Annotated in this window: 45 protein-coding genes and 10 pseudogenes (1 of these 55 cut by a window edge); 11 read left to right on the top strand and 44 right to left on the bottom strand. The window is 48.0% G+C overall.

What is annotated here, in order from left to right; translation table 11 throughout:
- The 17 genes from ACTHRH_RS11495 to ACTHRH_RS11415 form a co-directional block, all read right to left on the bottom strand.
- Positions 1-3,229: chitobiase/beta-hexosaminidase C-terminal domain-containing protein (locus ACTHRH_RS11495; RefSeq protein WP_440415601.1), on the bottom strand; the 3,229-nt coding region annotated here is incomplete at its 3' end.
- Positions 3,230-3,384: 155 nt separating this feature from the next.
- Positions 3,385-5,946, bottom strand: a complete 2,562-nt coding sequence (locus tag ACTHRH_RS11490; RefSeq protein WP_440415599.1) for a LuxR C-terminal-related transcriptional regulator — start codon at positions 5,944-5,946, stop codon at positions 3,385-3,387.
- Between the two features lie 194 nt (positions 5,947-6,140).
- Positions 6,141-6,359 (bottom strand): hypothetical protein, encoded by a 219-nt coding sequence (locus ACTHRH_RS11485; protein ID WP_341005390.1) that lies wholly within the window; start codon positions 6,357-6,359, stop codon positions 6,141-6,143.
- A gap of 7 nt (positions 6,360-6,366) precedes the next feature.
- A complete protein-coding gene (locus tag ACTHRH_RS11480) occupies positions 6,367-7,458 on the bottom strand; it encodes a GerAB/ArcD/ProY family transporter (protein ID WP_440415597.1) in 1,092 nt (363 codons plus the stop codon).
- Entirely contained in the window at positions 7,455-8,639 is a 1,185-nt protein-coding gene (locus ACTHRH_RS11475) for a Ger(x)C family spore germination protein (protein WP_440415595.1), read from the bottom strand. The genes ACTHRH_RS11480 and ACTHRH_RS11475 overlap by 4 nt, the downstream gene beginning before the upstream one ends.
- Positions 8,640-8,654: 15 nt before the next feature.
- Entirely contained in the window at positions 8,655-10,121 is a 1,467-nt protein-coding gene (locus tag ACTHRH_RS11470) for a spore germination protein (RefSeq protein ID WP_440415593.1), read from the bottom strand.
- 18 nt (positions 10,122-10,139) lie between these two features.
- Positions 10,140-10,445, bottom strand: a complete 306-nt coding sequence (locus tag ACTHRH_RS11465) for a hypothetical protein (RefSeq protein ID WP_379288899.1) — start codon at positions 10,443-10,445, stop codon at positions 10,140-10,142.
- A 321-nt stretch (positions 10,446-10,766) separates the two neighbouring features.
- Positions 10,767-10,934, bottom strand: a complete 168-nt coding sequence (locus ACTHRH_RS11460; protein ID WP_440415613.1) for a type II toxin-antitoxin system HicA family toxin — start codon at positions 10,932-10,934, stop codon at positions 10,767-10,769.
- A gap of 415 nt (positions 10,935-11,349) precedes the next feature.
- Positions 11,350-11,751: an Rrf2 family transcriptional regulator gene (locus ACTHRH_RS11455; RefSeq protein WP_036623450.1), complete on the bottom strand. Its 402-nt coding sequence runs from the start codon at positions 11,749-11,751 to the stop codon at positions 11,350-11,352.
- A gap of 122 nt (positions 11,752-11,873) precedes the next feature.
- Entirely contained in the window at positions 11,874-13,259 is a 1,386-nt protein-coding gene (locus ACTHRH_RS11450) for a DHA2 family efflux MFS transporter permease subunit (RefSeq protein ID WP_440415590.1), read from the bottom strand.
- Between the two features lie 78 nt (positions 13,260-13,337).
- Positions 13,338-14,246, bottom strand: a complete 909-nt coding sequence (locus tag ACTHRH_RS11445) for a class I SAM-dependent methyltransferase (protein ID WP_036628257.1) — start codon at positions 14,244-14,246, stop codon at positions 13,338-13,340.
- A gap of 110 nt (positions 14,247-14,356) precedes the next feature.
- Complete coding sequence (locus tag ACTHRH_RS11440; RefSeq protein WP_036623451.1) at positions 14,357-15,259, bottom strand: NAD(P)/FAD-dependent oxidoreductase; 903 nt, start codon at positions 15,257-15,259, stop codon at positions 14,357-14,359.
- A 24-nt stretch (positions 15,260-15,283) separates the two neighbouring features.
- The gene (gene trxA, locus ACTHRH_RS11435) at positions 15,284-15,598 is read right to left on the bottom strand and encodes a thioredoxin (RefSeq protein ID WP_036623452.1); all 315 of its coding nucleotides are present in this window, start codon (positions 15,596-15,598) and stop codon (positions 15,284-15,286) included.
- Between the two features lie 345 nt (positions 15,599-15,943).
- Positions 15,944-16,714: a DJ-1/PfpI family protein gene (locus ACTHRH_RS11430; RefSeq protein ID WP_051985478.1), complete on the bottom strand. Its 771-nt coding sequence runs from the start codon at positions 16,712-16,714 to the stop codon at positions 15,944-15,946.
- On the bottom strand, positions 16,711-17,355 hold the full coding sequence (locus tag ACTHRH_RS11425; protein WP_036623456.1) for a DUF2306 domain-containing protein: 645 nt from the start codon (positions 17,353-17,355) through the stop codon (positions 16,711-16,713). Before ACTHRH_RS11425 ends, ACTHRH_RS11430 begins: the two co-directional genes overlap by 4 nt.
- 43 nt (positions 17,356-17,398) lie before the next feature.
- Positions 17,399-18,430 (bottom strand): DJ-1/PfpI family protein, encoded by a 1,032-nt coding sequence (locus ACTHRH_RS11420; protein ID WP_036623458.1) that lies wholly within the window; start codon positions 18,428-18,430, stop codon positions 17,399-17,401.
- Positions 18,431-18,498: 68 nt separating this feature from the next.
- Positions 18,499-18,714, bottom strand: coding sequence for a hypothetical protein (locus ACTHRH_RS11415; RefSeq protein WP_115311194.1), 216 nt, complete (start codon positions 18,712-18,714; stop codon positions 18,499-18,501).
- Positions 18,715-18,925: 211 nt separating this feature from the next.
- Here ACTHRH_RS11415 and ACTHRH_RS11410 point away from each other — a divergent pair, with 211 nt between their 5' ends.
- The 4 genes from ACTHRH_RS11410 to ACTHRH_RS11395 all read left to right on the top strand — a co-directional run bounded on the left by ACTHRH_RS11410 (position 18,926) and on the right by ACTHRH_RS11395 (position 23,200).
- Positions 18,926-19,612, top strand: coding sequence for a response regulator transcription factor (locus ACTHRH_RS11410; protein WP_036628261.1), 687 nt, complete (start codon positions 18,926-18,928; stop codon positions 19,610-19,612).
- Between the two features lies 1 nt (position 19,613).
- Positions 19,614-20,948, top strand: coding sequence for a sensor histidine kinase (locus ACTHRH_RS11405; protein ID WP_036623462.1), 1,335 nt, complete (start codon positions 19,614-19,616; stop codon positions 20,946-20,948).
- A 330-nt stretch (positions 20,949-21,278) separates the two neighbouring features.
- Complete coding sequence (locus tag ACTHRH_RS11400; RefSeq protein WP_036623465.1) at positions 21,279-22,091, top strand: CPBP family intramembrane glutamic endopeptidase; 813 nt, start codon at positions 21,279-21,281, stop codon at positions 22,089-22,091.
- Between the two features lie 707 nt (positions 22,092-22,798).
- Positions 22,799-23,200, top strand: a complete 402-nt coding sequence (locus tag ACTHRH_RS11395) for a hypothetical protein (protein WP_036623467.1) — start codon at positions 22,799-22,801, stop codon at positions 23,198-23,200.
- A 64-nt stretch (positions 23,201-23,264) separates the two neighbouring features.
- Here the strand turns inward: ACTHRH_RS11395 and ACTHRH_RS11390 are convergent, their stop codons facing one another.
- From ACTHRH_RS11390 to ACTHRH_RS11365, 6 genes and pseudogenes are all read right to left on the bottom strand, one after another.
- Positions 23,265-23,492 carry a WYL domain-containing protein gene (locus ACTHRH_RS11390; RefSeq protein ID WP_115311195.1) on the bottom strand — a complete coding sequence of 76 codons (228 nt, stop codon included), beginning with the start codon at positions 23,490-23,492 and terminating at the stop codon, positions 23,265-23,267.
- Position 23,493: 1 nt separating this feature from the next.
- Complete coding sequence (gene map / locus ACTHRH_RS11385) at positions 23,494-24,240, bottom strand: type I methionyl aminopeptidase (protein WP_036623469.1); 747 nt, start codon at positions 24,238-24,240, stop codon at positions 23,494-23,496.
- Positions 24,241-24,247: 7 nt separating this feature from the next.
- Positions 24,248-24,832 carry a TetR/AcrR family transcriptional regulator gene (locus tag ACTHRH_RS11380; RefSeq protein WP_036623471.1) on the bottom strand — a complete coding sequence of 195 codons (585 nt, stop codon included), beginning with the start codon at positions 24,830-24,832 and terminating at the stop codon, positions 24,248-24,250.
- 248 nt (positions 24,833-25,080) lie between these two features.
- A pseudogene (locus tag ACTHRH_RS11375) lies at positions 25,081-25,203 on the bottom strand (DJ-1/PfpI family protein); the annotation flags it as partial.
- A 17-nt stretch (positions 25,204-25,220) separates the two neighbouring features.
- Positions 25,221-25,389, bottom strand: a pseudogene (locus ACTHRH_RS11370) (IS5/IS1182 family transposase); the annotation flags it as partial.
- 27 nt (positions 25,390-25,416) lie between these two features.
- Positions 25,417-25,847 (bottom strand): annotated as a pseudogene (locus ACTHRH_RS11365) (transposase); the annotation flags it as partial.
- Positions 25,848-26,241: 394 nt separating this feature from the next.
- Here ACTHRH_RS11365 and ACTHRH_RS11360 point away from each other — a divergent pair.
- A pseudogene (locus tag ACTHRH_RS11360) lies at positions 26,242-27,599 on the top strand (IS4 family transposase).
- 459 nt (positions 27,600-28,058) lie between these two features.
- Here ACTHRH_RS11360 and ACTHRH_RS11355 read toward each other — a convergent pair.
- Positions 28,059-30,239, bottom strand: coding sequence for a C40 family peptidase (locus ACTHRH_RS11355; RefSeq protein ID WP_213509926.1), 2,181 nt, complete (start codon positions 30,237-30,239; stop codon positions 28,059-28,061).
- Between the two features lie 25 nt (positions 30,240-30,264).
- A pseudogene (locus tag ACTHRH_RS11350) lies at positions 30,265-30,561 on the bottom strand (DUF6075 family protein).
- A gap of 20 nt (positions 30,562-30,581) precedes the next feature.
- Between ACTHRH_RS11350 and ACTHRH_RS11345 the strand changes: the two are divergent.
- Positions 30,582-30,863 (top strand): annotated as a pseudogene (locus ACTHRH_RS11345) (IS3 family transposase); the annotation flags it as partial.
- Between the two features lie 269 nt (positions 30,864-31,132).
- Here ACTHRH_RS11345 and ACTHRH_RS11340 read toward each other — a convergent pair.
- The 12 genes and pseudogenes from ACTHRH_RS11340 to ACTHRH_RS11285 all read right to left on the bottom strand — a co-directional run.
- Positions 31,133-31,490 (bottom strand): annotated as a pseudogene (locus ACTHRH_RS11340) (IS4 family transposase); the annotation flags it as partial.
- Positions 31,491-31,630: 140 nt separating this feature from the next.
- Positions 31,631-32,938, bottom strand: coding sequence for a group II intron reverse transcriptase/maturase (ltrA, locus tag ACTHRH_RS11335; protein WP_213595466.1), 1,308 nt, complete (start codon positions 32,936-32,938; stop codon positions 31,631-31,633).
- Positions 32,939-32,972: 34 nt separating this feature from the next.
- Positions 32,973-33,116: a hypothetical protein gene (locus tag ACTHRH_RS11330; protein WP_187386581.1), complete on the bottom strand. Its 144-nt coding sequence runs from the start codon at positions 33,114-33,116 to the stop codon at positions 32,973-32,975.
- A 339-nt stretch (positions 33,117-33,455) separates the two neighbouring features.
- Positions 33,456-34,444, bottom strand: a pseudogene (locus tag ACTHRH_RS11325) (IS4 family transposase); the annotation flags it as partial.
- A 237-nt stretch (positions 34,445-34,681) separates the two neighbouring features.
- Positions 34,682-35,968 (bottom strand): ABC transporter substrate-binding protein, encoded by a 1,287-nt coding sequence (locus ACTHRH_RS11320; RefSeq protein ID WP_055109536.1) that lies wholly within the window; start codon positions 35,966-35,968, stop codon positions 34,682-34,684.
- Between the two features lie 28 nt (positions 35,969-35,996).
- The gene (locus ACTHRH_RS11315) at positions 35,997-37,151 is read right to left on the bottom strand and encodes an efflux RND transporter periplasmic adaptor subunit (protein ID WP_055109539.1); all 1,155 of its coding nucleotides are present in this window, start codon (positions 37,149-37,151) and stop codon (positions 35,997-35,999) included.
- Between the two features lie 48 nt (positions 37,152-37,199).
- Positions 37,200-38,012, bottom strand: a complete 813-nt coding sequence (locus ACTHRH_RS11310) for a carbohydrate ABC transporter permease (protein WP_083485226.1) — start codon at positions 38,010-38,012, stop codon at positions 37,200-37,202.
- Positions 38,013-38,090: 78 nt separating this feature from the next.
- Positions 38,091-38,996 (bottom strand): carbohydrate ABC transporter permease, encoded by a 906-nt coding sequence (locus ACTHRH_RS11305; protein WP_440415582.1) that lies wholly within the window; start codon positions 38,994-38,996, stop codon positions 38,091-38,093.
- Between the two features lie 266 nt (positions 38,997-39,262).
- A complete protein-coding gene (locus tag ACTHRH_RS11300; protein ID WP_213595464.1) occupies positions 39,263-40,372 on the bottom strand; it encodes a sensor histidine kinase in 1,110 nt (369 codons plus the stop codon).
- On the bottom strand, positions 40,365-41,060 hold the full coding sequence (locus ACTHRH_RS11295; RefSeq protein WP_213595462.1) for a response regulator transcription factor: 696 nt from the start codon (positions 41,058-41,060) through the stop codon (positions 40,365-40,367). Before ACTHRH_RS11295 ends, ACTHRH_RS11300 begins: the two co-directional genes overlap by 8 nt.
- A gap of 40 nt (positions 41,061-41,100) precedes the next feature.
- Positions 41,101-41,640: a VanZ family protein gene (locus ACTHRH_RS11290; RefSeq protein ID WP_213595460.1), complete on the bottom strand. Its 540-nt coding sequence runs from the start codon at positions 41,638-41,640 to the stop codon at positions 41,101-41,103.
- Between the two features lie 284 nt (positions 41,641-41,924).
- Positions 41,925-42,827 (bottom strand): annotated as a pseudogene (locus tag ACTHRH_RS11285) (M15 family metallopeptidase); the annotation flags it as partial.
- A gap of 367 nt (positions 42,828-43,194) precedes the next feature.
- Between ACTHRH_RS11285 and ACTHRH_RS11280 the strand changes: the two are divergent.
- Positions 43,195-44,821, top strand: a pseudogene (locus ACTHRH_RS11280) (IS5 family transposase).
- A gap of 309 nt (positions 44,822-45,130) precedes the next feature.
- Here ACTHRH_RS11280 and ACTHRH_RS11275 read toward each other — a convergent pair.
- A complete protein-coding gene (locus tag ACTHRH_RS11275; protein ID WP_366925988.1) occupies positions 45,131-45,253 on the bottom strand; it encodes a DUF4367 domain-containing protein in 123 nt (40 codons plus the stop codon).
- A gap of 367 nt (positions 45,254-45,620) precedes the next feature.
- Here ACTHRH_RS11275 and ACTHRH_RS11270 point away from each other — a divergent pair, with 367 nt between their 5' ends.
- Together ACTHRH_RS11270 and ACTHRH_RS11265 are read left to right on the top strand one after the other, a co-directional pair.
- Positions 45,621-46,481 (top strand): AraC family transcriptional regulator, encoded by an 861-nt coding sequence (locus ACTHRH_RS11270; RefSeq protein ID WP_055109548.1) that lies wholly within the window; start codon positions 45,621-45,623, stop codon positions 46,479-46,481.
- A 103-nt stretch (positions 46,482-46,584) separates the two neighbouring features.
- Entirely contained in the window at positions 46,585-46,986 is a 402-nt protein-coding gene (locus ACTHRH_RS11265) for a nuclear transport factor 2 family protein (RefSeq protein ID WP_213412856.1), read from the top strand.
- Between the two features lie 220 nt (positions 46,987-47,206).
- On the opposite strand, the gene ACTHRH_RS11260 is transcribed toward ACTHRH_RS11265, so the two are convergent.
- A complete protein-coding gene (locus ACTHRH_RS11260) occupies positions 47,207-47,800 on the bottom strand; it encodes a TetR/AcrR family transcriptional regulator (protein WP_440415578.1) in 594 nt (197 codons plus the stop codon).
- 88 nt (positions 47,801-47,888) lie between these two features.
- On the opposite strand from ACTHRH_RS11260, the gene ACTHRH_RS11255 reads away from it, so the two are divergent.
- Together ACTHRH_RS11255 and ACTHRH_RS11250 are read left to right on the top strand one after the other, a co-directional pair.
- Positions 47,889-48,593 (top strand): GAP family protein, encoded by a 705-nt coding sequence (locus ACTHRH_RS11255; RefSeq protein WP_440415576.1) that lies wholly within the window; start codon positions 47,889-47,891, stop codon positions 48,591-48,593.
- 35 nt (positions 48,594-48,628) lie between these two features.
- On the top strand, positions 48,629-48,841 hold the full coding sequence (locus tag ACTHRH_RS11250; protein WP_440415574.1) for a hypothetical protein: 213 nt from the start codon (positions 48,629-48,631) through the stop codon (positions 48,839-48,841).
- 106 nt (positions 48,842-48,947) lie between these two features.
- On the opposite strand, the gene ACTHRH_RS11245 is transcribed toward ACTHRH_RS11250, so the two are convergent.
- From ACTHRH_RS11245 to ACTHRH_RS11225, 5 genes are all read right to left on the bottom strand, one after another.
- A complete protein-coding gene (locus tag ACTHRH_RS11245) occupies positions 48,948-49,862 on the bottom strand; it encodes an NAD(P)/FAD-dependent oxidoreductase (protein WP_213595452.1) in 915 nt (304 codons plus the stop codon).
- A 131-nt stretch (positions 49,863-49,993) separates the two neighbouring features.
- Entirely contained in the window at positions 49,994-50,182 is a 189-nt protein-coding gene (locus tag ACTHRH_RS11240; RefSeq protein ID WP_290370036.1) for a metal ABC transporter permease, read from the bottom strand.
- A gap of 178 nt (positions 50,183-50,360) precedes the next feature.
- Positions 50,361-51,254 carry a class I SAM-dependent methyltransferase gene (locus tag ACTHRH_RS11235; protein ID WP_440415572.1) on the bottom strand — a complete coding sequence of 298 codons (894 nt, stop codon included), beginning with the start codon at positions 51,252-51,254 and terminating at the stop codon, positions 50,361-50,363.
- Between the two features lie 70 nt (positions 51,255-51,324).
- A complete protein-coding gene (bchH, locus tag ACTHRH_RS11230) occupies positions 51,325-55,023 on the bottom strand; it encodes a magnesium chelatase subunit H (protein WP_440415570.1) in 3,699 nt (1,232 codons plus the stop codon).
- Positions 55,024-55,062: 39 nt separating this feature from the next.
- On the bottom strand, positions 55,063-56,854 hold the 3' portion of the coding sequence (locus tag ACTHRH_RS11225) for a VWA domain-containing protein (protein ID WP_440415568.1). The gene runs 194 nt beyond the window's last position; 1,792 of the gene's 1,986 nt are visible here — the last part of the coding sequence; the start codon falls outside the window, past its right edge; its stop codon occupies positions 55,063-55,065.

Raw genomic sequence — 56,854 nt, 5'->3', positions numbered from 1 at the left:
CAGATGGAACCGCACCACCTGATGGATCTGCAACAGGTTTCGCTACTTGATCAGGTAATAGGATCGTGTAATGCTCCTCCAGCACTTCGCTGTCTAGCATACCTGCCTTCACCGCAATCGCCTTGAGCGTCATTCCCCCAATCACTTCGATGGGTGCGGTATATTCGGCACTGTTGCTTGTCGGTTTGCTGCCGTCCGTCGTGTAGTAGATTGTTGCTCCTTCAGTTGTCGTGCTCAACCTCACCTTGGTGCCAGATGGAACCGCACCACCTGATGGATCTGCAACAGGTTTCGCTACTTGATCAGGTAATAGGATCGTGTAATGCTCCCCCATCACTTCGCTGTCGAGCATACCTTCCTTCACCGCAATCGCTTTGATCGTCATTTCCTCCGTCACTTCGATGGGCGTGGTATATTCGGCACTGCTGCTTGTCGGTTCGCTGCCGTCCGTTGTGTAGTAGATTGTTGCTCCTTCAGTTGTCGTGCTCAATGTTACCTTCGTGCCAGATGGAACCGCTCCGCCGGACGGACTTGCGATCGGCGAAGCTACCTGCCCCGGTTGCAGGATTGTATACTGTTCCTCCATTACCTCGCTGTCCAGCATGCCTTCCTTCACCGCAATCGCTTTGAGCGTCATTTCCTCCGTCACTTCGATGGGTGCGGTATATTCGGCGCTGCTGCTTGTCGGTTTGCTGCCGTCCATCGTGTAGTAGATTGTTGCATCGTTCGTATACGTGCTCAACGTCACCGTTGTACCAGCCGGGACTGCACCTCCCGCAGGACTTGCGATCGGCTTGGCGACTTGATCAGGAGGTAAGATCGTGTAATGCTCCTCCAGCACTTCGCTGTCTAGCATGCCGTCCTTTACGGCAATTGCCTTGAGCGTCATTCCCCCAGTCACTTCGATGGGCGCGGTATATTCGATGCTGCTGCTAGTAGGCGTGCTGCCGTCAGTTGTGTAGTAGATCATTGCATCGTTCGTATACGTGCTCAACGTCACCGTTGTCCCAGCCGGAACCGCACCGCCCGCAGGACTGGCGACTGGCTTCGATACTTGCTCTGGCTCCGCTTCTTGTGAGAGCGTGATCGTATACGTTTTACTTTCTTGCAAATAAGGGACGACTTCCACGGTAACGACCGTTTGCTCATCGGTTACTGGTATATTGACTCCTTCGACCTGATCGGATTGTCGCTTACCATTCACATACACATCGGCATACTCCGGGTTTTCCAGTGTAGCCAGCACATTCACTGAAGTGATGCTATTGTCAATCGGAACGGTGTATTCCTGCTTCGATGGATCAAACAAGAGTCCCAATTCCCGACCGCTTTGATCTCTTAGCTCAATCGTTTCGAGATCGCTTGTTGGAATGATGAGTTGATCCTCGACATTATAGCCCCAACCGACAATCGCTCCGTCAGCTTGCAAGGCTAACGTGAGATGTGTACCTGCCGAAATCGCTACAACTTCACGCAAATTAGAAGGAACTTCGAGTTGGTTATATGTGTTATCTCCCCAGGCAACCACCGTGCCGTCCGATCTTAAAGCAACGGAATGACGGCGACCTGCACTGATGGCCACAACATCCTGCAGGTTTTCGGGCACTTCTAACTGTTTATACGTATTATCTCCCCAAGCGATCACCGTACCATCCGTTTTAAGCGCCAAGGAATGGTAATGTCCTGCGCTAATCGCTTTTACATCATGCAGACCACCTGGCATATCCAGCTGGTTCCATTGATTCGCTCCCCAAATCACTACTGTACCGTCAACCTTCAGAGCAAGGGAGTGAAACAATCCTGCACTAACGGCAATCACCTGGTCCAAATCATCAGGCACATCGAGCCGCTTATCATTCTCCCCCCCTTCAATTCTACCCCAGGCAACGACTGTGCCATCGGCTTGCAACGCCAAAGCGTGATAGCTGCCTACGCTGATTGCCACTGTCTGTCCTTGCACTTCAGGTGGAATCGCCGCATAATGAGAACCGTCTCCCCAGATCACAATCGTGCCATCGGCTTTTAATGCCAGAGAAAACTCCTCCCCCACCTCAATGGCGCGCACATCTTGCAAATCGGCAGGAATCGCAAGGCGATTGTACAGATCGCTTCCCCAGCCCAGTACTTGGCCATCGGAGGTTAACGCAAGCGAATGGTTTCTCCCGGCAGCCAATTGTTTGGCTTTCACACGTTCATGGACATGTTCCGGCACGTCAGTCTGACCTTGACCATTATCCCCCCAGGCAATGATCGTCCCATCCGCTTTCAAGGCAAGCGAATGTCCGTATCCCGCTGCAATCGCGATCACACCGCTTTTCGCTGCTTCGGGTACAACCGTTTGTCCGTAGTCGTAGTCATCCCACGAACCGTCTGAAATGCCCCAGGCAATGACAGAGCCGTCAGATTTCAAGGCCAGAGAATGTACATACCCTGCCGCAATGGCGATAACGCCGCTTTCCGCTTCTTCCGGCACAGAAGATTGTCCGTAATCGTCGCTCCCCCAAGCAACCACCTTGCCCGAAGCAGTTAACGCCAAAGAATGACGCAATCCTGCACTAATGGCTACTACCTGGCCCTGCACCTCGTCAGGCACATCGAGTTTTCCTTCGCTCCCATCTCCCCATGCAATCACTTCTCCGGCAGCCGTTAACGCTAAAGAATGCCAATACCCCGCCGCAATGGCTACAACGCCGCTCTCCGCTTCTTCCGGCACATCCGATTGACCGTTAGAATTGGAGCCCCAGGCAATGACTTTCCCTGAGGACGTGAGGGCTAACGAATAGAAGGCAGTAGGACCCGCTGCAATCGCTATGATATCGCTTTTCGCTTCCGCCGGTACATTGGCTTCGCCGAATCTTCCCCCTCCCCAGGCGATGACCTCGCCGCCGGATGTGAGAGCGAGAGAGTGGTCTTGTCCTGCGGAAACCGAGACAATACTGGACTGTGCTTCAACAGGCACCGTAGTTCGGCCACCTTGATTCGATCCCCAAGCTAACACTTCGCCATCCGCAGTTAAGGCTAAGGAATGGTAACGCCCTCCTGCAATCTGCTGGACCCCGCCCCAACGATCACTCAAGGCTGGATGAAAACTCCCTTGAGCAGACACGTTGTCATAGGGTACCGTGATCAGAAACGACTGGATGAGCAGCAAAGCGATGCACAACCTCACCAAGCCGTTCCCCATATTGCTTTTATATGATTGTTTCATGCTTTTCCCCCATGGATTCATCTCTTACAAATCCTCCTTCAGGTTAATCTCTTCACAGCTTCATCCGATTTATTATACAAACTACCTTTTCCTTTGTGATCAACCCTACTTGTTGCTTGAGACGAATAGGTTGAGGGGGGAGGTGGAGATAATTTGTGCAAAAAAAGAGGAACGAATCAGAACAGACGAAGTGTTCTGGCACGTTCCAATGCTTGCAAGCGATTTTTACTCTGTAATTTGCCGTAGATATTGTTAATATGTGTTTTTACGGTCGCCAGGGAAACATTCAGTTTGAGCGCGATTTCTTTATTAGACATTCCCGTTTCCATCAACCGAAGCACTCTTTGTTCTCTGGCTGTTAAAACAACCACCGTTCCTTCATGGGGAGTACCGGCTTCCCTTTCGACTTGCGGAATCAGTCTTCGCAGCCGTTTCACATAGGATAAAGACACCTTATGGCTGGGGCGGCGATGCTGATGTTGGCGCAATCGGATATAGTGATCCAGCAATTGCCCAAGAGGTGCCCCTTCGTCGACAAAGGTCCGGATATACCCTTCCGGCCGCGCCAATGCCAGCGCTTCTTCCAGTACGTCCATGGAGTCCGAAATCCTTCCTTGTAAGGACAGGATCATACTCTTATGAACGAGCAGACGAATTCGGTCGCTTTGCCGTCCTTCTTCTATTGACAGCTGGAGCAGTCGTTCCGTCAATGCTGCGGCTTCTTCCATTTTTCCTTGCTCCGCCAATATAGAAGCGAGTACATCATATTCCTTGATCATGGATAGCGGAATTTCATCACGGAATCGGAGGCCGCTCTTTCTCAGCCATTGTCTCACCGGTTTCTCGTCTCTTTTCATCCGGCCCAGCATGGCTCGAAACAAGGCGATTTTCCCGGACAAACGGGAATTCGTCGTCTCGGACGTGAGCCGGGCTAACTCGCGTAATATTTGATTTGACGTCTCCTCGTCTCCTTGTACAGCGGCAATACGGGCGAGCCATAGCGCCGCGATGGTCATCAGGCTTATATTATGATGCGTTCTTCCAATATCATAGGCTTGGCGCATCACCTTTTCCGCTTCGACCAAGCGATTTCGTTCGTACTGCATTTTGCCTAAGTCGATATAGAGATGAGCGACAAAATAAATATTTCGGGTTTCGGACCAAATCGAAAGCAGAGGAGTCAGTACCTGTTCCGCCAGTTGAAGGCTGTCATCCGACACGTAGATGTCAAACACCGGATGATAACCGTCCCGGTCGCTCCCGAACCCGATCAAAAATTCGCCTTCCGCATGTTTCTCGACATATTCCTTTGAAAATTGAACGGCATATTCAAATTCACGCTCCATAAACGTGCGAAATGCGGCCAGAAAAGCAAGTCCGGCATGTAATGTTTCGGTTGCCGAAGAAGGAAGGGAAGCGGTGTTCTCTTCCAGCCAGCGAACCGCTTGCCAATACCCGTCTGTGGCCGCTTCGACATGCCCGGACATGTATTGGGAGGCAAGCTTTGTCAACAGCATCATCGGCCTGGCAAATAACAGCGTGTCGGGAATTGCGCTCAACCACGTGCAAAGCGTCGTCCATTCCTTGTCCATCAGTTCCTGTGCAATTTTCTCTATCAATGATAGCGCATGTTCATAACCGGCAGCCGCAAGGTAATGATCCACCGCTTCATGTGGATAACCGTTCTTTTCAAGCCATTTTCCTGCTGTCATATGATAGGTTTTCCATTGCCGCGGCTCGCGTATTTTCAACTGCGCTGTCAAAAATTGCCGGAATAAATGATGATACCTGTACCACTCCCTCCGCTGGTCCAAAGCGACAAGAAACAAGCTTTCCTTGTCTAATTGTTGCAGATACGCATCACTTTCGGCTATACCGGTTACCGCTTGACAAAGTTCGCCCGTCATCCGATCCAAAATCGATGTATAGAGTAAAAAATGCTGCATCGTTTCGGATTGAAGGGAAAACACTTCATCGAAGAAGTAATCCGATATATCACGTTCCGTTCCCGCCATCTTCCAGACCAGCGACGCGGGATCAGCATGTTCATGTAACGACAAGATCGCCAGTCGCATCGCAGCTGCCCATCCCTCCGTCTTTTTTTGTACGACAGCCGCGTCTTCATTGGATAATTGTATGCCACCGCACTTCGCAAAAAATTCGGTCGTTTCGTCCGGCGCAAACCGGAGATCGCTCGCATCCAACGAGATCAGCCTATTTTCTGCTCGTAGTCTGGAAAGAGGAAGCGCTGGAGGATTTCGGCTTGCGAGATAGAGATGGACATGTGGCGGCAAACGTTCCAGCAGATAAGTGACCCCCTTCAAGATTGATTCTTCTTCGATATGATGAAAGTCATCCCAAACGAGCACCGTTGTTTGCGAGATACGATGAAGCCCGTTGACGAGCGCGGCAATCAGTGAAACTCCCGATGGATCTTCCACGGCATGACGAAGCACGGCCTGTTCGTTAAAAGACGGATAAGCTTGTTTTAACGCTGCAAGGGTATGTGCCCAGAAGCGCATGCGATCATTATCCCCTTGATCAAGCGAGACCCAGGCGACGGGATTTTCCAGCGTCATCACCCACTCGCCGAGCAATGTCGTTTTGCCATAGCCGGCTGGAGCTGTGATCAACGTAAGCGTGCGATCCAACCCTTCATGCAAAAGCCGGGTGAGACGGGAACGCGCAACAAGCGAGCTTCGCGATCGGGGAATATGAAGTTTCGTGGCTATGATCATGGTTAGCCCCTCCCTTTGACTATAAGCATCAGGAATGAACATTTTCCTTACCATTTTACCAAAAATCTTTTATTTTGGCGGGGCTATCCCTGGTTACACAACGCGGAAAAGTTATGATGTTGACTATTCACAAGGATTGGCGGATCATAGTAGTACAGAACCGGGAAGAACCCGCGAAACTGCCCCTTCTGCGTTCATATCATCGTCGTTAAAATGGATTTTAACATTTCAATCATTCTTTCAATAAAGATCGTAATGATAAAAGGACGATGATTCGCGATGCAAATCCATAATCCGTAGCCAGTAACAGATACAGCCCCAAAAACGGCTGCATCCCGATAAAGTTTCTTTCGAAGCAATCCCAACATCGGCAAACCGATCAAAGGCGCCAGCAGGATGTGAAGCATCAACATGTTCAATTCATCCTCCTTTTCGCTTCTCGAACGAGCGTCTGACCCATGTTGTCACCAGCAACAAAAAGGGGATCAGCAGAACAAAGAAACTGTCATAGATGAATGTATATTTTTCATCCCATTCCTCGTTCTGGATCGGGTTTTCATAGATGGACAAGGCGGTCGCCGACAACAAAATCGTCAAACCCAGAAAATGAGGCCACCGGGTTTTTGGACGAAATACTTGACGCAGCGTTTCGGAAGCTCCGTAAACGAGTACCAACAGCTTGATAAAAATCAGAATCAGTAAAATAACGGAGATAATGGAATGGATGTTGACGATCACCTCTCCGATGGAAATTTCCTGCACGGTCGTATACACTGGAAAGGTAAGTTGTGACGCCCTCTCCACTCCTAATAAACCGATAATCATAAACAAGGTCATGCTAAGAGAAACGGAAGCGGTTATCAACCCAAGCAAAAAGGGGCGTGTTGCCCCCTGTTTGACCAGCGGAAACAATATCGTGAGCGCAATCGTTTCCATATAGGGAAAGCCCAAAAAGGAATGGTATTGCAAAATGGCACCCAGGCCGGAATGGAAAGCTGGCTGAAGTCTTCCCCAATCCCAGTTCACCATTGCCAGCAACAGAACAAACCAGAACGGGAAGAACAAAAACGGAGTGATGATTTGATTTAATCGTCCGATGGCTTCCGTCCCCTGAGCGACCGTGTAAAAGGCGACAAGCAAAAACATGACGTGAAAAACGGTTTTCGGCGTCTCCGGCATGATGGTTCCATTTAAAAAATTGCTTAAATTTCGAAGAGCCCATCCAGCCAAAATACAGAAATAAAGAAAATACAGGACGGAAACAAGCGTTCCCAGAGAACGTCCCCAAGCTTCCAGCGGGATTTGCACCAGACTTTTGCCCGGGTAATATCGGAAAAGAAAAATCCAGAACAGACCGACTAGTATGCCAAAACTTCCTGCCCACAAGGGCATGAGCCAGGCATCCTGTCCCGCCTGTACGACCAGCCGCCCGATCAGCACGAAAAGGGTGGTTCCGAGGATATAATTGATTGTCAGCAGATAAAACTGGAATCGGGAAATCATTGGCTTCATCCTGTTCCTCCATAAGGTTGACTCATGCTTCCCGTTCGGAGCAGCCGGGTATTTGCACGAATCTCAATTTGTGCATTTTTCGCCGCTTGGTCGATATCCGGATGATTTGGCGTTTGTTTGCGCAACAAGTCGTTGATGCTTAACAGATCCCAGCCACGCTCCCTTATCATTTGATAGAAAGCAAGCGACTCGTCTGCTATGATCTGATTCAGTCTGTTTTCAAGTCTCTCCACCTCGTTCTGAGACTTCGGGACGAACTCGATTGTATAGGCAGTGGACAATTCGAGGTCCAGGCGGATCCGAACGACAGGCTGGTCGGATTTCCAGAAGACCTCACGTTTTATGCGAACCAGTCTCAATGCCACGGATACCTGTTTTCCTTCCACCTGAAACTGTCGCACGTGGCGACCTCGATCGCCATTTAGCAAATGGTACCAGACCAGCTGCGTATCATTCAGTTTGCCAACCATGCGATAATCACGGAAAACCGCCCCGCCCCGGATGATAAAGTTGTTTTGATTGGCGTCGATATCCGCCGACCTTTCCCCGCTGTTGGAAGAAGGTGCCTCTGTCATTTCGGGGATCAACGGCAATACGATCATATCTGACTTTTCCATCCGTTCAATGACATCACTGACCTTGATCTGTTTTCCCACTAGGAGCGAATTCCGGATCAGCAGGTCGAGCCTGGAATCGATCGTGTCAGACGGCTCCCGCTCCAGGGGAGTTAATGTTCTCATGACCTGAGATATCGATCCGTCGACAATCAGCATCGGGAGTGACGAACGGCCATTAGGTTGCATTTCGATAAAGTTGACAATATCGCGTATGTTTTGTTTGGCCACCCGCCGAGAAACGAGCAGCACCTTGCAGTGGGCCATAAATAACTTGCGCGGCAATATTTTGTAAATCGTAGATTTGATTTCTCCAAAAGACGATCCACTGATTTCGTAAGTGTATACAGGGGCTTGTTCGCCTCCCGACGTACCTTTGGCGGAAGTGCCGCTGAGCGGGTTGATGATCTGGTAATACACGGTTATTTTGTCGCTCTCCGGATCGCTGTCCACCCCCATCATACTGACCAGCGCCAGTTCGTTCATTTCCGTTCTGTCCCAGCAAGCCGTAAGCAGGGCGGTAAACATCATCAGGATGAACAGACCCGCTGCATACCGGTTGGTCATGTTTGATCCTCCAAATTACCTTTTTCTCTTCATATTCCGAATATATCCGGGCAGACCGTTCGGATTCAGCCAGGGCCGGGGCAGCCGCACCAACACATCTTTCCAATCGGTTCCTATGTACGGGGAAGCGGGAGTGAAGTAAGGAACGCCAAAGGACTTAAGCGACACCAGATGGGCAACCAGAAACAGGGCACCGCATAAAATGCCAAAAAGGCCCATAAAGCCGGCCAACAGCACGAACGAAAAGCGAAGCAGGCGTTGTGACATGCCAAAGCTGTAAACCGGAACGACAAAATTGGTGATGCCGGTTATGGCTACAACAATGACAATCGCGGCGGAAATGAGACCGGCTTCCACCGCCGCCTGCCCCAGTACAATCGCCCCCACGATCGAAAGCGCCTGTCCGACCGCCCGCGGCATGCGCAGCCCCGCTTCCCGGATAATTTCAAACACGACTTCCATTAACAACACTTCGAAGAAAGCGGGAAAGGGAACCCCTTCCCGCTGGGCGGACAAACTGATCAGGAGCTGGGTCGGGATCAGTTCCTGATGGAACGTCGTGGCCGCGACATACAAGGAAGGGACGAACACGGCCGTAAAAAAGGAAATCAGCCGAATCCAGCGAATAAACGTGGCGATGTCCGCCCGTTGATAATAATCTTCAGGAGAACTGAAAAACTCGAAAAACGTCATGGGGGCAATCAGGACGTTGGGCGTTCCGTCCACCATCACGGCCACTTTACCATCCAGTAACTGGGCAGCTACCATATCTGGGCGTTCGGTGTTGGTCAGCGTCGGAAAAGGAGACCAAATCCGGTCCTGGATGAATTCCTCCACATAAGCGCTTTCCAGCACACTGTCCGTCCGGATGGCTGACAATCTGCCGCGCACTTCCCGGACCAGCGATTCCGGGGCGAGGTTCTCCAAGTACACCATAAGCAAAGTCGTCTTGGTCTGATTGCCGATGTTCATTTTATCAAATCGGAGGAATGGGTTGCGGATTCTTTTGCGGACAAGCCCCACATTGGTCAGAATGCTTTCCGTAAAGCCTTCGTGCGGCCCGCGAATGGTCGATTCCGACTTCGGTTCTTCAATGGAGCGTTGTTTGGATTCGGTCACATTGATGAGACAAACGCGCTCCCTTGCAAAATCGGTTAGTGCGCAATGGCCTGCAAGGAGTGCTTTTACGGCATGTTCCCGCAACTGTTCATATGGATCGGAAAAGGAAAATTCGCGCAAAAAACCGCTTTCGGCGGAAAGAGGCGCTTCCCCTTCGGAAAACGTATTTTCCGTGAACGATTTCAAAATATATTCGTCAATCGTTTTTTTATTGACCATCGATTCCAGATATACGCACTGCACGGTTTGTTCCCCTTGGACAAACAAGGATCGGCAGACCAAGTCTGGAGGGAACCCGAGGGCTGATTGAATGTCTCCGAAAAAATCATTCTTAATCAATAGATTTTGTTTTTTTCCTGCCATCGACGAACCTCCAGATTCTCACATCTCATCATTATCATTGTTTCCTATTGGGTGGATTCTTATTCCATTGGCAGTTATGCTGTTGCAAATTATCGTGAGGTGAAATCCATACGAGACATTCAAGAAAACGTCCAAGCCGGGAAAGGTTGCGCCGGGAGTGCGAATGTGACTGTGTAGGAAGCACTTCGCATCGTTCACGCGATCAATGCCCAATTCCTGCATCAGCTTGGATTGCAGTGCCTGTGAAAAGTTAATGCCCTTCTCCAGCGCGGCGGCGTTCAGCCAAGCCGGAAGCGTGACCGTCCGATTGACAGAACGGTTCACTTGCGCCTGCGGATAGATGGCATATAGACATCAATCAGCACAGCGCGTTCGTTCGCTTGCGTGGTTTGAATCTGGGAAAGCGGCGTTGGAGCGGGAATAGGTTCGCCATCTTCTTCCAGCCCGTACAGGACAATGCCGAGCAGTTCCCGCGCGGACAAAAGCGCATCGTGATCGTCCGTTCCGCTTGTCGCGCAATCCAGATCAGGGAAAACAACAGCGATTTCCTTGCCGGGGTCATAAGTGAAAACGGCAGGGGTAGAAATATCGCTCCGGCTTCTTCATGTCGGATACCTCCTTTGAATGGTCGGGAGGGAGCCGGGGCTATTCAAACTTTAACCCCGACCGCCGTTCAATGCTTTTGAGCGTAGGAACGGGAATGTCTTTGTCAGGATGTTTGACGGTTGTTCGTCCCTTTTGGGTTGGGTGCTTGAACTGGTGATGACTTCCCGAGAAAAATCCACGTGTAACAAATACTATTATATTTGTCAATTGAGAACGCAAACTAATCCGCCTTTTTAAGGTATCTTCCAAGTCTTGAACCAGTAACGATATTGTCCGAACGTCGGCAATTTATCCTGCGGAGGAAGAATAGGGACGAGTGCTTTCCCGTCTAATACTTTATTTTTCAGTCCATCATCCCGATTCCTGACCCATCATTTCACGAATTAAACCAGACCCTCCAGGCTCCTGCATTCGACAAGTTTCCGAATATGCAAAAGAAGAGCTCTCGATTCACCATTAAGGTATATCGAGAGCTCTTCTTCGCGACATCGATGCGGTCGAGAGGACAATGGTATCAATCTAACGCAGCACAATCTTGTTCAATGCCGTTTGTATATCTTCCTTTCATGCTTTTCCCAAACGGTTTAATAAAATAAACCATTCTCATAAAAACAGTTTTTCTTCAAAGAACTACCGTCATTTTCTTAGCAATCTCAGATAATTTTTGGTTTTTTAAAAAGTCCTCCATTTTCTCTTCAGCCGATACCATCACCTTCTGAACTAAACACTCTGATCCATGATTCATTTCACAGTCGAATAAGGAGGCGGAGCCTTCAATGGCATGAATCACGTCGAGAAACGAGATTTCTTCCCAATTCCGTTTTAAGCGATATCCACCATTGGCTCCTGAAGTCGATTCAATCATTCCTGCCTTGACCAGCTTGGTAAGGATTTTGGATAAATACGTTGGAGAAACCTCTTGTCTCTCCGCCAATTGCTGTACGCCGATAAGTTTGTTCGGCGGGAATGCGGCAAGAAAGAGCATCGTATGAAGAGCATAGTTTGTCGCTTTAGAAAATTTCATAACGTGATGTTCACCTCAATTATGGACTTTATGTGCCCATAATAACTTTTTATATTGGCTTATGTCAAATATCGCCTCCCTTATTACTCCTTTATTCGTTGTAACTGGCAACACTCCAAGACCTACGATTCCACTGAACCTTTACCATATGGAACAAAGAAAGTAAGAAGAAAACCACTCGCTGCAACGAGGGCTAGTGACCAAAACGCGGCTTGAATTCCTTGATGCATATTGATCGGAAAAGAGAATGAGCTATAATCTGCGGTAATTGTCACCAGGGTGATGAGCAGTGCCCCGCCCATTGACATGCCCAATGTACGTATGGCCGTGGTCATCGGCGAAGCGTAATTCATCATCGAATTCGGCAAGCTCGCCATGGCAAAAGCAGTAATTGGGGTCATCATAAAACCGACCCCGGTCATAAGCAACGCATATAACCCTACCAACAGACCATACGGAGCGTGAATCGATAGCGCTATCGTTAATAGAGCCGTTACGGCGGCTATCCCGAAGAAGCCGATCCGAATCAAATAGCGACCGCCATAACGGTCGTAGATTTTACCCGATACCACTCCGGACACCCCCATCAGCAATGCACCTGGGAGCAGCATTAGCCCCGATTCTCTAGGCAGTAGTCCCCTGACATTTTGTGCATATATCGGGAGCAGCAGTTCCACCCCGGCCATCACAATGAACAGGACTACGCCTATAATCGATGCATAAGTAAATCTCGGGTAACGAAATACGTTGAAATCAAGCAAAGGGACGGCCAGTTTGAATTGGCGCTTCACAAACAGAAACGACAGTGCGAATCCCACGATAAGGAAGGTCAGCGCAAGCCGAATCCCTTTTCCCTGATCGCTAAGGATACTAAATCCATACAACAGACTGCCGAAGCCCAAACTTGAATAAAGAATCGATCTCCAGTCCAATTTCGCTTTATGCGTATCCCAAACGTTTTCCAAGCAATAATAGGCGACAAACAGGTTCGCGATCGCTATGGGCGCCACCCCATAGAATAAGATTCTCCAAGAATGATGTTGAATCACGAAGCCGGAAATCGTCGGCCCCAGTGCAGGGGCGAGTCCCACAATGAGACTGGCCAGTCCCATCGCTGCCCCGAGTTTTTCCTTTGGGAACACTAGGATAATCGTATTCAGGAACACCGGTACCAGCAATCCGGCGCCAATCCCCTGAATAATTCGTCCGCTTAGGATCAATGTGAAGTCGACGGAGAAGCCGGCAATTAGCGTCCCTGTCGTAAAGGCCCCAGCGGATGCGAAAAACAGGGTTCGCGTCGAGTATTTTCCGATCAGGAATCCCGTCACAGGGATGACAATTCCAGAAACCAGAAGATAGACGGTGATCAGCCATTGCGCCCGATTGACCTGGATTCCAAGGTCAAGCATCATTTGTGGCAAAGCCGTGTTCAGCATGGTTTGCATGAGTTGTGCCAAAAAATTCGCGACGATTAGAGATGCGACAATGATTACAGGTTTTCTTTTCATAACGTTCCTCAATTTACTACAGACACTCCAGTTTGTAGATATTACAGATATTTTTTGTCCATTATATAGTTAAAGAAATTACTTATGGGAAAATTCTTGGACACCGGTGTACATGCTCTGATCCTTCAACTGAATAAGCACCTTGCCAAAACGCCCACCCTGCTGGATGACAACCTTATCCGTCGGATAGGTCCGTTCCAAATAATTGGCTATGATTTTCCTGTTCTGGTCGTCCGCAGGCAAACCGAAGATTCTCAGCCATTCCATCACCTCCTGGAGCGCCGTGTCTCTAGGTACCTCTGTAGATTTCATTTCCCGGGTTACGAGCGACTGATAGGAATACCCTTTGAGATACAGTAAATGGAGCAAATAAGCCATTTCCAAATGTTCCGTTTTCATGGGCTGATCAGTGACCAAAGGCCAAATCTCTTTTACCAGACTGTGCTCCCTGGAGCCGACAGACAGGCTGATATAGCAATACTGTCGTGCGCAGCTCAGCACTTTCTCCACACTCTCCCAGTCGGCAATAACCGGGCACATGGAGACAAATACGAAATCAAAGGCTTTTTCCCACCCCTTTGCTTGAATATCAATGTCTTCAAAAGGCTCAGCCACAATCTCTACATTCCCGTTCTTTAATCCCGTTATATTACTTTTCAAGAGCTCAACTAATGGAAGACTAGGCTCCACAGAAGTAACACTAGCCCCTCTCTCCGCAAACGGCACTGTAAATCCGCCTGAGGCCGCTCCAATGTCTAATATGGAGGTATCTTTAAATGTCACACCCTGACTTTCCAGCCAATTCATTATCCGTTTTGTTCTTCGCCTGCCTTCTTCGCTAAACGCCTGCTCGTTAAATGACTTTGCCCTATGGTCAAAAGTATGTGCTGGATCAATTCCAACTTTTTTCATTTTGCTAATCGCTGTATCTGGATCCTTCTTCCAAGCTGCTTCCCAAACGGCATCATTAAAAAAATCGTTCGTCATCATCCTCTTCATCCCTTTCTGTTTGATGCAGTCATTACACTTATGACTTTTGAAAAAAGTCCTTCTCTCTAAGAAACTTTTCCCCAAGAGAAGGACATGTCCACTTAGAGCTAAACGAAATCCTCTTCGGTCAGCTCCATGTTGATGCCAATCGCCGCTTTGCTTCCGCCTGCTGCGGCATAAATCAACTGGGAAGGCATGACGTAAGCTGCATCCCCGGCGGCATACACACCTGGAACCGAGCTTTTGCCCCACTCATTTGTGGCGATACCGCCAAACTCATTTACCTCATAACCAAGCGAACCCTGAAAAGACGCCTTCGGTTTCCATTCCGGTGTAATGAATCCTCCCGTTCTCTCGATTCGCGTGCCATCTGCAAATTCCACCTGCCGCAATTTCCCCTCATGACCGATAAACATCGTTACTGCTTGTTCAACCACTTCGATGTTTCTGGATTTCAACAGTTGTTTTTGATCGTTGTCCAGAACCGCATGCCCATTTGTACAAACCACAAGATCTTTACTCCAGGTATAGAGCAGCTTGGCCATATGAAACACTCCAGAGTTCTCGGAAACAACAATTAGCGGCTGATCTCGAAGCTCCCAACCATCGCAGTAGGGACAACTGAACAAACTTGTTCCATAACAATCACGCAAACCTGGAATATCCGGGAAAATCTCCCTAAGTCCAGTGGTGATCAGTAATTTGCGTGCTTCAATCCGTTTTCCGGTTGACGCCACGGCGACGAACCTGTGATCAGTCCGGTGAATCTCGGTTACCTCCCAAGGTAAAAGTTCAACGGAGGGATACCCCAGAACCTCCTCATATGCAATACGCCTAAACTCGGCGGGTGTCACACCGTCTCTTGTTATAAATCCATGAGAGGCATGTGTAACCGCATTTCGGGGCTGGCTGTTATCAAATAACGCAACACTGCGTCTGGCCCGCCCAAGTACCAGAGCCGCATTGAGTCCTGCCGGGCCTCCGCCGATAATAGCACAATCATAAATCAAAAGAATCTCCCCTTTTTTGTTGATTTATTTGGAGCCAACAAGCTGCTGCAGTTCACCTTTCGACAATATGCCTATTTCTTTATATAGAGGCTGTCCATCTTTGAATATAATGGTTGTCGGGATGCTCATAATCTGAAATTGTGAAGAGGTTACCGGATTTTCGTCTACATTAACTTTAACGACTTTAATGGAATCATTTGCTTCCCTTTCAAACTCCTCTAATACAGGTGCAAACATTCTGCATGGACCGCACCAAGCGGCCCAAAAATTCACTACTGTTATACCTTCCGTTTGCACCATCTCATTAAAAGTAGAATCTTTCGCATGTTGAATAGCCATCGTGATCTTCCTTTCGATTAAATATACTATGGATATATAATATCTTTAATTTGTCATAAGATGGGTCTAGTAATCTTGTCCGGCGTTGTTGCCAGTAAATGGAACATCACCTCAAACGCATAATCAGTGGCTTGTGAGTTTTCATAGCACTCCTCCATTCGAATTAAAGACTTCATGTATCTATGATAACTTTGTTTTGGATAAGATGCAAGTCAGTCCCAAGAAAATTTAGCCAAACCCAGGCCAGTTGTATTCTTTTGGCCTGTGATCGAGCCAACAACAGCGGACAGGCCAGGGTGTTTTGCATCATCCTAGTCTGCCGCTGTTGCTCTTATCGGATCGGTATTAGTTTTCGTCAAAATGGATCGGCGCAATGCCTTCCGCTCGCCACACCGTGCCTCTTTTCTCGTACTCGAATAACTGTTCTACAGCATTTGCGATTTGAGGACCTAACTCACGATCAACCAAATACAAGGCCACATCAAGACCCGAAGTCACGCCTCCCCCGCTTACGAAGCGAGGACCATCTTCAACGACTCTTGCTTCAATCGGAATTGCACCGAGAGCTCCTAACGCTTCCATGCCTATTTGATTGGTAACCGCATGTCTATCTTTCAACAAACCTCCCATCGCAGGCAGCAGTGTACCACCGCATACTGTAGCTACAATAACTTCCTCATTGTTAAAAGCTTGTTTCAATTTCTCCGACAAGCCCGTCATCATGGCCTTCTTTAAAATATTCGGAATGGTATCTTCCGAATTTCCTGCTGGCTTGCCCGAAGCCCCGGGCACCAAAATGATTCCAGGACGCTTGGGGTCTAATGCAGCTTGCGCTTCGAGAGCCGGCCCGTTCAGACCGCTCGGGACAGAACGCTTGCCTTCCGCGGAAACCAATTCCACAGTAACTGCTCCGTTTGAGTACATTCCCGCAGCAGCAAATACTTCGTATGGTGCTAATGCGTCCAGCAGATCGAAACCATCGAACAAGACGATTTGAACATGCATCCTTTTGTCTTTGAATGGATCATTATTTTTTTTTGAATTCGCACTTGCTGCAGAGGTAACTAGACATAGAACTAGTACAAACGACATGAGTACTCCTATAATTTTTTTCATCCTACCACTGCCTTTCTGGATCGATTGATATTTCTGATAATGATGTTAGGAATGATCAACAGCAGCACAATAGAGCCGTAAACCCCTATTGTATAGCTGGTAGCGTAGTTGAGACCAAATCCCTGATAAAAAAGGGAGGTGATGAGATGAATTGTCATGTTCGTAAAACAAAAGGCGTAACTTCGGATCATCCAGTTCCGGTGCCGAATGATGCGTTTCTTTTTGATTTGTACAAGCGCCGTAATGGTGATAAACAGCCATATTAGATTAAGAGCGTTGAACCCCATACTGCTTATTTTTCCTCCGGTAGCATAAGGAGCCATATATCCGGAAGTAATCACGACAAGAAGGACGGATACTAAATAAACGTAGCCGTTTATACGGTGGAACTTGCGGCTTTTTTCAAGGACGCGGTTGGAGAAGTTGAGCAACCCTGTCGCCATGGCGATGCAGGCAAACGCAACATGAACGTGCATAACGTTGATCCAGACCGGAAGATTAAGTTCGCGCTTCAGGCCGATTTTATGGCTTATAAACGCCTTTGCTTCGGGATCGATAATAAAATTGGCCACCAAAGCGTAAAGGATAAATAGAATACTGATGCAGGCCAATAAGCCGTATGATATTTTCCACTCCTTCATGCGATCCATCCCCTCATTTTAATTGCCAAATCGCATTTATGGGTTAGGTAACACGCTTGCCTGTTAATTTGGATGCAGGCAGTATGCCGGCCCTGGCGAATCCAATCATGTCATCTCCACGCACGGTAACTTCGAATTTTAGATTTAACCGCATAGGTTTCGTGACGCGCAGCGACCAGGTGAGCTTATTGTCCTGAAGTAAGGGATTTATAAACTCGACCGTCTCATCCCCTTGTGTAGCCTGGCCTTGGACCAACCCATTCCTTATGGAAATGGAGAGCTTGACCTCCAGTTTTCCAACAGGCGTAGCAATTGTTGTATCCCAATCCCCGTCGAAGTCAGATTCTCCGGGTAATTTTATATCCGGGGTATCATAAATCATCCCCATATTGTTCGTCGCGTTCGTTTCTTCGTCGGTCTCTGCCTTGTGAGAGCCAGGCGCCCTTCCTTCTTCCCGCCAGACCGTTCCTCTCCGTTCGTATTCGAACAGTTGCTCTACCGCGTGCGCGATGCGCGGTCCAAGCTCGCGTTCCACCAGATACAGCGCTACATCGAGTCCCGAAGTAACGCCGCCACCAGTGACCAGGTTGCCGCTATCCACTACGCGTGCAGGAACGGGAATGGCTCCGGTTGCTCCAAGTACATCCATGCCCAGATGATGCGTTACCGCTGGTCTGCCCTCCAAGAGCCCTCCCATGGCCAGTAACAGGGAACCGCCGCAAACCGTGGCAACGATGATGTCATTTTGCCCGAGTGCTTGCTCAATCATTTCAACCAATTCGGTATTCAGTGCCCGCGACAGAATGGCTGGGGGCGAATTCGGCCCATCTCCTTCGACGTCGCCCGACGCGCCAGGTACAAGAATGATGCCTGTTCGTTCCGGGTTCAGTCTGCCACTCGCTTCAATTTTTAACCCGTTGATGCCGCTGGTGACGGATCTCGGCCCTTCAGCGGTAACGAATTCTACGCTTAACGCGTGTTCAGCATACATTGCCGCGGCACAAAAAACTTCGTAAGGTGCAATGGCATCCAGAAGGTCAAAGCCATCAAAAAGCACGACTTGAACCGTTAACATCCATAAACCTCCTCATATTCAAAGTCAATAGATTGATCCTCGAACCTGCGGATCGTATCAGGGAAAAGTTATTTTGTCAGAAGATCCTTCAGCCTGTGATATTCCTTCTCGTCGATTTCACCACTCGCCATCCGACCTTTTAGAATCAATGCGATGTCACGGTCTTTTGGATTGGAATCTCTGTAGCGATGACGAATCAGATAAATTCGAATTGCGACAAAAGAAAAAAGCGTAAGACAAAATAGAGCACCGAATGGAAAAAATGAGAAACTTCCGTATTCCAAGTTTGTCAACCTCCTTCATCCGTTTTTGCGTAGAACGGGCCCTAACTCGCGATATTTGCTGTCCGACTCGGCAAGAAGTATCGTAACAAACGAGTATCTCAAATGAAGTTGTATAAAGGTCACAAAACAATAAACAAATCATCACAAATTAGGTGGTTCTGTTTGTTGCATGGGGTTAAATGATAAACTAGTTTTCAAAGGTGGGATATTCATGAGTGAAATCAGTACCATACTGGTTGTAGACGATGATCAAAGCATTGTTGAACTATTGAGCGACTTTTTAGAGTATGAAAATTATCGCGTTATAACCGCTTGCGATTCTGTTCAAGCTTGGACATTGTTTGAGCAGAATTCCATTCATTGTATTGTTCTTGACATCATGATGCCGGGTCAAAACGGGTTTGAGTTATGTCGCCGGATTCGGGAGAAGAGTAACGTTCCGATCCTTTTCTTGAGCGCACGCAGCGACGATGTGGACAAGATTCGCGGCCTGACGCTCGGCGGCGATGATTATATTGTCAAAACCGCTTCACCCGGTGAAATTGTAGCCAGGATAAAAGCTGTACTACGACGTTCTGTTTCCCAACTGCAAATGAGTGAGAGAATCTTGGATTTTGGCCGCATCAAGCTAAATCTATCCACAAGAGAAGTATTCGTGGATGGGAAGAGTGTAGTGCTCACCCCGAGGGAATATGAATTATTGCGATTATTTGCCGAACACCCCAGGCATGTTTTTTCATATGAACAGATACTTTCGAAATTTTGGAATGGGGTAGGTGACAGGCATACGATTCGGGTGCACATCGGTCGACTTCGCGAGAAAATTGAATCCGATCCGAACCATCCTCAATACCTAGTCAACGTATGGGGAATAGGGTATCGCTTCGAGGGAGGTTAAGATGAGAACACTTCGTATTCGTTCGTTTACTATACTGCTTTTCTTCTTCTTAATGTTAGTGCCGTGGATCTTTTATGTGACAACACACTTCATAGAGACAAAAACGCTCAGCTTCGCAAAAAACGGAGCTCAAGCCGAGATTCTGCAAGGACAATGGATCGAGAAGATCGTACAGCTGATCGAAACCAATTCGAACAAATGGAGGGATCCGAATTGGCAAAACCAATTGCATCATGAGTTGCAACAAGCGAAAATGGAAGCGGCTATTCTATCTGCATCAGATCAAGAAATTTACCGTTCTAATCCACAGAGCCATGGCATATTGCCTTCTACCGAACGGTTCTCCATTATAGAGGACGGGCATTTGCTCGGAAAGGTCATTATTTATCTTCCGAAGTCAAATGCGGCTAAGTTCATTTCGATATTTACCGGGCTATTGTTAGCTTTTTTTATTGTCGGTGTTGAAATGCGAAGGTTTCTTCTTAAGCCTCTCGAAAAGATGAGCTTTGCAGCCAGAAAAGTCGCTGCAGGAGATTGGGACGTAGAGTTGCCTGGATCCTATATCACCGAAATCTCTGAGGTACGCGATGCATTCGAAATGATGGTGAATGGAATGCAAAAAGCTTTTCAAAAACAAGCGGAATTGGAAGAAGAGCGCCGATTCGTCATTACAGCTGTCGCTCATGATTTGCGTACCCCATTGTTCGCTTTACGAGGTTACTTGGATGGTCTGGAACAAGGCATTGCCCAATCCCCGGATAAAATAACCAAATATTTGGCCGTTTGTAAGGAAAAATCGGCGCAATTGGACCGGTTGGTAGAGGACCTGTTCACATTTACAAAGATGGAGCATGTGCAGATGGATCTTCATCATCAGAAGATTGATATTAAATTCATCATCCTGAAATCGATTGACAGTTTAAGTCCGCTAGCTCGCCAAAAGAACCTCTCGATTTCGACCCATATTGAAGACGACTGCTTCATTAACGGTGATGTGCATTTATTGGAACGAGCGATGAACAATTTGTTGGATAATGCCGTCAGACACACACCCTCGTATGGTGAAATTGTTGTTCAATGTTATAAAGAAGGTAACAAAATAAAGTTTATGATCCGTGATACCGGCCCGGGCTTCTCCTCGGAAGAACTACATCGAGTTTTTGAACCTCTATATCGTGGTGAAGCATCTAGAAATCGTTCAACTGGAGGTAGCGGATTAGGGCTGACCATTTCACAACGAATTGTAAGGCTTCACGGAGGTGAGCTCTCCGCAGGCAACCATTCGGAAGGCGGAGCGCTGCTAACGGGTTGGATACCTGTAACTAACCCAGGCTAAAATCGAAGAACGAACGTTACTGGACAATTTTCCTGATCACAATAAGGAAACATCCCCTGAAGTTCTTTGCTTTGTGGGATAGCGCCAGCAGATAAAAGGCATACCTCAAATACCCTGATTGAAAAGCCATGATACCAAAAGAATTACAATTAGCCATGGAGCCTCCGTCTTGGACGCAGTTTCCGCTCATGTTATGATAACTTAATCAACACAAATCATTTCCGAAAGGTTGAGATTTTCCTGCCATCGGTAACGACCATTGCAATGAAGCTCTTGGGAAAAGATCCTGAGAGCTTTTCATTGTAGATGAACAGAAAAGGAGAAATAAACATGATTCGGAAATCAGCATTGATTGTGTATCTGATCATTTCTTTCGGTTGGACATGGGGGTGTTGGATTTCAGCTTATCGGTGGAGCAGATCGACAGACCATTTTTTACGAACGGATATGACGATTTTTCATCTTGCCGGAAATTTTTCCATTGTTCAACTGTTATTCGCACTAGGCGTGTTCGGTCCTTTGCTCGGATTCCTTGCGGTCCGTACCCGAGAGGGAGTTATACTGTTCAGACGTCCGGGTCGAGCTGATATCCGTTTCGCATTATCTATTCCGATCGTGATCGCAATTCCGATGTTCGTACTCAGCATCCTGCTCAGCAGTTTGGCGGATGCAACATGGCAAGCGGTTGCGTTATCCGTAATCGGATATTTCATTTCAAATGTGCTGACAAGCGGAACCGAGGAGTTTGGTTGGCGCGGATATCTGTATCCTTATTTGAAGACAAGGGAACAAGATTTCTGGCACGCTGCATGGAAGGGGGGCTTCATCTGGGCATTATGGCACTATCCGTTGCTCTTTATTTTGTATGTGGACGCGGGGCTGGCTGTTCTTGTGCCTTCTCTGATTGGATTTACAGCGTCCATCGTCGCCATGAACTATATCACCAATTTTATCTTTGAACGATCAGGCTCCATCCTGCTTGTGATGGTGTTGCATGCCTTGAACAATACGGTCAGTTTTACTTTGATCAGTCTGTACCCGGAAACACCGTTCACGATTGTGAGCAGTCTGATGGCGTGGGCGGTTGTCGGATACTTGGAGAAAACATGGACAACTGGCGGCTGGCCGAGGACGAGTGAATGAACAGATCAATGTAGTGGTAATCTGGCAAGATAACTACTGCATGATATCCCGTTTCAGTCATTCGGCGTCCATTTAGCCGTACAGTGGTGAGAGCCACTACCCGCTGCTCGTGTCTGCGATCAGCCAGTTCGCTATCGACTGACGCGACAGTTTCACCCCTGACCGCATAAACAGTTGTTCCTGACGATAACGGTGCAGCACCCCACGTATTTCTGATTCACCACAATCGATGGCGAGGTCGAGTGCCCAGACACCATGGGCACAGGTATGAGACAGGTGAGGATTGGCGCGTATCGTTTAAGCAGGGCATGCTGAACATTTCGCTTTTTAGCCGTGCACGACGGGTCTAGCGTGCAGCAGCGCGATGATGACGATAAAGCTCCTGGATGACCAGCAGTTCTTTGACAGACCTCGTGTCAGCCGAGTTGTCGCCGCTCGCTTTCGTTGACGAGAGCTGGGCGGCGATTTCTTACGCTTGGATAATTTCGCAGAGCTCATTTTTTCTTGAGCAGTGTGTGAACGAATACTGGTAAGCAGTTTTAATTAGTCGAATATAAAAATAAAACCCGGATAAATCTTTGATCGTCTCGATCTGTCCCATCTTGAGCATCTCCCCGTCCCCATAACCTTTCGCTTCTCTCTATGAATAGGATACAGGAGTCTTCTGTTGCGGTCTATTCCCCCACGATTTATTGGGGGATTTCTGCTTGTTTTTTCCGGGGATTTCACTTTGCTCTTTCGGGGTACTTTTAGTCTACATTACACACTCGATTAGCCGGCTGCCCGAAGCGTTGGATCTTCCTGTCGAACCGCGCTTGCACACGAGTTATCTGCCGCAGGAGATGATTCGTTTTATTGGTCGTACATGGGAGGGGGCGCCTCTTGAGGAGCATCATCTTATTGAATTTTCCCGTTTTTACTACAAAGAGTGGCTTGAGCGGTTGAATCGGCAAAAACCGCGAATTGAACAAACGAAAAAGGCCTTTCGTGACTCCTCCCTTCAGATGGATGAGATCGACCAAGAGGTAAAACGTTTGGATAACAAGTGGGAGCACCTTCATTCGTCTGTTGAAGAAAAAAGGGAAACCTTTAAAAAGGTTATGAAATGAAGCAAATTGAACTGCAGATGATCGGAGAAGCCGGATCTTGACGGGAGATCAGCTGGGGTTCCAATCACGTGCACGATTCATCGTATAACGGGCACATGGTTTGCGCTTCCGCCCGGACCGCGTCCCTCATCTCGGCGGGCATGAGCGCTTTCGCTTGTCTTCCATAACCGAGCACAATGGAGCAAGCGGAGTCGAGCGTATGGAACTCGACCTCCTCCTCGACCCATCCATTGGCAGGCAAAGCTGTGGCAGCCTCCGCAGCCGACCATCCCGTTGGTCGACTACTAATCATTCTATTGCGCCGTCAGGATTTGTGGACCTTCAGCCGTGATGGCGATCGTATGCTCGTATTGGGCGGCAAGCTTACGGTCCAGCGTCCGCGCGGTCCAGCCGTCCGGATCGATTGTCATGTAATAGGTGCCTTCGGTGATCATGGGCTCGATCGTGAACACCATGCCTTCCTTGATGCGGGGGCCTTTGCCGGGATTGCCGATATGCACATAAGTCGGCTCCTCGTGCAGGTCACGACCGATGCCATGGGCGAGAAGGTCGCGCACGACGCCGAAGCCGTGCGACTCCGCATGCCGCTGGATCGCGCTTGTCACGTCACCGAGCCGATTGCCGGGCTGCGCCTGCGCGATGCCGAGGTCAAGGCATTCCTTCGTGACGCGCATCAGCTTCTCGGCCGTAGGCGAGATCTTCCCGACCGCATAGCTCCAGGCCGAATCGCCGAGCCAGCCGTCGAGCTCCGCAACCGTGTCGATCGTCACGATATCGCCTTCCTCAAGTGGCTTATCGCTAGGAAATCCATGCGCGATCACGTCGTTGACGGAGGCGCACGTCGCATATGGATAGCCCTTGTAGCCCTTCTCGTATGGCTTGGCGCCATGCTTCAAAATAATGTCCTCGAATATGCGATCAATCTCGTTCGTCGTGATGCCCGGTTTGATGAGCGGGGCGATCGTGCGATGGCATTCGGCCACCACTTGGCATGCCTTGCGGATGGCCTCAATTTCATGCTTGCTTTTTAGGATAATCATGTTCGTATCAGGACTCCTTCGTAATAGCTTGCATTGCGAGCTGGGCGATTCGATCGACGTCCAACTCGGAAGCGCCCGTATAGTAGCGTAGCCCGCTGCAGCCGACCAGCACGACAAGCATATGGTCGACGCTGTCGTCTTCGCGCCGGGCGATCGATTGAAGCGGGACGTACAAGCGTTCCATGAATCGTCTCTTGACGGGGTGCCGATCCTTCTCAGGCAAGCCTGCATAATGTTCCGCCGCCATTTTGTAGACGAGATATGCGCGGGCATCCGACTGCCACAGCCGGAGCAACGCCTTGCAATACGTCAACAGTTGACTATCATTCGGGCTTCCGCCTCTGATATTCGCCCATTCTGCCAGGGCTTGCTCGCATCGCTCGAAGCCGCTATCCAGCACATCTTCGATTAATAAATGTCGGTTGGGGTAATAATGGTATACCGTGCCGTAACCGAGTTTGGCCTCGCGGGCGACGTCGCGAATATCAAAGCTGCCTCCCGTGCGGAAGTAGGCGTGCGCGGCGGCGTCCAGGATCTGTTCTCTGCGCTGCATGCGGATCAGCTCATTTTGTTCTTTGGTACGGGGGCACATGGACGAATGAACCTCCTTGTTTAGACCTGCAAATTTGTCGATGAAAATATAATAAAGCATGGGGCGAGGAGATGCAAATATTCAGGCGACAGTAGCAGCATTAAGTTCCTCACGGATAACGATCGTTGAACTTTGCTCAGCTGCGAATCTCGAAAAGCGAGCCCCATGTAGAGAAAGGGAGCTCGCTTTTTTAAACGATGATTTTGTCTTTCGTTGTGTCATAAAAGCGAGGCAGCAAGTTGTACAGATTAGGGCGATTTTGGACTCATATTAAAGTCGACCGGCGCAATGCCTTCCGCTCGCCACACCGTGCCTCTTTTCTCGTACTCGAATAACTGTTCTACAGCATTCGCGATTTGGGGCCCTGATTCGGGTTTGCTGAACGATTTTTATCCCGCGCTTCATTCAGCAAATTCAGATCGGTCGGATACGCCACATCCGCCGGGGCGCAGGTGGCGTCCACCAACAGTGTCCCTTGATTCGGTTGTTCTGGCGTTTCCGACGCCGCGGTGGAATCGATGGCCTCATCGGTCTCAAGTTCGGACGCTTCCGGTGGCGCCGCCGATCACGTTGCTTGGATCGTTGTCATCGTCTCTCATTTCCTTCGCGCCCTCGGTGGCGATGATCTCGTTCAGCTCGGCCAGCACGTCCGTCAGACGTTTGCGGAAATGCGTCATCATGGAATGGTGGAACGGCGGCTTCATGACAAATCCGGGCAAACCGATGAAGTATTGCATATAGGGATTCTCGCTGATCGACGCCAGGGTTTCTCTATCGGTCAACTGCATGCGCTCCTGAATGATCAGCGCGCCGAGCCCATCCGCAGGCTGATCGTTTGCTGACCGCGGAAGGTGTCTTTGAAGAAACGACCGTATTTCTGTTCAGCCGCCGCCCACGACACCAACTGAGCCAACTGAACCCAGCGATTCCCTTCATCCAGTTTTCCGCCGAAGGGAAGAAAGAAATCGCCAGGCAGGATCAATTGATTGTCGAGGTGTGCTGTCGTCTTGAACATTTTCATCGCTCCTTCTGCAAGGATTTTGGGCTGTTTTCCGAAGATTCCTTTGCATATGATTTCGACATACAAATCCCGAATCCCTTGTGCTTACTCGACCGAACCCCATAATACTGGAGGTACTCTTCTTTTTCAAAGTTCAATATAATTCATTACAGGAATAGCTCCTAACATTTTTTGTTTTAACAAAAGAGTAAGCGATTACAGTAGGCAACGGAGTTCCTTGATTTTCTTTTATGTTACATAACTCAACTTTTGCACCTAGAAAATCAATGTAAAACCAGTTGTAGAACGGTCTTACGGTCTGTTGAATAGCCAGCTTGCCAAAATAGAAAAACACCACTTCGTTTGGTAAAGTGAGAGTGTCAAGCCATCACTACCAGACAGAACCATCATGATAGACCATCAGCCCGATCTGAATCAACTGCCAAACGAATTAAAGCCTGCTTTTCAAGAACTGAAAGTGATGAAACATCTTCAACAAGCCGGATTCCGTAAGCGATTTGGCTTTAGCTGTGCTCGGCTATTCCAACTCGTCTTTGTCCTTCTGTTTCACCAGAAGAATTGGTTTCGACTGCTCGAGAGCAGCAAGGGCGACTCCTTTCCCGGCAAGGATGCCGTCTATCGTTTCCTCAACCATGCAGGCTTTGCCTGGCGTCGTTTTCTGACGTCGCTCAGCGTCGCGACGGTGCAGAAGGTCAGCGTGCTTACGTCGGCAGATCGGACACCGTCTTCATCGTCGACGATTCCATGTTCGAACGCAACCGCAGCAAAGCCGTTGAGTTGCTGGCCAGGTTCAAAGATCATGCCACCGGCGCTTATTACAAGGGATTTCGTATGCTCACCATGGGATGGTCCGACGGCCATACCTTCCTGCCGCTGGACTTCGCGCTGCTCAGTTCCGGCAAATCTGCCATTAACGGCATGAACGAGAAGATCGACAAACGGACGAACGGGTATAAGCGACGTCAAGAAGCACTCCTGTCGGCTCCGCAGGTGATTGTATCGATGTTGGATCGCGCGCTTGCCGCCGGAGCCACGGCCTCCTATGTCTTGATGGACAGTTGGTTCACGCACGCGCCCCTCATTGGCGAGATCGCCTCCCGCGGGCTCGACGTGATCGGCATGGTCAAGAACGACAATAAGCGTTTCCTTGTTCAAGGCCGGAAGCTGTCGCTCAAAGAACTATACACCGCAGCGTCTCCGGTGCAAAGCAAGAAACGAGGCATCCTTCGTTCGATTCGAACCGAGCTTGCCTCCGGCATACCGGTTCACGTGGTATTCGTCCGTCATCGCACGAAGAAGAACGAATGGCTCGCGGTGCTGACGACGGATCTTTCCCTCTCCGTGGAGGACGTGATCCGTATTTACGGGATCCGCTGGGGCATCGAGGTCTTCTTCAAGTGCACCAAGTCGCTGCTTCGTTTGCAGAAGGAGTTTCAAGGCCGCTCCTATGATTTACTGATCAGCCATACGACGATTGTATTCTCCCGCTATATTTTGCTGGCCTGGCAGCATCGGCAAAGTACGGATGCTCGCTCGTTCGGCGGTCTGTTTTATGTGTTGTGCGACGAAGTTGGCACATTGGACTGGGCCATCGCCTTGCAGCAACTGCTCGATCTGATCAACGAAATCACTACGAAAGCAGGAAAAAAGCTTTCGGCTCTGATTCAACGTCAACTCCAGCAATGGATTGCAACTTTACCCAGCTACATCAAGGCCTGTTTGCCCATTTCATGCTGCGAAAGTTGAGTTACATAACCCTTCCCTCCCATTAAATTTCATAGCTATCAGAAAAAGATACTGAAGCAATATCATGTTGTCTACTATATGATGACGATTGAAATCAGAATATGTAACAGAAGAGATCAAAATTATTATGTTACTATCTTTTCTGATTCTTATGAAGTCGCTTTTTGCGGATTGGATGCCCGTTACAGAACAAACATTGTCATTAGTTTTGAAAAAGAATATTACGTTACCTCGGGCAACACCTACAGAGTGGTGACAACAGCCACTATCAAAGAGAGGAACAGAATTTTAGAAACCGCAACTAGCACCTCGGCCCAAGTAAAATACTAACTATTTATTTGAACCATTAGAAATAGACAATAGTAGCGGTAGAGACAATAATCGTTTATAATGAAATTATAATCCGAAAGCATCGGTCAAAGTAACCTCGGGAGAGTTTTCCCCGGGGTTACTTTGTTTTTAGCTATAAACATTTTGTACGTTCATTTGAAACGGCCGCCCATACAGCACCTGTTGATCGGCGTCAAACAAATTCCGGTAAACCACTTGTCCGCGAGTGGATGAAGCATCGACGACCTTGCCGTTTCCGGCATAGATGCCAACATGGGTAATGTCCATAAACCGACCATTGCTGGCATAGCTCCAAAAGACCAAATCGCCCGGAGCCAAATCTTCAAAACGGATTGTCCACCCGTTATCGACACAATGTCTGGCTTGTTCAGCCGCCGTCCGCGGCAACTGAATGCTCAACTGCCGGTACACCCATTGAACAAGATAACTGCAATCTGTATAGCGGTCTTGCCCGGCCAAAACTTGACTGTATGGATCGCCCAAGCGAGTCAATGCCAAGCGGACAGCTTCACCGCCCCATTCCCCTTTCGGCAGATCGTGATAAACGATTTCAAGCTGCTCAGTCGTTAACCCAACATCCATATCTTTACCGAGAAGCGCGAACATGAGCGGGCGGAACTCCGCCGACAACATTTCATGCATGATCTCTCTTTGTTCGATTGTAAAGTCGTAGATGTCGGCCTGCTGCCCAGCAGTATGACTGGCAACTGTAATGTGCAATACCGATTCATACCAGGTTATCGTTTCCTTACTCGTGCTCCCATCTTCATGTTCCACCGTAATCGTTTCCCTGTGTTCAATCGTTTCCACGTAAGAGTCCAGTTGATTCATGTCCCAAAAGACGGAGCGAATCACATCCACCCGAGTGGCGTCCAGTGTGGCTACGTCCATGCCGTTTTCGCTGTCCATTACGGTACGAACCGCAAAGACCGCGATGACGTCCATCCAGTTATCGATGCGAGTATTATCAGCGCTTCCGAGATAATGGATTTCTACACGATCCACTGAGCCTGCATCCCGACGTATGTCCTCCAGTCGGACAGCAAATTCGTTGTCGATGTCTTGTACGATGTCAGAAAGCGGCAATACATCGCTATCCGTATTATCACTGGAGACAAAGATGCCAAAAGGAGATGATACAACCGCAGCAACAGCCATCATGATGCATAGCAAGATGATCACCGTACCGCTAACACCTAAAAGAGCGATCATGCCTTTGGCGAGTACCGCAGTCATTTTCTCCGCTACACGAATCATGCGAATGTTCCATCTGGCAACAGCTTGCAGCCGCTGCTTTGAACGGTGCATGGTCATCAATCGAAAGGCTGCTTTTTGCGCTTCCCTGGCTTTATGTTTCATCCTATCTGTTGGATTATGGACCTGTCCTTTTTCTTGGCTAGACTGATGAATCGGTTTTACTGAATGGGAAAGCACCTTGATGACTTTGCCGCCCGTTTTGACACGCCCGGATACACCTGCATGCGGCTTCACCAGCTTATGAGCGGAAGAACGAACGGGGGCGGGATTTCGTTTCCTCCCGATTGTCATTTCGCCGGGTTGTAGACTCGAACGTTTGTCACGAGAACGCACGGTAGTCTTGAATAGGGTGTTCGTGGTCGTGACACGCTTCTCGACAGGTTTTGACATCGGGTTTGACTGGGTTTCACTTTTAGCTTGAGCTTGGGGTTGTTGAGCTTGTTTCCGACTGACAATCCTGGCCCGCACCATTCGATGAATATAGCGTTGCTTCCCTATCACTGTTTCGGAAAACAAAGGATATTTCCCGCCAACAGGCTTCCGCAAACGCAATGGACGCTTGGTTTGGGAAAATGAATGTACAGCCTGACGATTATCTCTTCCTTGTATGGCACCTGTTGAATGGGCGGACAGCGCTTGTTGTTTATCAGAAACAACCGAACGTTTGCTCACTTGAATGCCGCTTCGCTTACGTGAACGCCGACCGCTCGCCGTTTCCCCCGATTGCTGAGGCATGGTTTCTTTCTCCTTCGCCGTCCCTATCAAGCGCTCCCGTTTTTTCCGAAGAAGACGAATTGCTCCTTTGCTCACACCTGGAATGATGCGCATCCCCTTGCGCAGCGTGGTTTTTGCCGCCCTCACGGATTGATTTTGCGCGTACACCACAGAGGAACCTGTAGATTCCGAATCATGGCGATTAGATGACTTATGTTTGGAACGTACATCGACAGACTTTGCTTTTGCCATCAAGTTGGAGAAGCGATCCAGCTTCTTAATGTTCTTCACCCGTGTCCTTGTCTTTATATCCTTCATCAAAGTTGCCCTCCTGGCATATCCATTAACGGGTTGGACCGTTCATACGTTGGGGAACCCGGTCATGGCTCCTGCAATATTCCGGATAACGCAAGCGAATCGCCTCAAAGAAATAAGGCGCATAACGACAATCAAACAACTCGTGCGGCGTGGAATCCCGTTCCTGCTGTTCTTCTGCCCATCCGTTCCACAGATTAAAGGCCAAGCGGCTTGCTCGAAGGGAAGTACCTGTTTGCTAGGAAGCCTTTAAACCTTTCGGTCGGATGCTGTCGTTTGAAAAGTCAAACAAGTCCTGAACATGCGTCCTCGTTTCTCGCGTCAAGCCTAACGTGTAAAACAACGCACGATGATAGACACCATGAGTACCAACAACGGCTCCTAAAATACGGGATGAAGGGCAGCATGAGCCGCAAGGGCAACTGCTACGACAACGCCTGCATCGAATCGTTCCACAGCATACTCAAAAAGGAACTCGTTTATCTGGAAAAGTTCAAGACCCGCAAGGAAGCGCAAAGCAAGATTTTTGAATATATCGAGTTTTTCTACAATCGCAAACGAGTCCATTCGGCGATCGGGTATCTCACACCCATTCAATGCGAACAAATGTACGATTATGTTGCGTAATTTTCTCGATTCCATGTGTCCAATCTATTGACAGAGGTCCAGTATCTGTTGCCGAAAAAGAATTAAAAATGGCCACTTAATGCTGTCGCGATTACATCTTGGTCTGTAACCAGCTTTACATGTACGGAAAACTGAACAAGGTGAAGAAAATCCCGTTGAAGGTGGAAGCTAGTGAACTGGTGGTGCCCGAAGAATTAATCAAGAGAGTTCAGAAGAAGCAGGAAGCTTTTTAAGAACGGCTCTGTTAAAGTTAGTTGTTGTTAATTGACTCAACTTTCGCAGCTTAATTTTCCGAACAAAGCCTTGATATAATTAGGCAAACTCGCAATCCATTGCTGGAGTTGACATACTACGGCAGACTGATCCCGCTTGGATTTCACTTCCGTAAATGCCATGAAAAATGCGATCAGATGTTGCAAAGCCGTTTTGAGATCCAGGTCTCGAACTTCGTCGGAAAACAGGAAAAACAGACCACCCAACGACAGCGCGTCGTTGTTGTGACGGCGTTCCCATTCCATCACGAGATAACGTGTAAACACGATCGTGGTGTGGCTGATGAGCATATCAACGACCTTGAAACTCCGTTCCCAGCTTCAGGTACGATTTGGCAAATTTGAAGAACATCTGTCGGGTAAAGGACTGGCGCGGTGCTCATAGCCCGTTCCCAGCCCCTCCCCATAAGAACTGCTCGTGAGGTTTTCCCTCAAGCAGCTCACCCCGTAAACTTCGTCGAAAGGGTTATGAGACCTATCACATAGCGGACACTTTCATCGGAACCCATCTGCGTTTTTCAAGGGATGGACTTTCCAGTCCCAGTATAGCCCCAACACGCCATAGAGGTATTCGTTACTCCATCTCCGCCATCCAATGCTACTTTTTCGTCTCCGTTTCCTTCTGGTCAGCAATGTCCGGATTTTCATTTCTGTGTAATCGCGCACTTCACTGAATGCATCACTGGAATTTCCCACCCGAAAATAGTTCACCCATCTAGCCAATATCGCATTGATTTGTTTCACGATCTCTTTGGCCGGTTTCGCACCTCCGTTTCGAATCACTTCACGGATTCGCGCTTTCACCGCTATACGGGCTTTCTTTTTCGGTGTCATGAGGATGAAATGGCCGGTTTTGCTTCGGTTCTGTATTCGCCTTAGATCGAATCCCAGGAATGCAAAAGCGTCGCCTTTCAAAGCATTGACCATACGGGTTTTCTCCAAGTTGAGTTCCACACCAAGCGGTTCCAATTGTTCGCGTAGTCGTTGCAGAGCAAGCTCGGCCCAACCGCGTTTGCTGGAATGCCCACTCACGGTAATCAACATGTCATCGGCAAAGCGATGGTAGTTGACGGCTTCGAAGTCTCCTTCCGCCGTTTTCCGTCGGATCGCATCAAACATCCAGTCCACTTCATTTAGGTAGATATTGGAATCCAGTGGTGAAAACGGGCCCCCTTGAGGTACGCCGATCTTCCCTGCTGCCTTTATCACCTGTCTGACGAGCTGCATCACTTGAGGGTCTTGGATGCGTTTTGCGATTTTATCCAGCAATATGGTGTGTCTTATGGTGTCAAAGTAGCGCGACAGATCGACGTCGATGACCATCGTCATTCGACGCAGTACGCTGCGCCGCACTTCTGACAGTGCTTGATGGGGAGAGCGTTTCGGTCGAAAACCATAGGAGTTCGGGCAGAAGTCTGCCTCGAAGATCGCCTCCAGTATCAGTTTCAGCGCACCTTGCACCACGCGATCTCGAATACTTGGAATTTGCAACGTTCGCATTTTTCCGTTTGCCTTCGGGATCTCTACTTTACGGTTGGCTTGTGGGCGATACGTTCCCGCTTGAAGCTCCTCTTGGATGTTTTCCAGAAACGGGATGACCCCTTCGCATTCCACATCTGCAAAGCTTTTTCCGTCAGTACCGGGGGCACCGCCGTTTTTCTTCGCTTGTTGGTACGCTTCCTGAAGGGTAGTCATCTTGGTGACATGTGTGAATAGTCCCCAAAATCGATGTGTAGGTTCGGCCTTCGCCTTTCGATATATCCGCCGCCTTAGCTCCTGCAAATTGATGGGTGTTTTTGTCATGGCACCCTTGCCTCCTTTGGTCGTACGGACTTGCTTACAGGTCCGGGTCCTTCCCTCCCCGCGCGTTTTGCTGCACGCGAATCATCAGTACTACAACCCGATCCGCCACCCTGGCACCTGCCTGTCCCATTTCCCGATCACGGTTATAGGAACGGCCTCCTCGATGAGATTTCTTCACCGGGTGCCGAGGGCTTCTCCAGTTTCCACAACCTCTTTCCCTCCATGTCGCCGCTGATACCCCGCCGGTGAGAACTGCCGTTTCAGACTCTTTCGGTCAGTTCTTACTGCTTTCGCGCGTTATCGACCGTCTCAGCCACCGGATTTGCGTGTTACGAGGCTACGTCTGCGTTCACTGCACGTTACAACCTGGAATTTTGCCGCATTCCTAATGAATGTTTGTCAGAGGGCTCCATCGGTTCACTTTCGTTCCGCGATGCCTCTCAGGCTACGGGAGTGTAGTCTTTTCCCCCGGTCGGACTTTCACCGACTAGAAGTTGTGTCCTTAACTGGACACGCCAATGCTCCAACGCATGCCGTAGATGCGAACGATTTCAGCATCTTCCAACGCCAAATCGGTGCTGAGCAGAACCAGCCAATCCCGCCGCCGATGGCGGTTTTGCACAAAGACCAGTTTGATCGGTAAACCGCAGGCAGTTTGAACGATGACCGAGCCAAGGATTTCTTTGTTTTTCTGCTTTGGCAACAGGGCATACAGTTCATGGAGCGTCAGGCTTTTTCCGTTGAACCGGTATCGTTGTTTCATCGCCTTGACCATCCCAATGACATGTAGACCTTTCGCCATCAATTCACGCAACAGAGGCGCTTGGGTAAACCAACTGTCCATCAGGACAAAGTCAGCGCTGAATCCCGCCTGGATCGCTCGATCAAGCAGAGCCGCCACGGCATCCGGTTTGCGTGAAAGTGCCTCGATGCGGCGTTTGTAGCCTTGGGTACGCTTGGACGTTCCTTCATCACGCAAAAGCGATTCGTCAGCTTGGCCGAGCTGAGCATGACAAAATCGATGGGCGCAAAGCTGAAGCCATCCGACCATCCGAGCGTGAGCATGTTGTAGCCGCGAGCATATCTCCTCGTCGTATGATCGAAGACGCGAGCCAGCAACTCGGCTTTCTTGCTGCGATCCCTGCGAAGAACCGAATCATCAATGATGAACGTTCGAACGCGGGACGAAGAGGTTAAGGAATCAAAATGCTGAACGACCTTCAGACTCAAGGCATGCAAAAATCTTCGCCAGGCAAAGCGTGGATGGTTTATGAATCGATAGACTACATCTTTGCCAGGCAACGACTGGCGGTCGCTATGCAGATGACGAAACCAATTGCGCCCTTCGAACACGAGCGTAAAGATCAGCTTAAAAATGACCAGACTGGACAATCCGAACGACTTCGAAATACCGGCTTTACGCAACAGTTGTCCGATTTGCAAAGCGGAAAATAAAGCAGAGATTCGTTCTTGCCCCTTTTCAGACAGGAAGTTGTGTTGTACCATAGAGTTACGCTCCTTTCTGTTTGGGATGGGAATACTATCCACTTCCATTTAACCAAACGGAAAGGTGTTTTTCTGTCAAGAACGAGATTTTTCAATAAGAAATCCTGGTAATATCAAGGCTTAACACTAATTTTCAAGCTGCGAAAGTTGAGTAAATAATAGCACTCGGCTAAAATCGGTTTGTTGCTATTTTGAAAAGTAGCGCCCAAAGATACGCTACTTCAATTTAAATGCTTTCTACTCGTTCAAATAGGTTGTCACTCTGTTCTGGATCAGCTCGGCAACTTCTTCAGCAGTTTTTTGCTCACTAAAGAAGGCCATAGATTCTTCTCCTACAATTGAAATTACCTTGCCATCCGCTGCCGAATGGTTATTTGCAGTATGAATGAACTTTTTGAACTTGGCAAATTCATCATTCGTCACTTTCGGCGCTTTCCCGTCTGGCGTCTTATACGTTCCGTTTTCCACTTGTTCCTGCATCTCGTTCAATTGCTTCTCATTCACAGATTTCAGCAGCGAAAATCCTTGTCTTTCTTGCAACGATTGCCCTTCTTCCGATAGCATGAAGGCAATAAACTTCCAGGCCTCCTCTTTCACCGCGGATTGGGCTTGAATGGCGAACTGGGAGGCGAGAACAATTCTCGTTCCTCCTTTTTGTTCCGGTTTTTGCAGCAGCTTCGGATTGGAGAAATAAAAATGCAAATCATTGATAAAATCTGCCGGCGATCTCAGAACGGTCGAATAAAACATTTGCTTGCCTATATCCGCCGGTTCTGAAGTCATGACCTGATTATCGTACATATCTTTTATTTGCTGCATTGCTTCTACGAACGATGGAGAGTCAAACAATGCCTTTTTCGCCGCGGTATCAACAAACTCGGAATACCTGTCCACAACCATTTCTTGCATGCGGAAATCAGGTGTTTCCCCCGCCATGGCATAACGACGTTCCGCACCGCTCTCGCCTAACGTCTTCGCAATATCTTCAAACTCCTTCCAAGTCCAATTCTGGTCGTCAATACTCGTGTTCCCGAGAAGATCCCCATCACCTACAAACGCTCGCAGGCTGAATCCGAAAGGCATGGCATACAGACCATCATTTGATTTTATCGCATCCAAAATATTTATTTGCAAATCGCCATGATTTAGTGTATCGTCTTGCTTCATGAGCTCCTCCATATCCAGGAGAAGGTCCTTGTTCACATAATCTTTGGTTGGCAGACCGCTGACTTCAAAGATATCCGGACCTTTGCCCGATAGTATTGCTGTATTTGTCGTTGTTTGGTATTGTTCATAATCTTCTATAACCTGAATTTGCAAATCGATATCCGGGTACTTTTCCTCAAACTTTTTTTCTGCGATTTCATAAAATGAGCTCGCTTGTTGGACAGACAACGTAACGATAGTTTTCCCCTCTTTATTTACCGGTTTCTGGCTTCCCGATTGATCACTTCCCTCAGAAGCGCATGCACTCACCAACAGAAATAAAATGCCTATAAACACCATAAATGACCACTTTTTCATCGAATAAATTCCTCCTGTTAAAATTAGCTTATTGCAGACGAACACGGTTTCCGTCTTGTAAAGGCTCGCTGCTTTCCAGAATTAACAGATCGCCCTCATAGAGACTGTCGGCCAGAAGCAAGGCTTCATGATCATTCCTTTCACTGACCTGAATGCGCACTTTACGAGCAACGAAAACATTGCCCAATGCTCCTCTCTGCTCGTCAATTTTATAAACAAACATTCCGTCACGCTCATAATGAATGGCCTCACTCCAAACAACCAGTCCTTGCTGGCGGGAGCGTTTCTCAATATTGACCCATGCTCGCTCACCCCCTTTTAGCTCGGCATTGAAGACGTTGATACGTATCAGCTTCCGTGGAATCGTACGGTTCAGACCAGTCAAATCAACGGATTCGATTCTCGGCTCTGCATCCACCATTTCGATAATCGTTCCTTCAAGGATACGGGTCTGTTGTGCCTGAACGCTTTGTACCTCGACCTCTACCTTCGTCCCAACTGATATATCCAAGTGGGTCAACAGCGTAGAATCGGCGGGAATATCCAACTTGTAGCCCAAGCTATCATTTGAGATTCGAACATCCGGTTCTCCCATAAATGCCATTCCTTCGACTGCACTCAATTGGGTTACAATCCCGTCGAACGGAGCGATCAACTCCTGTCCGCTTGCCAAACGGTCTCTCAACTCGTTAATGTTTCGTTCCTGCGTGTCTAGGTCAAGTTTTAGCGATTCAATCGCGCGGCTAGCGATTCGTGTATCAAGTTCATCCCCACCCTGTGCTGCCTCAATGAACTGATCCTGAAGATTTTCCAGTTCAATATTCATTTTCTTCAAGTTGGCCATTTCATTTTCTAATTCTCGTTGTGCCGCTGTACTGTCATATTCTATTAGCTTTTGCCCCGCTTTCACACGGTCTCCTTCCTTTACGAAGATCTTTCGGACCTTCCAACCGGCAGGGTTCGTTAACCTCGCTTCTTTGAGCGGTTCCAATATGCCGCTTCCCTCAATCGTAAATGTCAAGTTTCCTGTAGTCAGCGGTTCCGTTCTTACTTTCGGCAAGGTTAATGATTGAATGGTATTTCCGAAAAAAGTAAGCAGCAACAACAATCCTAGAAAAACAATAAAGGCAATTTGAATCATTCGTTTGCGTCTGCGATCAACTTGTTCGTTTGCTAACCCCATATTCAGTCTTCTTCCTCCTAAAACATTCCGTTGGAAAGATTGCTCCTATTACCCCTTGATGCCGGATAATTGAATGCCTTTAATGAAATAAGTTTCCGCATAAAGAAATAACAGCACCATGGGGGTCATATACAGCACGGATGCCGCAAAAGCGATCCCAGGTTCATCATTGATCCTGGACAAGTACACAGATAACGGATGCCTGAACGGATCGTTCAGAAAAATTAGCGGCTGCTCTACCATGTTCCAATAATCAACAAATAAGAGAACGACGAGCGCAGCAACACCTGGTTTCACCATAGGAACAATCATCGTGAAGAAAATCCGCAAATGGCCGGCCCCGTCCAACTTCGCCGCTTCAATATAGGCATACGGAATATGTAGCATGAACTGTCGAAGCATAAAAACACCGAAAGCTGCGAAAATGCCAGGCCATATAATGGCATTCGGGCTATTCAGCAGCCCCAATTTATCCGCCATAATATAATTCGGCACTAGTGTCACCTGAAACGGCATGAGCATCGTCATGACATAGACGATAAACAGACGATCTCGGTAACGAAACTGCAACTTGGAGAAGGCATACGCAGCAAACGCCGAGACCAAGATTTGCCCAACGATGATCGGCACTACCAACAACACCGAATTCCAAAACAACATTAAATATCGGGGACTTGCCACCAACACTTCGCCATACTGCTTCACAGATACATGATCCGGCAGCAATTTTAAATTTCCATAACGGTTTTTCCCCCCTTTCATCGCTTCATTCATCTGTCCGATAGATCCATAATTGATATCGATTTCCTGGGCTGTCATGAATGAATTAGTGAACGTGACCACAATTGGAAATAAAAACATAAGCGCAATTGTGCCCAACACGACTGTGAGGCCAATTTTTCGAATGATTTTGTGAAAATTATCCAAAGACTCTCACCTCTATTCCATGAACTGCCGATATCGGCGTTCAAGCGCAAACAAACCGATGACGATCAAAAGAATACAACCGAACATCATGGTCGCCGCGGCTGTCAATTTCTGAATATCCAACGACGTGAACATGTTGTTCATATAATGTTGCATCATATAGATACTGTCATGCGGATAGTCTCCTGCGATTAAATACGTTTCCCGAAATACTTTAAACGAGTTCATAATCGACAAAATGACGACAAAGAACATCGTGGGAGTTAGATAGACAAGAGTGATGCTGCCAAACTGCCGTAAGCGCCCAGCTCCTTCCACATGCGCGGTTTCATAATAATCCTTCGGGATTTGCTGCAAACCCGCCAAAAATAAAACGACGTTATAGCCAATGTTCTTCCATAAATAGACGACAATAATGACATATCGGGCAGCATCGGTCTTCATCCAGTCCACGCGTTCAGTTCCGAAGCTGCTCAGCCAGGCGTTTACGGATCCGTTCCAATCGAACAACAATTGCCAGACGAACACAATTGAGACAACGGGAACGACAAGCGGCAGCACATAGGCGGTCCGCAACCATTTTTGCAAATATAAATTTGCATTCAGCAGTACCGCAAGACCTAGCGACAGTGTGAGATTAAGCGGAACGCTAACCGCGCTAAAATAAAATGTATTGGTCACTGCCTTGCGGAAGGACTCGCTCATAAGCAACTCGCGGTAATTATCCAAACCCGCAAAATGACGATCTACCGGGCTGTCTACAAATGAATAAAATACTCCCATGATAAATGGAACAAGGTAAAACAGTGCGAATCCAACAGCGCTCGGTGCGAGAAATAGCCAGGCTACCACCGCATCCTTGCGCATCCATTTCATGATCTTCCTATCGTCATCTTGTCTAAAAAACCGTTGCTTCATTTACGCTTCCTCCAACCAGTCTTACCAGTACTATAAAAAGAACAGTTTAAAGAATAAGTAGGGTAAAAATAAAATTTTTATTAAATACCGTCCAACATTGAACGGACGATCCTCTTTGTTTGCAGTCTCAGTGATAACACGCTTAGAACATAAAAAAACACTTATTCATTCTCAGTTTCCTCCCATTGATGCTTTCATTTGGGAAAACTGATTGAAGAATAAGTGGAGAAAAAACAGAAATCACGCAGTGTCCAGACACATCCTAGTTACTGATGCGCTGTAGGTGCGTTGCTTTGCGGGAGACGAACTTCAAATAACGTGCGAACGGGATCGCTTTGCGCTGAGATCGTGCCCCGATGCTGTTCCACGATATTTTTCGCAATAAACAGACCGATACCGGAGCTTCCTTCCCGCTCAGTACGCGCTTTATCGACCGTGTAAAACATATCGAAGATATACGGCAGCTCCTCGGGGGGAATGCTATGACCATAATTAATCACTTGAACTGCTGCATTCTCCGCTTCTACTGTGCAATGAATATCTATATACTGGCCATCCTTGCCATAACGGATAGCGTTCGTAAGGAGATTCTCAAATACGCGCGCCAATAATTCACCGTCGCCCCAAATCGTCACATGCGGAGTTACATGCAAACGGGTTGTCAGGTTACTTCTTTCTAAAGCAGGGTATAATTCCTCGTTTAATTGGATGAGAAGCTCGCTAAGATCGATCGGTTGTTTGTTCATCTTTAGCTGGCCGTAATTCATGCGGGCGATTTCGAAAAGCTCGTCAATCAGCTTCTCCAGCCGTTGCGACTTGGAAAAAGCAATGCCTGTATAGTGCTTGATCTGGTCATTCGTCAAATTATCGTCCTGAAGAATAAAGTCCAGGTAGCCCAATACGGAAGTGAGCGGCGTTCGCAAATCGTGAGCCAGATTCAACACCAATTGTTCTTTACTGTTCTCTGCAAAGTCTCCCCTCTCCAGCGCTTGCTTCAATTTTTCACTAGCCAGATTGATATCCCGCGCAATATTTTCGAACTCATCATTAGACCGGATGTTTATTTTGCTGTTGAAGTCGCCGTTTGCCAGTTGATTGATTCCACGCGATATTTCGTGAAAATAAAGGGAATACCGTTTCGTGAGGAGAAAGAAAAAATAAAAGGAGAGAGGAATAAAAATAATCAAGAAAAAATTGAGGTCCCCGATTTCTCTCATGAAATAACGGATTTTAGTCGTCGGGTCTTCATACTTCGTCGTATGATAATAGAGCTGAAACACTTTAAAGATCAGAAAGGTGATCGCACCAGAACAAAGTGTGCTTAAAGCAAACAGCTGAATCATTTTAAACCGGAAACTTCGGATCTTATTAGCCATTGAACGTATATCCCACTCCCCAGACGGTCTTGATCCATTTGTTCTTATGCTTGTCTTCTTCGAGCTTCTTCCGCAATGTTCGTATATGCACCATAACTGTATTGCTGCCTTCGTAGTAGGCCTCCCCCCATACATGTTCGAAAATATTTTCTGTGCTGAAGACTTTCTTAGGATGGCTGGCCAACAGGTACAAGATGTCAAATTCCTTCGGGGTTAGCTCAATCGGGTTGTTATACAAAAAAACGGTTCGTTGTTCAGGATGGATGACCAGACCGCGCGCCTGCAGAACGGCTGTGTTCGAAGCTGCCGATGGATTGAATTGCAGCGCACGGCGCAAATGCGCATTTACCCGAGCGACCAGCTCCATCGGGTTGAACGGTTTGGTCACATAATCGTCCGCTCCTCTGACCAGTCCTGTAATTTTATCAAGATCAGTTGCTTTGGCGCTTAAAAAAATAATGGGCAGATGGTGACTTTCCCGGATTAGCTGCGTCGCTTCGTAGCCGTTCAGATTCGGCATCATGATATCGAGAATCGCCAAATCGACAGACTGCGTCCGAATGATCTGTACGGCTGCCAGCCCGTCAGAAACTTTAATACAGCGATAGCCCTCTTTGACCAGATGCAGTTCTATCAAATCGGCAATTTCCGGTTCGTCATCCGCAATTAATATAGTGATCGATTTCATAATCCACCTCAAGTAAATATGTTGATTGAACTACATCGTATCAGAACTTCTTCGCCAGAACAACGGCGCGCGGAGCGCCCGGAACGGCGGATGCCGGCGTCGTCAGCCAGGATCCCAGTCTGTAGGCGACGAAGCCGAGCATGCCTCCAACGGAATTTAAAATAAGGTCGTCCACGTCGAACGTACCGAGCGAAAATAACACTTGGGCGCTTTCCAGCCCGAAACTTACCGCCAAGGAGCGCCATAGCGTCCCCGCCAATGTCAGCTTTCCGGCCTTCGCAAGGACATTAAGGAACATGCCGAACGGGACAAAGATCGCAATATTCCCGAACAGGTTCGTCAGGCTGTGTACGGTCAACGCATCAAGCGCTCTGGCAATTTCCTTCAAGGGAACCAGATTCCCAGCTTGCAGTCTGGCAACGATATATTCCGGATAAGTCACGGTTCGCAGAAGCTGCTCCCATAGAAACGCAACATCCACCCGGCCGAACTTGAATAAAATTATTTTGAGCAGCGCGTACATGTAGAAAGCAAACAATAGCCGAACGCTCCAATGTTTCAACCGGTTTCCTGCTCTCATCTGTTCTCCTCCTTTGGTATCGAAACCTCCGGCTTCTTAACTTCCTGCATCCCGTCCTCCGGAACCGCACCCGCCGGCTTCTCAAGCGCCGGATCGGTGTCCGCTGGCGTATCGCTAGTCGGCGCATGGGTCGTCGGCGTATCAATCTGCGGTTTATCGTTCGGACGATTGCCGGTTGGAGCCCCCTCGTTTGTCGGCGTATCGCTTGTCGAGGAGTCGTTTTCCGGTCTATTGTTTGTTGGAGTATCGCCGCTCAGAACACCGTTCGCTGGCGCATCGCCCTGCCCGGAATATACTGTCACAATAACACCATCCATATTGTTGCCCGAAATTTCATAGCGGCTATCCGCCGGCACATGAATCGTGGTATCTTCGAGAACAGAATAGTAATAAATGGAATACTCTTCGTGGTTTATCGTGGTCTTTATCGATTTCTGTTCCTTCAAAAAGTCCAAATATTCCTCCAGAACAAAATTGTTCTCATACATAATAGCGCTATGCGGCAAACCGACATAACGATAATGCCATGGTTCATACGGGGTCCCTGTAATATTTGTTTTGTCCTCCGGATAGCGCAAGATAAAGCCGTATTTCCAGGCGTTCTCTTTCAGCCATTGTCCTTCAGCAGCAGACTCCATCTTCCCTTGCGTTGATCCGATATCCACCGCCAAACCGAGATTATGCTCACTAAAGCCTGCCGGCAGCGCGTATCCAGGCTCTTTTTCCTCGTATAGCTTGCTCTGTTCCTCTTCGTCCCGATAGCCGCTGGTGAGCATAAAGTGGTTAATGCCATCCTGATGTGCCGCTGCAATCATCGCAGATAATTTTTGTGCCAAAAAAGGCGTCAATCGGATCGAGTTATCCAAGAGTCCGTATCCGTTGATCAGCTCCGGATTTTTCGCCAAATTGACCGCATCGGATACGTTAGTCCCCGGAGGTACAGGATGATCTTCATTGATCAGCAGCAAATGGCCTTTGTAAACCTGATCCTTTGTTATCCGAACCGGCATCCCGTCCCCTTTAAGATCCTCATCCAAATCCTCATCCAGATCCTCATCCAGTTTTTCATCCTCTACTTGGTGGTTTTCTTTCGGCACATTTTCATTATTATCGGGTTCCGGTTTATCCTGGATAACGGCATAGCCAATAATTAAAAGGATGACAATCCCCAATAGCCATTTCTTCATTCGTAGTTTCCTCCTTATCTTTCGTCTACTATAGAGTAGGGGAAACTATTTAAAAAGAAATGGGGCTAAAATTAAAATTTTTATTAAATCGTTATCGAAAACTAACAAACGGGTTAGTGTAAAATCTTCGTGGGATTAAGATCTGGAAAAGCGAACATCGGAAAAGAGCTTCATCCTGGATACAGTGATGTTTACCAATAACACACCGTAAGGAGGAAGCTCTTATTCATTACTTAGGGCTTGCTGAATGGTGAAAAAAAGGCTGAAAACCGCATAACAATAAGGATTTTAGGCTCTTGATGTCGAATTCATATGTAAAGGAAAGCATGGAGAACGGGCCCAAATCCTTGCAGATGGAGTGACAAATGTGTTCAAGCCGACCGCGCATCTCGACAATCAATTGATCCTGCCAGGCGATTTCTTTTTGCCCTTTGGCGGAAAGCTGGACGAAGAGAATCGTTGGGTTCAGTTGGCGCGGTTAGTGCCATGGGCAGAGGCCGAGAAAAAATACGGACCGTTTTTCAAAGACACCTTCCGCGGCCAGCAAACGATCAGTTTGCGGATGGGGCTCGGGGCGCTCATCATTCAAGAGAGAATGCAGTTGACCGACAGAGAAACCCTAGAGTCGATCAACGAAAATCCATACATGCAATACTTCATCGGTCTGCCCGGATTCGTCATGAAGCAACCGTTCCATCACTCGATGATGACGCATTTTCGGAAGCGTCTGACGGATGTGCTGGCTGAGCTGAATGAGGTCGTCGCCACGGCAGGCGCGAAGGAAACGAAGGACCATGACGACAACAACGTTAGCGGCGGCGGAGGGAAAGTAAAGCGGTCGAAGAAGCGCGCCTCTGTTATTGAAGCCGAACAGCAAACACTGTTCGCGGAACCACAAGTCGAACCGTCAGCAGCAACATCTCCCGTGGAGCAGACGGCCGCGGTGCCCGAGCCTCTTGAAGCGACCGCGCCTCCTTCCGAAGGGCATCCGGTATCGGCCATGGAATCGGAAGCACCTGCGCTACCCAATCAAGGGACGGTGCTCATGGACGCTACCTGCGCGCCAGCGGATGTGGCGTATCCGACCGATCTGAATCTGCTGAATGAAGCGCGGGAGAAGCTCGAATCGATCATCGATACCCTGCATGTGCCGGCCGTCAGCAAAGCGACGAAACCGCGCACGTACCGCGAAAAAGCGCGCAAGCAGTTTGGCGGTGTCCAAGCAACGCAGGCCGGGACCCAAAGTGATCCGCAAAGCAATCAGGCGGCAGCTCGGTTACGTTGGACGGAACCTCTCCATCATCGCCGAGCAAGCCAAGGTGCAACCGCTCACGCTGCTTAGCCGGAAAACCTATCGCGACCTGCTGGTGATTCATGAACTGTACCATCAGCAACTTCAAATGTGGAGCGAGCGTTCTCACCAGATGGAAGACCGGATCGTCAGCATTCATCAGCCGCATATCAGGCCAATCGTGCGCGGGAAAGCCAAGGCACGCGTTGAGTTCGGAGCCAAGATTGCGGTAAGCATGACAAATGGCTATGCGTTCCTTGATCGTCTGTCTTGGGATAACTTCAACGAGAGCACGACGCTAATTGGCGTGATCGAGAAGTACCGTGAGCGCATGGGGACCTATCCGGCTGTCGTCCAAGTGGATCAGATCTACCGCACGCGCGAAAACCGGAGCTTCTGCAAACAGCATGGGATTTGGCTCAGTGGGCCGGCATTGGGACGAAAGCCTAAAAACGGTCCGTCAAGTGAAGATAAGCAAGACGTCAAACAGGATACCGGGGAACGAAACGCAATTGAAGGCAAGTTTGGAGAAGGCAAGCGCAAGTATGGGCTTGGCTGTATTCGCGCACGCCTCGCCAAGACAAGCGAATCGGTGATTAAGCTGCAACTTCTCGTGATGAACCTGGAGCGCAGGCTCCGCGTTCTTTTTTGCCTTATTTTCGCGATGCTGTCTCGCCGGCGCCTAGCTCTGAAATTCGGATAAAAATCGTTCAGCAAGCCCCCTACTTAACCACAAGAATCCCAACATTGAAAAAGCTGGAGCAATGGCTTTCGGAAAATGCAAGAAGAGTTTGCCCGTATCATGAAAATGATACTGGAGATGCTGGATGAGCAGATATTGACTACACTTCACGTCCTATTACCCTTTCAGACATTGGTGGAAAAGCTATATGGAAAAAAGGTCGTCTACACAATTTCACCATATATTATCACTTTGATTGTTTTTAGCTGCTCACAAAACTTCCCTATATCCAGGTCTCCTTCTACCGTAATCCAATGATTATAATCCAAGTCATTTCTCAATTTCAAAAGAATCGATGATTTTTTTCATCTCGGTGGATGGAACGTTTCCGGATATTGTGTAAAACAGATTGTCATGTACAAAGACTGCAATCTTTTCTGTAGTACTTTCCACAGAATATACCAATAGTCTCTCCTCCTTCGTATGCTTTAATAAAAGTAAAGTGATGGAATGACATTCTATATAATCATTAGTTTGTTCAAATAATCGCTGCAAATACTGGTCGGTGCCAGATGTACCCCTCCCCCATTCGCACCATTTGTATGATGAATCATCTTTACCTATGCTATAATCTTACTACAAGAATACATAAAAAGTGGGACTATGAAAGCATACTTATTGGATTGTTTAAGATCGGCGGCAGACACGATGATTCGATGTAACGTATGGACGTATTCGTTGAGAATCTGTCCCTACTGCGCATAAGATGACAGGACACTCAGATGACTTTACGTTAACTTTTAATCAAGGAGGGAGTCATATGGCATGGGTAGAATCGCTGCAGAAGGCAATTGACTATATGGAAGCGCATCTGTTGGAACCCATCACAATAGAAGACATTGCGAAGCAGGCACATGTCTCCGCCTTTCATTTTCAACGGCTTTTTATAATCTTGACTGATGTTTCGGTCAAAGAATATGTGCGAAGGCGGAGAATGACATTGGCTGCTCAGGAATTAGCCAGCAGCGATTGCAAGATTATCGACCTTGCCTATAAATATGGCTACGATACTCCTGAAGCTTTCGCAAAGGCTTTTCGCAAACAGCATGGTGTGACACCGAGTGAAGCACGAAAAGGATTGGGGAAGCTGCAATCTTATAATCGCTTGACCATCCAGGTGAATCTAAAAGGAGCTGAACCTATGAATTATCAATTGGTAGAACGCAAAGGATTCCAAATTGTGGGAGTGAAAGAACGGTTTAATTGTGACGGAGATCTCGGTCTGTCTCTGGATATCGGTCATTTTTGGACCAAGGTCGGAAAAAATGGTACCATTAACCGATTACTAGGTTTGAATAACGGCCAAATATCAGGTTTGATTGGAGCATCAGTAGATTACAGCAAAGAGGACAATGAGATTGAGTATTGGGTGGGCACTGAATACAAAGGAAACATACCTGATGGATTATCTAGTTATCAAATATCTGCCGAAAAATGGGCGATATTTGAAGCCGTGGGGCCCGTAGCCGATGTGGTACCGAAGACATGGAAAAAAATATATTCAGAGTGGTTTCCGTCTAATTCATATGAACATGGTGACGCACCGTCTTTGGAAGTATATAAAAGCCCTGACCCAACGAGCCCCGTAGCCAAAACCGAAATTTGGGTTCCGGTTAAATAGACAAAAATAGACCATTATCATTGATTTCACAACGAATATTCCAATAGATGCGCGACAATGACCCCGGTCATCTGTCGGGGTCATTTGAAAAAAGGAGGTAACGATGAATACTCATTCTGAGAACTTAACGGTAGAATGCGCCGAAAATTGTGGAAACTCACCTAAAAAAGAGTTGCTTAGAGATCTTAGTATCGCTTTTGTCAAAAATGAAATAAGCTTCTGTATGGATTGGATGACAGATGATGTGGTTTGGGAAATTGTTGGTGATAAATTAATTCGGGGAAAAGATGATTTTGAGAAAGCGTTACATCAAATGAAAAATTGTAAAGTTCAACAGTTTCGTATACAGAACATTATCACACATGGCAACACAGGATCTCTAAATGGAACTTTAATACTACACGATAAGCACAGAGTTGCTTTTTGCGATGTATATAACTTTCGAGGGTTTGGTAAAAATTCAAAAATTAAAGCAATCACCTCATATGTTATTAAAACATCTTGATTGTTAATAAGTTCGTACTAGAAGTCTTTATTTGGGACTCTATCGCTTTTCTATAAAGGAGCGATTGTGCAATAACAAGTTACATGGAGTGCGATATAAAATATATTAACAAGAGTGGATCATTATGGAACCTGTTTTATGGATAAGTGTATTTAGTTGTTTTGCGGCTGTCTTTGCTTTGTTTATTATCAAATTCATGTTTTAATAAATGAGAGCAATATTATTTATTGCAAAGTTCTTTTAAGTGGTGAGTAATAATTTGTTCCGTTTTTTCAATGGTGAATATATCCGGTCTTAATAGAGCATGTATGGATAAACCTTCAATGACTGCAGAAAGCCTTAATTTTTCGATTTCAATATCTATGTCTTTTTTTACATAGCCTGCCTTTATCAAGATTTCAAGCAGTGCCTCCATTAAAATGTATTCTCCTTCGATGAGTTCATCTTTTTTCGTGTTCAAAACTGCACTTGTAAGTGAACGAATGACGAAAACCAGCCATACGCCAGCTTCAGCTTGTTTATCCCGATCGACGGGAACCAATTCTAACAACGTTTCCTGTACCGCAATGAAAGGGTCTTGTGACCATGATTTATTCTTCGACCGTTCTTTCCCGCGAGCAAGAAAATAATCCATGATAAATAATAGTAACTCATCCTGGTTTGAGAAATAATGTCTCAATGCTCCGGTAGACATTCCAGCCTCAGATGCGATTCTGCGAATAGATGCTCGTTCAATGCCTTCCGTTTCGATAATTTTCCAAGCCGTTTCAGCAATGATCTTCCTTTTATGAACATGATCAACGATTTTTGGCACTTAAATCACCTCTTGCTTTTATTTCGCACACTGTGTTATTATCATTTTATCACAGTGTGCGAAATAAATAAATAAGGAGGATGTTGAGGTGCTTGAAATCATTGAATCATTAATTCCTACCAACATAGATTTCACAACAGCACTCCTCATTATTGTGCTCTGTGCTTTCATTGACATTTTAAGCCCCGGGGTATTGGCCATCACAGCTTATATCCTTCTAATACAAAGAGGAAAATTGGCATCGCGTTTGATGTTTTTTTTAATATCCACACAATTTTGCTATTTTATGATGGGTATCTTGGTTTACCTGGGAGTTGGGCAGATAATTGGTTTTATAGAAAGCATGTCCCGCAGTCAAATTTCAAGCTGGTTTTATACGATACTTGGCGCCATCCTTGTACTGATCAGCTTTTATAAGCCTAAGAAAAAAATGGAATCCCGATTTTTGGAATGGTTACCTGCGCAAGTGTCTATAAGAGCGATGATCATACTCGGAATTATTGTATTTGCGATTGAGTTTACCACAGCTTTACCGTATTTTTACTCGATATTATTAATGGATGGTTTAGCGTTTAACACGGGTTTGTCCATAATCATTTTAATTGGCTATAACGTGATTATGGTGCTTCCTTCAATTTTACTCTTGATCGTGTTTATACTATATAAAAATTGGATAATGAATAAGCTTGAACAACTGCGAACAAAAATAGTAAAAGCTCCGTTGTCTTCTGTATTAGTCGGAGCAGCAGTTATTGGAGCGATTTTGTTCAATATTGGAATCAGGGGAATTTAACTTGATATTCTTTATTAAAAAGGAGATGTAGCGTTATGAAAGAGATTGCAAGCGGTGCAAGTCTGCTTCTATTGATTCAAGGAGTTGGAGGTATCATTAACCGATTGGCAGGCGGGGGACCGAGTTGGTTTCTCGTCAATTACATCGAGGCATTGCAAGGATATGAAATTATTGCCAGTATAATTTTAGTGATATTGGGAGCAATTATTGGTGTGGGTTCTCTTAAAATAAAGGATAAAGTTGACTAACCTATTATGTCTTGAAGACCTCATAGTTATTCCTCACCCTTGAAGTTTATTCTATGAGCATGATACTTGGGTGAGGAAGGCTCGTAAAGTGTTCATGGTTATTCAATCAAACGTTGCTCTTCCGCCATTCTTCTTGATTTAATTCCCCGTTTATTGCAGCTGCGGATACAGCACCTGAAGCAGCTGCAACAATAGATTGGTGTAAGTGTGTAGTTGCATCCCCTGCTGCATAAACACCAGGTACACTAGTTTTTCCAAACTCATCGACTTCAATGATTCCAGTATCCAACATCCGGCAACCAAGGGCAACTGGCAAATCCGATCCAAGTTCCAATTCCGGCTTGAAGAAAATCCCTGTGCACGAAATTTCCGTCCCATCCTCAAGCTTGATATGGCTTACCATGCCTTGATTTGATTGGATTAAATGTATTGGTGCATTAAATACCGGGATATTATGTGCGCGCAATTCTTCACGTTCTGCTTCACTCAATTCATCGGGACCATTTGTACAAACTACTAACTGCTTCGACCATCCAGAAAGCAATGGGACAAAATGCATTAATGTCGCTCCTCTGTTTATGACAACTAATTGCTGATCCCTTAGTTCCCAGCCATCACAATACGGGCATACAAACGCACTCTTACCATAGACCTCTGCCAACCCTGGTATGCCAAGATCACGATCCTTCATTCCGATAGCAAACAGCAGTTTACTAGCGGCTATCTTCACCCCCGAAACAGTTTCCAACAAAAATTGTCCATCTTCCCCTTCTATCAACCTGACGATATCTTCCAGATGTGAAACCGATGGATAAGTGCGAAGCTGTTCTTTCGCAATTTTTCGAAAGTCATGTGGGCTAACGCCATCACGTGTTAAAAAGCCATGAGCCTCTCTAGTCACTGCATTACGCGGTTGGCCCTCATCAATAATCAATGTCTTCTTTCTAGCACGTCCTAGTACAAGTCCAGCACTTAAACCTGCAGGACCTCCTCCAATAATAACAACATCAACTTCCTTCATGATTAACTCCCTCCCACTTCGTTTAACTTTCCATACGAGATGTGATTACTCAGTATATAATGCATGGGCTTATTTTCAAAATGGCAAATCTACGGCGTAAACTCGATTTGTCATTTTCTGCATATTTCATTCTAGACTTGACTTTTATTAAATAGTCTATCCAATTTCAAGTAATCTAACATGTACTTTGCAAGTGTTATGACTGAAAAAATCAACATTAAAATTAATGTGATGGAAGCGCCGGGTGGTGTACCCAATTCATAAGAAGCGACTAAACCACTTAACATGCCAACAAGCGCAATGACCATTCCATTTAATATGATAAGTGTTGTTTTTCAAAGGCAAACACAATCAAAGTACACGCCTCTTTCTTCATCCGCCTGAATATCATGCCCATCTGGATCAAAAATTCCCGCACTTCCGGAACCGCCATTGTTTCGTACAACGCGTCCCTTATGCGGGAACTCATCTGATGTAGGCGCTTTGGTTGATTCATCCTCATGAATAATTAAACATGCTTTGCTCTTCTAACTGAATGAGCACTTTGCCGAAGCGCCCTCCTTGTTTGATTGGGATCGTTTTTCCAGGATAAGTTTGATCCAGATAATCTTCAATGATGGCCTGCGTATTCTCATCTACTGGATAATTGTAAAAGTTAAGCCAATGTAAAACCTCTTGAATGGCTTCCGCACGAGACACTTCCCTAGCTTTCATTTCTCGTGTGACGAGTGAATGAAAGGCGTACCCTTTTAGATAAAGCAGCTGTAGCAAATACATCATCTCGGAGTTTTGATGCTTGTTGTATGAATGGTTTAACAGCGGTAATATTTCAAGGGTGAGGCTGTGTTCTTTAGGACCTGCCGCTAGGCTGATATAACAAAATTTTCGAGCGCAGCTGATCACTTTCTCCACCATCTCCCAGTCTGTGATCGCCGGGCACATTGACACAAAGACAAAATCAAAAGCTTGGTTCCAGCCTAATGTCTTCGTATCCATATCTTCAAAGGCTGCGCGCACGATCTTTACCTTACCGTCGGCCCATTTTTGATTGTTGTGCTCCAATAGTTCTGTGAACGGAAGCGACGGCTCAACGGCGGTCACATCTGCTCCTCTTTGCGCAAAGGGAATAGAAAATATTCCAGAGGCCGCTCCGATGTCGAGGACAGAGGCGCCATTAAAATTTACGCCTTGATTTTCCAACCAGCCGATAATACGTGCTGACCGTCTTCTTCCTTCATCGTTGAACGATTGCTCATTGTAGTTTTGGGCCGCGATGGCGCCAAAAGTGAATCTCGGCTCGATCCCTGCTGATTTCATCAAGTTTACACCTGTCGTTTGGTCGTCCTTCCAAGCTTGTTCCCAAGCAGCTTCGTTGCGTAACATTTCGATCATCTAGCTTAACACCTCATTTCTTAATGAATGTAAAATGTAAATGGATTTCAGCTTATTCCTCAAGCTGTTCTCATTCCCCTTCCAACTCTCCTTCAAGCTCTAGGTATTTCTGCCGCAGCTGATGCAGAACTTGTTCATCCGGTGTCCAGTATCCTCGCTGCTCGCTTTCCAGCAATGTTTCGATCATCGCATGGTAAGCCCAACGGTTGTTGTCCTGCAGCTTCCGGCTAAGTGCTTCATCAGCCATATAGACGTCATGCAGACGATCGAATACCCAAGGTTCTACTTTTCCAGTCGTGGCTGCAAGTCCCAGTACATACTCGAATCGGCTGGCCATTTCCTTTGCGCCATGATAAGGATGCTTCAAGAGATCGTTGATCCATTTCGGGTTCGTTAAGCGAGTCCTTACTCCGCGTGCAATCGCATGTTCGGCAGATTCTGTCTTGATTTGCTCCCCTGTCGTATCCGTAATATGAATGTCTGCTTTACGACCTTTCATCACTTCCACAGACTTTGCCAAGCCGCCAAAATACTCATAATAGTGGTCCGAATCCGTTACTTCCCATTCATGACTGCTGCGAATTTGCGACACAATATCCACCTCCAGCATATGTGACCGGTACAATTCCGGCTCCGCCTGTCCTCGCGCTAGTGCGCTGTATACATGCTGCTGGCTGTCCGTGTATGCCGCTCCGAGCTCAGACTCCTCGTTCCATAGCTTCGTCTCGATCATCCGCGTCACCGTCGTGCCATACTCTCCTTCTGCCGGGCCGAAGATGCGGGCGCAAGCTAAGTCATGCGCTTGACTTGCCTCATATCCAGCAGCAAGCAGCTCCTCCTCCATGCTTCGTGTATGAGCCTTGAACCAATTGAGCTCATCAGGTTCATCCAGCTCCGAAACCTTGCGGAATAGGTCATGTAATTCTTCCAGCAAATTCGGAAACAAATCGCGAAAAACCCCAGTAATATGCACCATGACGTTCAAGCGCGGTCGGCCTAATTCCGCAAGCGGGATCACTTCATATTCTGTACGGAACGTTCCGACTCCCCCGCCAATGCGAACCCCCATATAATGCAGGATTTGCCCGATGGTTTCCCCTTGTGTGCGCGACGTCTCAATCCCCCAGAGGATGACCGCCGTCGTGTGCGGGTAGTCCCCGTGCTGCTCGCGATATTGCTGTATGGAGTTTTCGGCGACAATCGCCCCCCGTTCAGCAGCTGTACGGCTGGGCACTAAGCGGGGATCGAATTGGTACAGATTGCGTCCGGTCGGCAATATTTCAGGTGTTCGCAGCACGTCACCAGCGAGCTTAGCTGGAACGTACCGGCCTTCCAACGCCCGCATCAGCCCTTCTGCTTCCTCATTTTGCAATGATCTTAGGTAAGCTTCGTAACCGTACTCGAGCGAAGCTTCCAACTGCTTAAGCCAATCTGGATGTTCACTCTTATACATGTCCGGGATTGCCTTGTTTGACACATAAGCGGTCACTAACGCATTCGCTTCCTCATCGAGCTGGCGCAGCAAGCTCACATGCTTGCCCGAAGTTAGCGCATCCGCCCGAACGCCTTGACGTTCAGCGAGCAGTCCGCGAATTGAGCGAATATTTCCCCGCTCGTGGCGAAGCACGAATTGCATATGGTTCAAAGCGACTTCAGGAGAATAGCTGTCGCCAAGCACATGCAGTCCACTAGGGATGAGCGAACGCTGCATGCGATAGAGCTCCTCCTCCATGTGTTCTACGGTCTCCGCGGAGAAGTCAAGCGACTTCGCTACCGCCTGCAGCTCTTGTAGAATCGCCTCACATCGTTCCGGCGCGAGCTGCTTCGCTTCACGATATTCGTGCAGCAAGGCTTCCAGCTCACGCCATTCGCCATACAGCTCAGCTTCTGTAAAGGGCGGAGCCTGATAGCCGATCAATACGGCATGGCTGCGCCGCTTGGCGATCATCGCTTCGGACGGATTCCCTACGTGATAGTAGTACAAATTGGGCAAATCCCCGAGCAAATCGTCCGGTACACAGTCCCCAGACAGAGCGGCCTCTTTCCCCCGCTGAAACTCTAAGGTGCCGTGTGTCCCGATATGGACGATGGCATCCGCTTGAAACTGTTCACGAATCCATTGATAAAACGCAGTATATTGATGCGTAGGTAGTAACGAACGGTCATGCAGCGACTTCTCTGGATCCTCATGGATACCGCGTGAAGGTTGCAGGCCGATAAACACTTGGCCGATCATTAAGCCGGGTATGAGAAAGGAGCCGTTGTCCGTCATGATGTCACCAGGCGGCTGACCCCAGCGGCTTATCGCTTCTTCTCCCCAAGAACGTCTGGATAGCTTCTGTGTGAAATGGGGATCCGCATAACGGATCAACTGACTCGAAGCTTGAGGATCAGACCATTTTGCGGAATTGACTAGACCGCCCTCTAAAAATCTGGCACGCAGCTCCGCCGCTGACAGTTCCTCGGTATGATATCCTTGCTGCTTCAGCCAGCTCAATAAACGTGCTATCGATTCGAATGTATCCAAGAAGGAACCGCCGAACACCGTTCCTTCGCCTGGCGGATAATTGTAGCCAATGAGCGCCAGCTTCTTCTCTGCATTGGGCTTGCTCCGCAGAGCAAGCCAGCGGCGGATGCGATCTGTCAAGCGTTTCGTCCGTTCAGGGATAAGTGCAAGCCGCTTTAGCGGAACGTTTAGCTCGGCGTCTTCTCCGTCTTCCTGCAGTGCCGCTATCGGAAACATCTCCACGCTCCCGTCAAGCTCCGGCAGCATGACCTGAACGAGCAGCAAAGATGGCTCAAGTCCACTCGCAGACTGTCTCCATTCTTGTTCCGTTCTACTGTTCAACAATAGCGGATGCAGCATCGGCACATCGAGCTGTTCCAGCATCTGCACAGCCCCGTCTTGATTTCCTCCGCCGGGACCAATCCCAAGTCGGAAAGGCAGCAGGTTCACGATAAGGTCGACTTGGTGACCTTCGCCAAGTAGCAACTCGTGCAGACGGTCGAGTGGAATGTTCATCACTGAAGGAAACGCGATCGGCATGACGTTCACGAAAGCCTCCAATTGTTCCTTAAGCTGCGCAATACATTCCGCAGTATCGAGCGGATTGCTATTCCCAAGATATAAAATCGCGACATTCGGCCGACCTTCGTCGTAGCGATTGCTTTGCCGGTAGCTGGCTGCAGACGAGTAAACCGTGCGACTGCTCGGCTCCATAATCGTTAACTCCCGAACATATACCGGCTCCTTAGGCTCCGGCAACAGATGGCAGCCGCCGTATTCACGGCCTGCCAGACAAAGCAGTCCGAGCATATTCGCTGTGCCTCCGCCCCGCCAATATTCGGTAAATCGAACGTAGTGTTCATAATCCGCATTACCCTCATCCATTCCTTCTAGCGACAAGGACGTTGCCGCCTGTGTATGCCCTTCTTGTCTAGGCAAATTTGCAAAGGTCAGACTGCCTAGCCTGAGTAGCGAAGCGATCTCAGCGGAGTTGCCGCCAAGCGGAACGATATGAGCCGTCCCTTTGCTTAGCAGGCTACTCAACCATTCGACAACGTCCTGGCGGACGCCATGTGCATCGAAGATGACCAGGTCAGCTCCAACAAGCGTGGCTTCCACGTCCTCAAGCTCGTCGATCTTCCGACTCCCTAAATCGATGATGGTCAGATGCAGCTGTTTTTTCTGATTTTGATCAAGCAATTGATATGCTTCAGACAAATGCGACAACGTCGTTTCCCCGTTTGTGAGTATGGATAGCTTCAACGCGCCATCCTCCTTTCCGTAATCCATAAATCATTATTTTTAGATCAACGTCCGTACAGCTCGTTCGATACTCCCAGCCTCCAATTGTTCTAACCGGTAATACCGCGCTTGCATCGCTTCCGCCAGCTTGCGGGCATAGCCGAATCGTACTACACCATCCTCTGTATCGATCACAAGTGTGCGTATGCCAGCCGCTGCGATGCGTTGTGCAGCTTGCAGGCTTTCCTGCCATGGATCACCTGCCGCTTCTGCGCTGACGTTCGCCTTTCCATCGGTCATGACGATCATCGCGGGGATGAGTCCACTTCTTCTATTTAACAAAGGGCGGATCGCCATAAGTCCCTTTTCCAGTCCAATACCTAGCGGAGTTTTCCCGCCAGCTGGCAGCGTCCTCAATTTGCGTTCCGCGAGCTCTACACTGCGTGTCAACCCGAGCAGCAATTCAGCTTGTTGATCGCGAAAGGCAATCAAGCCCACATGGTCACGCTGCCGGTACGCATCACGAAGTAAAGACAATACCGCACCTTTGACAGCCTTCATTCTCTTATTTGCATTCATCGAACCGCTGGCATCGACGACGAATAGCAAAGCAGTTCCTGTCTTGTTTTCCCTAACCTTCACACGCACATCACTCGGCTCAATCCATAGCTTTAAGTTCGTGTTATATGAACTTGATTGTTGCTTACGTATCCGCTGAAAGGGAGCCGCCATACGAAGCGTGGCATCAAACGCAATGTCTCTTAGAGGGCCGCGTGGCATCGCAGCCCGCACATATCGACCGTTTACCGTTCCTACTGACGCTTGATTTCGTTTCCCAGTTTGCGCTTGTTTCATTGGATGCGGCGAGGTAAAGACGAATGGCTGCACAGCGATTTCCCGTCCAACGGCTTCCACTACAGCCCGCGCCTCTGAGGAAAGAGATTGTCTACTATCGGCTTCGCCGTTGTGGTCGCCCCCAAGTTGTGCAGGCGAAGCGAATTGTGACCGGTCAACTTGCTCGCCGTTTGTCGCATTATTCTCCTCTTCCGCTTGGCTTTCCGTATCGCGATGCGATCCTGATGATGGATGATCGCCATTCGAATCATGCTTCGTTTGCTCTTGATCCGGCAAGTCTCCAGGCGACTTCCCTCGCGACACTTCCGGTTGAGATGCTGCACGCATCCGGTGCGGCAGCACAAAGCCCGCCGCTTCTTGCAGATGTTCCTGTGTCGTCTCGCTAAGACCCTCCCAAGCTGTGATCGTACGGACCGCTTCGATCAGCAGGATGTCCGCGCGGTGTCCCAGACAGCCAGCTTCCTCAGCGATTTCGGCAGCCAAACGTAGCAGCTCTCCATCAATATGTACAGCAGGCAGCCGAGTCCTAGCCGCTGCGATACGTGCTCTCAATTCCTTCGTTTCCGATTCATAAGCTAGGCGAAACGACTCAGGATCTTGTTCGAAGGCGAGCAAGCGGCTTGCGATTTCCGTTCGCTCCGCAAGGTCCGCCGAGGTTTCCAGTCGCACATATAGCCCGCAGCGATCAAACATCGCCGGCAGCGGCTTCCTATCGTCCGGACTCATAGCTGCGAACAGGCGGAATGCTGCACTGTCAAGGCCACTTCTTCGCTCAGAGCTCTTGCGGACATGCCCATGCGCGGGCTCGCCCGCCACATTGTCGCCAGCAGTCAGGACCGCTTTCATTAACCTTTCGGGCATGATATGCGCATTGTCTACCGTGACGATGTGCCCATCCGCAGCTGCAAGCAAGCCGGGTACAAACGTTCGTTTGCCGCTGCGGACAGCAGCTGCCATATCCCAGTCGCCCCAAAGCCGTTCCTCATCCACGTTCAAA

The organism is Paenibacillus sp. SAFN-117, assembly GCF_051966115.1.
GTDB lineage: Bacteria > Bacillota > Bacilli > Paenibacillales > NBRC-103111 > Paenibacillus_L > Paenibacillus_L residui.
Note: the sequence above shows the minus strand (reverse complement) of the source record. Positions and strands in the feature narration are given on the sequence as shown.

Bases quoted from the DNA above. Each gene is read 5' to 3' on its own strand.
- ACTHRH_RS11490 (WP_440415599.1), bottom strand. From the start codon at position 5,946: ATGATCATAGCCACGAAACTTCATATTCCCCGATCGCGAAGCTCGCTT.
- ACTHRH_RS11485 (WP_341005390.1), bottom strand. From the start codon at position 6,359: ATGTTGATGCTTCACATCCTGCTGGCGCCTTTGATCGGTTTGCCGATG.
- ACTHRH_RS11480 (WP_440415597.1), bottom strand. From the start codon at position 7,458: ATGAAGCCAATGATTTCCCGATTCCAGTTTTATCTGCTGACAATCAAT.
- ACTHRH_RS11475 (WP_440415595.1), bottom strand. From the start codon at position 8,639: ATGACCAACCGGTATGCAGCGGGTCTGTTCATCCTGATGATGTTTACC.
- ACTHRH_RS11470 (WP_440415593.1), bottom strand. From the start codon at position 10,121: ATGGCAGGAAAAAAACAAAATCTATTGATTAAGAATGATTTTTTCGGA.
- ACTHRH_RS11455 (WP_036623450.1), bottom strand. From the start codon at position 11,751: ATGAAATTTTCTAAAGCGACAAACTATGCTCTTCATACGATGCTCTTT.
- ACTHRH_RS11450 (WP_440415590.1), bottom strand. From the start codon at position 13,259: ATGAAAAGAAAACCTGTAATCATTGTCGCATCTCTAATCGTCGCGAAT.
- ACTHRH_RS11445 (WP_036628257.1), bottom strand. From the start codon at position 14,246: ATGACGAACGATTTTTTTAATGATGCCGTTTGGGAAGCAGCTTGGAAG.
- trxA (WP_036623452.1), bottom strand. From the start codon at position 15,598: ATGGCTATTCAACATGCGAAAGATTCTACTTTTAATGAGATGGTGCAA.
- ACTHRH_RS11430 (WP_051985478.1), bottom strand. From the start codon at position 16,714: ATGAAAAAAATTATAGGAGTACTCATGTCGTTTGTACTAGTTCTATGT.
- ACTHRH_RS11425 (WP_036623456.1), bottom strand. From the start codon at position 17,355: ATGAAGGAGTGGAAAATATCATACGGCTTATTGGCCTGCATCAGTATT.
- ACTHRH_RS11420 (WP_036623458.1), bottom strand. From the start codon at position 18,430: ATGTTAACGGTTCAAGTCGTGCTTTTTGATGGCTTTGACCTTCTGGAT.
- ACTHRH_RS11410 (WP_036628261.1), top strand. From the start codon at position 18,926: ATGAGTGAAATCAGTACCATACTGGTTGTAGACGATGATCAAAGCATT.
- ACTHRH_RS11405 (WP_036623462.1), top strand. From the start codon at position 19,614: ATGAGAACACTTCGTATTCGTTCGTTTACTATACTGCTTTTCTTCTTC.
- ACTHRH_RS11400 (WP_036623465.1), top strand. From the start codon at position 21,279: ATGATTCGGAAATCAGCATTGATTGTGTATCTGATCATTTCTTTCGGT.
- ACTHRH_RS11390 (WP_115311195.1), bottom strand. From the start codon at position 23,492: ATGATTAGTAGTCGACCAACGGGATGGTCGGCTGCGGAGGCTGCCACA.
- map (WP_036623469.1), bottom strand. From the start codon at position 24,240: ATGATTATCCTAAAAAGCAAGCATGAAATTGAGGCCATCCGCAAGGCA.
- ACTHRH_RS11380 (WP_036623471.1), bottom strand. From the start codon at position 24,832: ATGTGCCCCCGTACCAAAGAACAAAATGAGCTGATCCGCATGCAGCGC.
- ACTHRH_RS11355 (WP_213509926.1), bottom strand. From the start codon at position 30,239: ATGAAGGATATAAAGACAAGGACACGGGTGAAGAACATTAAGAAGCTG.
- ltrA (WP_213595466.1), bottom strand. From the start codon at position 32,938: ATGACAAAAACACCCATCAATTTGCAGGAGCTAAGGCGGCGGATATAT.
- ACTHRH_RS11320 (WP_055109536.1), bottom strand. From the start codon at position 35,968: ATGAAAAAGTGGTCATTTATGGTGTTTATAGGCATTTTATTTCTGTTG.
- ACTHRH_RS11315 (WP_055109539.1), bottom strand. From the start codon at position 37,151: ATGGGGTTAGCAAACGAACAAGTTGATCGCAGACGCAAACGAATGATT.
- ACTHRH_RS11310 (WP_083485226.1), bottom strand. From the start codon at position 38,012: ATGTTTTTATTTCCAATTGTGGTCACGTTCACTAATTCATTCATGACA.
- ACTHRH_RS11305 (WP_440415582.1), bottom strand. From the start codon at position 38,996: ATGAAGCAACGGTTTTTTAGACAAGATGACGATAGGAAGATCATGAAA.
- ACTHRH_RS11300 (WP_213595464.1), bottom strand. From the start codon at position 40,372: ATGGCTAATAAGATCCGAAGTTTCCGGTTTAAAATGATTCAGCTGTTT.
- ACTHRH_RS11295 (WP_213595462.1), bottom strand. From the start codon at position 41,060: ATGAAATCGATCACTATATTAATTGCGGATGACGAACCGGAAATTGCC.
- ACTHRH_RS11290 (WP_213595460.1), bottom strand. From the start codon at position 41,640: ATGAGAGCAGGAAACCGGTTGAAACATTGGAGCGTTCGGCTATTGTTT.
- ACTHRH_RS11270 (WP_055109548.1), top strand. From the start codon at position 45,621: ATGGCATGGGTAGAATCGCTGCAGAAGGCAATTGACTATATGGAAGCG.
- ACTHRH_RS11265 (WP_213412856.1), top strand. From the start codon at position 46,585: ATGAATACTCATTCTGAGAACTTAACGGTAGAATGCGCCGAAAATTGT.
- ACTHRH_RS11250 (WP_440415574.1), top strand. From the start codon at position 48,629: ATGAAAGAGATTGCAAGCGGTGCAAGTCTGCTTCTATTGATTCAAGGA.
- ACTHRH_RS11245 (WP_213595452.1), bottom strand. From the start codon at position 49,862: ATGAAGGAAGTTGATGTTGTTATTATTGGAGGAGGTCCTGCAGGTTTA.
- ACTHRH_RS11235 (WP_440415572.1), bottom strand. From the start codon at position 51,254: ATGATCGAAATGTTACGCAACGAAGCTGCTTGGGAACAAGCTTGGAAG.